Annotated in this window: 55 protein-coding genes and 1 riboswitch (1 of these 56 cut by a window edge); of the genes, 28 read left to right on the top strand and 27 right to left on the bottom strand. The window is 71.0% G+C overall.

Annotation, left to right across the window (positions count from 1 at the left end; genetic code table 11):
- The 9 genes from ACIPWY_RS08080 to ACIPWY_RS08040 form a co-directional block, all read left to right on the top strand.
- A protein-coding gene (locus ACIPWY_RS08080; protein ID WP_393698064.1) for an MBL fold metallo-hydrolase crosses the window boundary here: on the top strand, positions 1–985 show its 3' portion. It extends 53 nt beyond the left edge of the window; only the last 985 of its 1,038 coding nucleotides appear in the window; the start codon falls outside the window, past its left edge; its stop codon occupies positions 983–985.
- 155 nt (positions 986–1,140) lie between these two features.
- Positions 1,141–1,404 carry a hypothetical protein gene (locus ACIPWY_RS08075; protein WP_362899636.1) on the top strand — a complete coding sequence of 88 codons (264 nt, stop codon included), beginning with the start codon at positions 1,141–1,143 and terminating at the stop codon, positions 1,402–1,404.
- 12 nt (positions 1,405–1,416) lie between these two features.
- Positions 1,417–2,613, top strand: a complete 1,197-nt coding sequence (locus tag ACIPWY_RS08070; protein WP_362899634.1) for an SPFH domain-containing protein — start codon at positions 1,417–1,419, stop codon at positions 2,611–2,613.
- A 117-nt stretch (positions 2,614–2,730) separates the two neighbouring features.
- A riboswitch (cobalamin riboswitch) is annotated at positions 2,731–2,802 on the top strand.
- A gap of 138 nt (positions 2,803–2,940) precedes the next feature.
- Positions 2,941–4,173 (top strand): prenyltransferase/squalene oxidase repeat-containing protein, encoded by a 1,233-nt coding sequence (locus tag ACIPWY_RS08065; protein WP_362899632.1) that lies wholly within the window; start codon positions 2,941–2,943, stop codon positions 4,171–4,173.
- Positions 4,170–4,868, top strand: coding sequence for an SCO2322 family protein (locus ACIPWY_RS08060; RefSeq protein WP_401532482.1), 699 nt, complete (start codon positions 4,170–4,172; stop codon positions 4,866–4,868). The genes ACIPWY_RS08065 and ACIPWY_RS08060 overlap by 4 nt, the downstream gene beginning before the upstream one ends.
- A gap of 67 nt (positions 4,869–4,935) precedes the next feature.
- Positions 4,936–6,138: an energy-coupling factor transporter transmembrane component T gene (locus tag ACIPWY_RS08055; RefSeq protein ID WP_362899628.1), complete on the top strand. Its 1,203-nt coding sequence runs from the start codon at positions 4,936–4,938 to the stop codon at positions 6,136–6,138.
- The gene (locus ACIPWY_RS08050; RefSeq protein WP_401532481.1) at positions 6,135–7,826 is read left to right on the top strand and encodes an ABC transporter ATP-binding protein; all 1,692 of its coding nucleotides are present in this window, start codon (positions 6,135–6,137) and stop codon (positions 7,824–7,826) included. Before ACIPWY_RS08055 ends, ACIPWY_RS08050 begins: the two co-directional genes overlap by 4 nt.
- Positions 7,823–8,680, top strand: coding sequence for an ECF transporter S component (locus ACIPWY_RS08045; RefSeq protein WP_401532480.1), 858 nt, complete (start codon positions 7,823–7,825; stop codon positions 8,678–8,680). The genes ACIPWY_RS08050 and ACIPWY_RS08045 overlap by 4 nt, the downstream gene beginning before the upstream one ends.
- Before the next feature lie 329 nt (positions 8,681–9,009).
- Complete coding sequence (locus ACIPWY_RS08040) at positions 9,010–9,417, top strand: transglycosylase SLT domain-containing protein (protein WP_362899622.1); 408 nt, start codon at positions 9,010–9,012, stop codon at positions 9,415–9,417.
- 97 nt (positions 9,418–9,514) lie between these two features.
- On the opposite strand, the gene ACIPWY_RS08035 is transcribed toward ACIPWY_RS08040, so the two are convergent.
- Positions 9,515–10,684, bottom strand: coding sequence for a steroid 3-ketoacyl-CoA thiolase (locus ACIPWY_RS08035; protein WP_362899620.1), 1,170 nt, complete (start codon positions 10,682–10,684; stop codon positions 9,515–9,517).
- A 222-nt stretch (positions 10,685–10,906) separates the two neighbouring features.
- On the opposite strand from ACIPWY_RS08035, the gene ACIPWY_RS08030 reads away from it, so the two are divergent.
- Positions 10,907–12,151 (top strand): cytochrome P450, encoded by a 1,245-nt coding sequence (locus ACIPWY_RS08030; protein WP_362899618.1) that lies wholly within the window; start codon positions 10,907–10,909, stop codon positions 12,149–12,151.
- 123 nt (positions 12,152–12,274) lie between these two features.
- Here the strand turns inward: ACIPWY_RS08030 and ACIPWY_RS08025 are convergent, their stop codons facing one another.
- The 15 genes from ACIPWY_RS08025 to ACIPWY_RS07955 all read right to left on the bottom strand — a co-directional run bounded on the left by ACIPWY_RS08025 (position 12,275) and on the right by ACIPWY_RS07955 (position 26,946).
- On the bottom strand, positions 12,275–13,516 hold the full coding sequence (locus tag ACIPWY_RS08025; RefSeq protein WP_401532479.1) for a lytic transglycosylase domain-containing protein: 1,242 nt from the start codon (positions 13,514–13,516) through the stop codon (positions 12,275–12,277).
- Positions 13,517–13,571: 55 nt separating this feature from the next.
- On the bottom strand, positions 13,572–14,408 hold the full coding sequence (locus ACIPWY_RS08020; protein WP_362899616.1) for a hypothetical protein: 837 nt from the start codon (positions 14,406–14,408) through the stop codon (positions 13,572–13,574).
- Between the two features lie 20 nt (positions 14,409–14,428).
- On the bottom strand, positions 14,429–14,956 hold the full coding sequence (locus ACIPWY_RS08015) for a nuclear transport factor 2 family protein (RefSeq protein ID WP_362899614.1): 528 nt from the start codon (positions 14,954–14,956) through the stop codon (positions 14,429–14,431).
- 34 nt (positions 14,957–14,990) lie between these two features.
- Complete coding sequence (locus tag ACIPWY_RS08010) at positions 14,991–15,530, bottom strand: hypothetical protein (RefSeq protein ID WP_401532478.1); 540 nt, start codon at positions 15,528–15,530, stop codon at positions 14,991–14,993.
- A gap of 200 nt (positions 15,531–15,730) precedes the next feature.
- Entirely contained in the window at positions 15,731–16,249 is a 519-nt protein-coding gene (locus ACIPWY_RS08005; protein ID WP_393698047.1) for a hypothetical protein, read from the bottom strand.
- Positions 16,246–17,475: an MlaD family protein gene (locus ACIPWY_RS08000; protein ID WP_401532477.1), complete on the bottom strand. Its 1,230-nt coding sequence runs from the start codon at positions 17,473–17,475 to the stop codon at positions 16,246–16,248. The genes ACIPWY_RS08005 and ACIPWY_RS08000 overlap by 4 nt, the downstream gene beginning before the upstream one ends.
- A complete protein-coding gene (locus ACIPWY_RS07995) occupies positions 17,472–18,629 on the bottom strand; it encodes an MCE family protein (RefSeq protein WP_401532476.1) in 1,158 nt (385 codons plus the stop codon). The genes ACIPWY_RS08000 and ACIPWY_RS07995 overlap by 4 nt, the downstream gene beginning before the upstream one ends.
- The gene (locus ACIPWY_RS07990; RefSeq protein WP_362899604.1) at positions 18,626–19,627 is read right to left on the bottom strand and encodes an MCE family protein; all 1,002 of its coding nucleotides are present in this window, start codon (positions 19,625–19,627) and stop codon (positions 18,626–18,628) included. Before ACIPWY_RS07990 ends, ACIPWY_RS07995 begins: the two co-directional genes overlap by 4 nt.
- Positions 19,627–20,691, bottom strand: coding sequence for an MCE family protein (locus ACIPWY_RS07985; protein WP_401532665.1), 1,065 nt, complete (start codon positions 20,689–20,691; stop codon positions 19,627–19,629). Before ACIPWY_RS07985 ends, ACIPWY_RS07990 begins: the two co-directional genes overlap by 1 nt.
- Before the next feature lie 5 nt (positions 20,692–20,696).
- The gene (locus tag ACIPWY_RS07980; RefSeq protein ID WP_401532475.1) at positions 20,697–21,758 is read right to left on the bottom strand and encodes an MCE family protein; all 1,062 of its coding nucleotides are present in this window, start codon (positions 21,756–21,758) and stop codon (positions 20,697–20,699) included.
- Entirely contained in the window at positions 21,755–22,996 is a 1,242-nt protein-coding gene (locus ACIPWY_RS07975; RefSeq protein ID WP_401532474.1) for an MCE family protein, read from the bottom strand. Before ACIPWY_RS07975 ends, ACIPWY_RS07980 begins: the two co-directional genes overlap by 4 nt.
- A 1-nt stretch (position 22,997) precedes the next feature.
- On the bottom strand, positions 22,998–23,804 hold the full coding sequence (locus ACIPWY_RS07970; protein WP_362899598.1) for an ABC transporter permease: 807 nt from the start codon (positions 23,802–23,804) through the stop codon (positions 22,998–23,000).
- A gap of 8 nt (positions 23,805–23,812) precedes the next feature.
- Positions 23,813–24,679 (bottom strand): ABC transporter permease, encoded by an 867-nt coding sequence (locus ACIPWY_RS07965; RefSeq protein ID WP_362899596.1) that lies wholly within the window; start codon positions 24,677–24,679, stop codon positions 23,813–23,815.
- The gene (locus ACIPWY_RS07960; protein ID WP_401532473.1) at positions 24,676–25,689 is read right to left on the bottom strand and encodes an ABC transporter ATP-binding protein; all 1,014 of its coding nucleotides are present in this window, start codon (positions 25,687–25,689) and stop codon (positions 24,676–24,678) included. The genes ACIPWY_RS07965 and ACIPWY_RS07960 overlap by 4 nt, the downstream gene beginning before the upstream one ends.
- Positions 25,690–26,022: 333 nt before the next feature.
- The gene (locus ACIPWY_RS07955) at positions 26,023–26,946 is read right to left on the bottom strand and encodes a hypothetical protein (protein WP_362899592.1); all 924 of its coding nucleotides are present in this window, start codon (positions 26,944–26,946) and stop codon (positions 26,023–26,025) included.
- A gap of 454 nt (positions 26,947–27,400) precedes the next feature.
- On the opposite strand from ACIPWY_RS07955, the gene ACIPWY_RS07950 reads away from it, so the two are divergent.
- From ACIPWY_RS07950 to ACIPWY_RS07940, 3 genes are all read left to right on the top strand, one after another.
- Complete coding sequence (locus tag ACIPWY_RS07950; protein WP_362899590.1) at positions 27,401–27,997, top strand: hypothetical protein; 597 nt, start codon at positions 27,401–27,403, stop codon at positions 27,995–27,997.
- A gap of 151 nt (positions 27,998–28,148) precedes the next feature.
- Complete coding sequence (locus ACIPWY_RS07945) at positions 28,149–29,660, top strand: DUF6801 domain-containing protein (RefSeq protein WP_401532472.1); 1,512 nt, start codon at positions 28,149–28,151, stop codon at positions 29,658–29,660.
- 178 nt (positions 29,661–29,838) lie between these two features.
- Positions 29,839–31,056: a helix-turn-helix domain-containing protein gene (locus ACIPWY_RS07940; protein ID WP_401532471.1), complete on the top strand. Its 1,218-nt coding sequence runs from the start codon at positions 29,839–29,841 to the stop codon at positions 31,054–31,056.
- A 5-nt stretch (positions 31,057–31,061) separates the two neighbouring features.
- Here ACIPWY_RS07940 and ACIPWY_RS07935 read toward each other — a convergent pair whose 3' ends face one another.
- Positions 31,062–31,241 carry a DUF397 domain-containing protein gene (locus ACIPWY_RS07935; protein WP_401532663.1) on the bottom strand — a complete coding sequence of 60 codons (180 nt, stop codon included), beginning with the start codon at positions 31,239–31,241 and terminating at the stop codon, positions 31,062–31,064.
- Between the two features lie 35 nt (positions 31,242–31,276).
- Here ACIPWY_RS07935 and ACIPWY_RS07930 point away from each other — a divergent pair, with 35 nt between their 5' ends.
- Positions 31,277–31,558 (top strand): ATP-binding protein, encoded by a 282-nt coding sequence (locus ACIPWY_RS07930; protein WP_401532470.1) that lies wholly within the window; start codon positions 31,277–31,279, stop codon positions 31,556–31,558.
- On the opposite strand, the gene ACIPWY_RS07925 is transcribed toward ACIPWY_RS07930, so the two are convergent.
- On the bottom strand, positions 31,501–33,549 hold the full coding sequence (locus ACIPWY_RS07925; protein WP_401532469.1) for a bifunctional glycosyltransferase 87/phosphatase PAP2 family protein: 2,049 nt from the start codon (positions 33,547–33,549) through the stop codon (positions 31,501–31,503). The genes ACIPWY_RS07930 and ACIPWY_RS07925 overlap by 58 nt on opposite strands.
- A 390-nt stretch (positions 33,550–33,939) precedes the next feature.
- On the opposite strand from ACIPWY_RS07925, the gene proP reads away from it, so the two are divergent.
- From proP to ACIPWY_RS07910, 3 genes are all read left to right on the top strand, one after another.
- The gene (gene proP, locus ACIPWY_RS07920) at positions 33,940–35,349 is read left to right on the top strand and encodes a glycine betaine/L-proline transporter ProP (RefSeq protein ID WP_401532661.1); all 1,410 of its coding nucleotides are present in this window, start codon (positions 33,940–33,942) and stop codon (positions 35,347–35,349) included.
- An 85-nt stretch (positions 35,350–35,434) separates the two neighbouring features.
- Positions 35,435–36,568 (top strand): DUF2330 domain-containing protein, encoded by a 1,134-nt coding sequence (locus ACIPWY_RS07915; protein WP_362899580.1) that lies wholly within the window; start codon positions 35,435–35,437, stop codon positions 36,566–36,568.
- A gap of 41 nt (positions 36,569–36,609) precedes the next feature.
- Positions 36,610–37,287: an O-methyltransferase gene (locus tag ACIPWY_RS07910; RefSeq protein WP_401532468.1), complete on the top strand. Its 678-nt coding sequence runs from the start codon at positions 36,610–36,612 to the stop codon at positions 37,285–37,287.
- A 28-nt stretch (positions 37,288–37,315) separates the two neighbouring features.
- On the opposite strand, the gene ACIPWY_RS07905 is transcribed toward ACIPWY_RS07910, so the two are convergent.
- Positions 37,316–37,711 carry a hypothetical protein gene (locus ACIPWY_RS07905; RefSeq protein ID WP_362899576.1) on the bottom strand — a complete coding sequence of 132 codons (396 nt, stop codon included), beginning with the start codon at positions 37,709–37,711 and terminating at the stop codon, positions 37,316–37,318.
- Between the two features lie 106 nt (positions 37,712–37,817).
- On the opposite strand from ACIPWY_RS07905, the gene ACIPWY_RS07900 reads away from it, so the two are divergent.
- The 3 genes from ACIPWY_RS07900 to ACIPWY_RS07890 all read left to right on the top strand — a co-directional run bounded on the left by ACIPWY_RS07900 (position 37,818) and on the right by ACIPWY_RS07890 (position 39,466).
- Positions 37,818–38,231 carry a DUF1992 domain-containing protein gene (locus ACIPWY_RS07900; RefSeq protein WP_362899574.1) on the top strand — a complete coding sequence of 138 codons (414 nt, stop codon included), beginning with the start codon at positions 37,818–37,820 and terminating at the stop codon, positions 38,229–38,231.
- Positions 38,232–38,268: 37 nt separating this feature from the next.
- Positions 38,269–38,583: an antibiotic biosynthesis monooxygenase gene (locus tag ACIPWY_RS07895; protein WP_362899572.1), complete on the top strand. Its 315-nt coding sequence runs from the start codon at positions 38,269–38,271 to the stop codon at positions 38,581–38,583.
- A gap of 205 nt (positions 38,584–38,788) precedes the next feature.
- Positions 38,789–39,466: a hypothetical protein gene (locus ACIPWY_RS07890; RefSeq protein ID WP_401532467.1), complete on the top strand. Its 678-nt coding sequence runs from the start codon at positions 38,789–38,791 to the stop codon at positions 39,464–39,466.
- An 85-nt stretch (positions 39,467–39,551) separates the two neighbouring features.
- On the opposite strand, the gene ACIPWY_RS07885 is transcribed toward ACIPWY_RS07890, so the two are convergent.
- Positions 39,552–40,121 carry a DinB family protein gene (locus tag ACIPWY_RS07885; RefSeq protein ID WP_401532659.1) on the bottom strand — a complete coding sequence of 190 codons (570 nt, stop codon included), beginning with the start codon at positions 40,119–40,121 and terminating at the stop codon, positions 39,552–39,554.
- A gap of 99 nt (positions 40,122–40,220) precedes the next feature.
- Here ACIPWY_RS07885 and ACIPWY_RS07880 point away from each other — a divergent pair, with 99 nt between their 5' ends.
- Entirely contained in the window at positions 40,221–40,727 is a 507-nt protein-coding gene (locus ACIPWY_RS07880; protein ID WP_362899568.1) for a GNAT family N-acetyltransferase, read from the top strand.
- A 6-nt stretch (positions 40,728–40,733) separates the two neighbouring features.
- On the opposite strand, the gene ACIPWY_RS07875 is transcribed toward ACIPWY_RS07880, so the two are convergent.
- From ACIPWY_RS07875 to ACIPWY_RS07865, 3 genes are all read right to left on the bottom strand, one after another.
- Positions 40,734–42,707 carry a DHA2 family efflux MFS transporter permease subunit gene (locus ACIPWY_RS07875; RefSeq protein WP_393698963.1) on the bottom strand — a complete coding sequence of 658 codons (1,974 nt, stop codon included), beginning with the start codon at positions 42,705–42,707 and terminating at the stop codon, positions 40,734–40,736.
- 291 nt (positions 42,708–42,998) lie between these two features.
- On the bottom strand, positions 42,999–43,670 hold the full coding sequence (locus tag ACIPWY_RS07870; RefSeq protein ID WP_362900067.1) for an HAD-IA family hydrolase: 672 nt from the start codon (positions 43,668–43,670) through the stop codon (positions 42,999–43,001).
- Between the two features lie 134 nt (positions 43,671–43,804).
- Complete coding sequence (locus ACIPWY_RS07865; protein ID WP_362899566.1) at positions 43,805–44,383, bottom strand: TMEM165/GDT1 family protein; 579 nt, start codon at positions 44,381–44,383, stop codon at positions 43,805–43,807.
- 471 nt (positions 44,384–44,854) lie between these two features.
- Between ACIPWY_RS07865 and ACIPWY_RS07860 the strand changes: the two genes are divergently transcribed.
- From ACIPWY_RS07860 to ACIPWY_RS07845, 4 genes are all read left to right on the top strand, one after another.
- Positions 44,855–45,502, top strand: a complete 648-nt coding sequence (locus ACIPWY_RS07860; protein ID WP_362899564.1) for an HNH endonuclease family protein — start codon at positions 44,855–44,857, stop codon at positions 45,500–45,502.
- A 97-nt stretch (positions 45,503–45,599) separates the two neighbouring features.
- Positions 45,600–47,252: an alkaline phosphatase D family protein gene (locus tag ACIPWY_RS07855; protein WP_401532466.1), complete on the top strand. Its 1,653-nt coding sequence runs from the start codon at positions 45,600–45,602 to the stop codon at positions 47,250–47,252.
- 122 nt (positions 47,253–47,374) lie between these two features.
- Positions 47,375–49,336, top strand: a complete 1,962-nt coding sequence (locus ACIPWY_RS07850) for an FAD/NAD(P)-binding protein (RefSeq protein WP_401532656.1) — start codon at positions 47,375–47,377, stop codon at positions 49,334–49,336.
- A gap of 58 nt (positions 49,337–49,394) precedes the next feature.
- A complete protein-coding gene (locus tag ACIPWY_RS07845; RefSeq protein WP_362899558.1) occupies positions 49,395–49,862 on the top strand; it encodes a DoxX family protein in 468 nt (155 codons plus the stop codon).
- A 193-nt stretch (positions 49,863–50,055) separates the two neighbouring features.
- Here ACIPWY_RS07845 and ACIPWY_RS07840 read toward each other — a convergent pair whose 3' ends face one another.
- Complete coding sequence (locus ACIPWY_RS07840; protein WP_401532465.1) at positions 50,056–50,700, bottom strand: superoxide dismutase family protein; 645 nt, start codon at positions 50,698–50,700, stop codon at positions 50,056–50,058.
- Positions 50,701–51,007: 307 nt separating this feature from the next.
- Here ACIPWY_RS07840 and ACIPWY_RS07835 point away from each other — a divergent pair, with 307 nt between their 5' ends.
- On the top strand, positions 51,008–51,634 hold the full coding sequence (locus ACIPWY_RS07835; protein WP_401532464.1) for a DedA family protein: 627 nt from the start codon (positions 51,008–51,010) through the stop codon (positions 51,632–51,634).
- Positions 51,635–51,900: 266 nt separating this feature from the next.
- On the opposite strand, the gene ACIPWY_RS07830 is transcribed toward ACIPWY_RS07835, so the two are convergent.
- Entirely contained in the window at positions 51,901–52,155 is a 255-nt protein-coding gene (locus tag ACIPWY_RS07830) for a DUF2277 domain-containing protein (protein WP_362899552.1), read from the bottom strand.
- Positions 52,156–52,285: 130 nt separating this feature from the next.
- Between ACIPWY_RS07830 and ACIPWY_RS07825 the strand changes: the two genes are divergently transcribed.
- Positions 52,286–52,624, top strand: a complete 339-nt coding sequence (locus ACIPWY_RS07825) for a hypothetical protein (protein WP_362899550.1) — start codon at positions 52,286–52,288, stop codon at positions 52,622–52,624.
- Positions 52,625–52,655: 31 nt separating this feature from the next.
- Here ACIPWY_RS07825 and ACIPWY_RS07820 read toward each other — a convergent pair whose 3' ends face one another.
- Positions 52,656–52,820, bottom strand: a complete 165-nt coding sequence (locus ACIPWY_RS07820; RefSeq protein WP_362899548.1) for a hypothetical protein — start codon at positions 52,818–52,820, stop codon at positions 52,656–52,658.
- A 218-nt stretch (positions 52,821–53,038) separates the two neighbouring features.
- Between ACIPWY_RS07820 and ACIPWY_RS07815 the strand changes: the two genes are divergently transcribed.
- The gene (locus ACIPWY_RS07815) at positions 53,039–53,686 is read left to right on the top strand and encodes a PASTA domain-containing protein (protein WP_393698010.1); all 648 of its coding nucleotides are present in this window, start codon (positions 53,039–53,041) and stop codon (positions 53,684–53,686) included.
- 173 nt (positions 53,687–53,859) lie between these two features.
- On the opposite strand, the gene ACIPWY_RS07810 is transcribed toward ACIPWY_RS07815, so the two are convergent.
- A complete protein-coding gene (locus ACIPWY_RS07810; protein ID WP_393698008.1) occupies positions 53,860–54,864 on the bottom strand; it encodes an NAD(P)H-dependent flavin oxidoreductase in 1,005 nt (334 codons plus the stop codon).
- Between the last annotated feature and the right edge of the window lie 578 nt (positions 54,865–55,442).

Genomic DNA, 55,442 nt, shown 5'->3' with positions numbered 1-55,442 from the left:
CCCCGACAACCCGCTCGGCTTCACCCTGGTCCACCTCCTCGACACCGACCGTGGCCCCGTCCTCATCGACACCGGCTGGGACGACCCGGAGTCGTGGGACGCGCTCACCGAGGGCCTCGTCGCCTGCGGCACGAGCGTCGGTGAGGTGACGGGAGTCCTGATCACCCATCACCACCCCGACCACCACGGCCTGTCGGCCAAGGTGCGCGAGGCGTCCGGTGCCTGGATCGCCATGCACGAGGCGGACGTCTCCGTGGTGCGCCGCACCCGGGAGAACCCGCCGGAGCGCTGGTACGCGTTCATGGCCGCCAAGCTCGCCGCGGCCGGCGCCCCCGAGGAGCACATGGCGCCACTGATCGCCGCCCGCGACTCGGGCCGGGCCCGCACGCTCCCGGGTCTCGCCCCCGCGCTCCCCGACCGCACCATCACCCCCGGCGACCTGCTCGACCTGCCGGGCCGCCGCCTGCGCGCGATCTGGACGCCGGGGCACACCCCGGGCCATGTCTGCCTGCACCTGGAGGAGGACCACCCGGCCGGCCTCGCGGGCAACGGCCGCCTCTTCTCCGGCGACCATCTGCTCCCCGGCATCACCCCGCACATCGGCCTCTACGAGGACCCCGACGACGCCACCGTCACCGACCCGCTCGGCGACTACCTGGACTCGCTGGAACGCGTCGGCCGCCTGGCCCCCGCCGAGGTGCTCCCGGCCCACCAGCACACGTTCACCGACGCCCCCGGCCGCGTACGGGAGCTGCTCGACCACCACGAGGAGCGCCTCACCGGCCTGCTCACCCTGCTCGCCACCCCGCTCACCCCCTGGCAGCTCGCCGAGCGGATGGAGTGGAACCGGCCCTGGGAACAGATCCCCTACGGGTCGCGCACCATCGCGGTCTCGGAGGCCGAGGCCCATCTGCGCCGACTGGTGAAACTGGGCCGCGCGGAGGCGGTCGCCGGGAGCGACCCGGTGGCGTATGCACCGGTCTGACCTACGCTCTTGACCTTCGCTTTACCGGCGTTGCGCGATCTTTACCGGGCGTACGAAACAGCCTGCCCGGCGGGCCTTCCGCCGCATGGTCGGCGGGTGCCAACAGGCGTAATGTCTGGCATCTCAGAACTGGACCGACAAGGGGGCGGCCACCGATGGCGCCGGACGAGGCCGTGGTCGGCTGTACGGGGAAGCTGGTCATCGCCACGCGCGGAGCCGAGGGCCCGGGCGAGGCACTGGTGCGGGTGCGGGGCGGCAGCGAGACGTTTCTCGCGTGGTCCGACGAACCTCTGGAGCGCGGGGCGACCGTCCTGGTGATCGAGTCCCGCGGCACCCGCCAGGTCGTCGTCATGGCCTGGAGCGATCCGTCGCTCGACGACTGGGCCGACGGCTCCGGCGACACGGGTGACGCCCGCTAAGGAGACTGAAGGATGTTCGGATATCGCGTTCCCGCTCCCGATGAGGCGATGCTGATCTCGGGTGGCAGGCGGGGACTTGGGGGAGCGCCGTTCCGGGTCGTGACGGGCCACGGAAAATTCGTCCTGCCTATCTTCCGCAAGACCCGCTTCCTGTCCTTGGCCATGTCCGAGGCCGAGGTCGTCGAGAAGTGTGTGACCCGGCAGGGCATCGCCCTGACCGTGCGCGCCGTCATCGCGTTCAAGGTCGGCAACGACACGGAGTCCATCGTCAACGCCGGCCAGCGCTTCCTGTCCGACCAGGACCAGATGTCGGTCCTGACCGGCCGGATCTTCGCCGGTCACCTGCGCTCCATCATCGGCTCGATGACGGTCGAGGAGATCGTCACGGAGCGGCAGAAGCTCGCCGCCGAGGTCCTCGACACCTCGAAGGCCGAGATGGCGAAGATCGGGCTGATCGTGGACTCGCTCCAGATCCAGTCCATCGACGACGGCAACACCGGCTACATCGACGCGATGTCCGCCCCGCACAAGGCGGCCATCCAGCGGCAGGCCCAGATCGCCCAGGCGCAGGCCACCCAGGCCTCGACCCAGGCGGAGCAGGAGGCCCAGCGCAACCAGGCCGAGTACGCCCGGCAGACCGCCGTCGTCCAGGCCGAGTACAAGGCCGAGGTGGACCGCGCGCAGGCGGCGGCCGCCCAGGCCGGGCCGCTGGCGCAGGCGCACGCCGAGCAGGAGGTCCTCGCGGCGCGCACCGAGCTGGCCGAGCGGGCCGCCGAACTGCGCCAGCAGCAGCTGGTGGCCGAGGTCGTGAAGCCCGCGGAGGCGGACGCCGAGCGGATCCGCGTGATGGCCATCGCCGAGGCCGAGCGCATGAAGATCCAGGCCGCCGCGGCGGCGTCGTACGACCGGGTCGCGCTCGACCGGATGCTCATCGACCAGCTGCCGCAGATCGTGAAGGAGGCGGCCGGCGGCCTCAAGGGCGCCAACGTGAACGTGCTCAACGGCGCGGACGGCCTCGGTGAGATCGCGGCCGGACTCGTCGGCCAGGGTCTGACCATCCTCGACTCCGTCCGCCGCAACCTGGGCGGGCCGGACGGCGACGCGAAGAAGAGCGGCGGCGAGCTGGAGATCCAGCGGTACCTGGGGTCCGCGGACGGCGGGGACGACCCGAAGCGCTCGGGCGACGACGGGCCGGTCGACATCCGCTAGGCACTCCCGTCCGGATCGGGCCGGGGCGGATCAGATCCGCCCCGGCCCTTTCGGGTGCCCCGGGGGAGGCCCCCTACGGGCCGGTACAGTGGGCGGGTCGTCATCATGCGCGCACGGGGGGAAGCCGGTGCGAATCCGGCGCTGACCCCGCAACCGTGAACCACGTAGGTGTGGTGAGCCGGACTGCCCCGTTGCGGCGCGTGACCGGCTCGTGTCACCGGCAGCCGCCGGTGGCCGGCACCGTCGAGGCATACGGAGCCGGAGCCGCCCGGTGCCCGCGTGTGCCGTGCCGCCCGGCTCCCCGCAGGGAGAGGCACCCGCCCCACCATGAACATTCGCCGCAGCGCCGCGCTCGTGGCGGCCACCGCCGTCATCGGCATGGCCACCGCCCCGGCCGCCCTCGCGGACGCCTCCGCGCCCTCCGCGTCCCCCTCGGTGGCCATCCCCTCCGGGCTCTACGGGAAGACCGACCCCACGTACGACGGTGTCTGGCGGCAGTCGGTCGCGCTGGTCGCGCAGGACACCGTCGGTGTGAAGCCCGCCGACAAGGCCGTGGACTGGCTGACCGGGCAGCAGTGCACGAACGGCGGGTTCGCCGCCTTCCGCGCCGAGCCGGGCAAGGAGTGCGACAAGAAGACGCCCGTCGACAGCAACAGCACGGCCGCCGCGGTGCAGGCCCTCGTCGCGGTCGGCGGCCGTGAGGGCGAGGTCACTCGCGGCGTGGACTGGCTGAAGAAGGCGCAGAACGGCGACGGCGGCTGGGGCTACAACGTCGGCATGGACAGCGACGCCAACTCGACCTCTGTCGTGATCGGCGCACTCGTCGCCGCCGGTGAGAAGCCCGCCGACGTGAAGTCGGGCCGCGGCAAAACCGGCCAGGACGCCTTGGCCGCGCTCGCGCTCCCCTGCTCGGACGGCAAGGACGGCGGCGCGCTCGCCTATCAGCCCGACAAGAAGGGCAAGCTCGCCGCCAACGCGGACGCCACCGCGGCGGGCGTGCTCGGCGCGCTCGGGACCGGCATGGCGCCCGGCAAGGGCAAGGCCCCGGACAGTTACGTCTGCAAGGACGGCAACGCGGCCGGGGACCTCGCGCACAACGCCGCCGTCCACCTCCAGGGCCAGCTCAGCACCCGCCTGTACCTGAAGGCCGTCACCCCGGGCAGCACCGAGTCGCAGCCCGACTACGGCAACACCGCCGACGCGGTCACCTCGATCGCGGCCGCCGAGGGCGTCAAGTACACGAAGGACCCGTACGCCTGGCTGGAGAAGAACGCCGGGGACTGGGCCGAGCGGTCCGGTCCGGCCGCCTACGCCCAGCTGATCTTCGCCGCGCACGCGACGGGCAACGACCCGCGTGACTTCGGCGGCACGGACCTGGTCAAGGCCCTGAACGCGACGGGCCCCGCGCCGTCCTCCACGAAGGCCGCCACGGCCGACGAGAAGAAGGACGAGAAGAAGGACGACGGCGGCATCAGCGTCTGGTACGTCGTCGCCGTCGCGGCCGTCGCCGGTATCGGCATCGGCTTCCTGTTCAGCGGCCGCAAGAAGCAGCAGCTGTGACCACCTACCGCCGCCGAAGCCTGGCCGTTCTCATATCGGGCGTGCTGTGCGCGCTCGTCGCGGGGGCGGGCCAGGCGCAGGCCACCGGCTACCGCTACTGGTCGTTCTGGGACCGCGACGGTTCGGCCTGGGTGTACGCGTCGCAGGGGCCGTCGACGGCCCGCCCGTCGGACGGCGATGTGCAGGGATTCCGGTTCTCCGTGAGCGAGGACTCGCAGGACTCGGCGAAGCCGCGCGGTGCGGCTTCCTTCGACTCCATCTGCGCGGCTACTGCGGCGAAGGGCGGCGAGAAGCGGGTGGCCCTCGTCGTCGACTTCGGTACGGCGCAGGACGCGCCGTCCGGTGAGACGCCGCCGAAGCCGCGTACGGCGTGCGCGCGCGTCACGGACGACGCGACCAGCGCGGAGGCGCTCGCCGCCGTCGCGAAGCCGCTGCGCTACAACGACCAGGCGCTGCTGTGTTCCATCGCCGGCTTCCCGAAGACGGGCTGCGGCGAGCAGGTGTCCTCCTCCAAGGGGGCCTCCTCCAACGGGTCCTCCTCCAAGGGGACTTCGGACGGAGCGAGGACGGACAGGTCCGAGAACGCGGCGTCCGACAGCGGTGGTGGCCCCTCCGTCGGCCTGATCGCGGGCGGCGCCGCCGTCGTCGTGCTCGGCGCGGCCGCTGCCTGGCAGGCCCGCCGCCGGCGCGGCTGAGGCAGGCGCGGCTGACGCACGCACGGCGGACACAGGCACCTGACACGGACACGGATACGGCGATTCGATGAGCAGCACCGGCGCAGGTTCACCGCACCCCGCCCCGCGTACGCGCCTCGCGCGTGACCCGGGGGCGGGGCCGTCCGCGCGTCCTCGTCCCCTCGCCGCTCCCCGGGCCCACCGCTCGAACGCGCTGCACCCCGGTGCCTGGTGGCTCTGGGCGCTCGGGCTCGGCACCGCGGCGTCCCGGACGACGAATCCGCTGCTGCTCGCGCTGCTCATCGGGGTGGCCGGGTACGTGGTGGCCGCGCGGCGCACGTCGGCGCCGTGGGCGCGCTCGTACGGGGCGTTCGTGAAGCTGGGGCTCGCGGTGATCGGGATCCGGCTGGTGTTCGCGGTGTTCCTGGGGTCGCCGATCCCCGGCACGCATCTGCTCGTCACGCTTCCCGAAGTACCGCTGCCCGACTGGGCGCAGGGGGTGCGGATCGGGGGCCGGGTCACGGTCGAGGGCCTGGTGTTCGCGCTGTACGACGGCCTCAAGCTGGCCGCGCTGCTGATCTGTGTGGGCGCGGCGAACGCCCTCGCGAGCCCGGCCCGCCTCCTCAAGTCCCTGCCGGGCGCGCTGTACGAGGCCGGGGTCGCCGTCGTCGTCGCGATGACGTTCGCGCCGAACCTGATCGCCGATGTGCGGCGGCTGCGCGCCGCGCGCCGGCTGCGCGGCCGGCCCGACAAGGGGCTGCGGGGCCTGGCGCAGGTCGGCCTGCCGGTTCTTGAGGGCGCGCTGGAGCGGTCGGTGGCGCTGGCCGCCGCGATGGACGCGCGCGGGTACGGGCGCACCGCCGAGGTCCCGGCCGCCGTGCGCCGGGCCACCGCGGTGCTGACGCTGGGCGGCCTGGTCGGGGTGTGCGCCGGCACGTACGGGCTGCTGACCGCGGACGGCGCGCGGTACGGGCTGCCCGTGCTGCTCGCCGGGGTGGCGGCCGCGCTCGGCGGGCTCTGGCTGGGCGGGCGCCGCTCGGTCCGCACCCGGTACCGGCCCGACGTGTGGGGCGTGCGGGCGTGGCTCGTCGCCGCGTCGGGGGCGGCCGTCGCCGCCGTGCTGATCCGGGCCGGTTCCTACGATCCCTCGGCCCTGGCGCCCGGCGTCGTGCCGCTGACCGCGCCGGCGCTGCCGCTGTGGCCCGCGGCCGGGGTGCTGCTCGGACTGCTCCCCGCGTTCGTGGCGCCCGCGCCGCCGCTCGCCGAAACACCCTCGAAGGAGGCTTCATGATCCGGTTCGAGGACGTCTCGGTGACGTACGACGGGGCCGCGACACCCACGGTCCGTGACATTCAACTCGACGTTCCCGAGGGCGAGTTGGTGCTACTGGTGGGCCCTTCGGGTGTCGGCAAGTCGACGCTGCTCGGTGCCGTGAGCGGGCTCGTGCCGCACTTCACCGGGGGCACGCTGAGCGGGCGCGTCACGGTGGCGGGGCGCGACACCCGTACGCACAAGCCGCGCGAACTCGCCGACGTGGTGGGCACGGTGGGGCAGGACCCGCTCTCCCACTTCGTCACCGACACGGTCGAGGACGAGCTCGCGTACGGCATGGAGTCGCTCGGGCTCGCGCCCGACGTGATGCGGCGCCGCGTCGAGGAGACCCTCGACCTGCTGGGCCTCGCGGATCTGCGCGACCGTCCCATCGCGACGCTGTCCGGCGGGCAGCAGCAACGCGTCGCCATCGGCTCCGTCCTCACCCCGCACCCGCGGGTCCTGGTCCTCGACGAGCCGACGTCCGCGCTCGACCCGGCCGCCGCGGAGGAGGTCCTCGCGGTGCTGCAGCGCCTCGTGCACGACCTCGGCACGACGGTCCTGATGGCCGAGCACCGGCTTGAGCGGGTCGTGCAGTACGCGGACCAGGTCGCGCTCCTCGCAGGACCCGGCGAGCCCCTGCTGCTCGGCGCGCCCGCCGAGATCATGGCCGTATCCCCGGTGTTCCCGCCGGTCGTGGACCTGGGCCGCCTCGCGGGCTGGTCACCGCTGCCGCTGACGGTGCGGGACGCGCGGCGCGGTTCCGGGGAGCTGCGGGAGCGCCTGGCCGGACATGAGCCGCGCGAGCCTCGTGAGCAGCCGCGGGTCACCGCCTCCCCCGACTCCCGCCGGTCCCCGCTGCGCCGCAGCCGCAAGCGGCCCGAGGTGGCCGCCGTCGCCGAGGTCGCGGGGCTCGCGGTGCGGCGGGGGCGCGTCGAGGCGCTGCGCCACGTCGACCTCTCGGTCGGGCCCGGCGAGATCGTCGCCCTGATGGGCCGCAACGGCGCCGGCAAGTCCACCCTCCTGTCCACCCTGGTCGGCCTGGTCCGCCCGTCGTCCGGGACGGCCCTGGTGGGCGGCGTGGTCCCGCACCGCACGGGCCCGCGCGAGCTGATCCGCCGCGTCGGCCTGGTCCCGCAGGAACCGCGCGACCTCCTGTACGCGGACACGGTGGCCGCCGAGTGCGCGGCCGCCGACCACGACGCGGGCACGGATCCGGGCACCTGCCGCGCCCTGGTCACGCGGCTGTTGCCCGGCATCGCGGACGACACCCACCCCCGTGACCTCTCGGAGGGCCAGCGCCTCACCCTCGCCCTGGCGATCGTGCTGACGGCCCGCCCTCCGCTGCTCCTGCTCGACGAGCCGACGCGCGGCCTCGACTACGCGGCGAAGGCCCGCCTGGTCACGATCCTGCGCGGCCTCGCGGCCGGGGGGCACGCCGTCGTCCTGGCCACGCACGACGTGGAACTGGCCGCCGAGCTGTCCCACCGCGTCGCCGTCCTCGCCGACGGCGAGATCGTGGCGAACGGCCCCACCCCCGAGGTCGTCGTGGCCTCCCCCGCCTTCTCCCCCCAGGTCGCCAAGGTCCTGGCCCCGGGGAAGTGGCTCACGGTCGCCCAGGTCCGCGAGGCCCTGGAATCCGCGGGCGGGCCGGAGGAAAGGGCATGAAGACCGCACCCAGGACCGCACCCGGGACCGGGCGCCCCGACCGCCAGGCCCGCGCCGTACGCCTCGGCCCCCGCTCCGTAGTGGCCCTGCTCCTCGTCAGCGCCGTGGGGGTGGCGGCCTTCGGGTGGCCACTGCTCGCGGGCCCTTCGTCGCAGGTCAGCGCACATGCGCAGGACGCCCCCTGGCTGTTCGCGGGGCTGCTCGTCCTGCTGGTGGGCGTGGTGGCGGCCGCCGTGTCGGACGGCGGGATCGGGCCCAAGGCGGTGGCGATGCTCGGGGTGCTTGCCGCGACGGGCGCGGCGCTGCGGCCGATCGGGGCCGGTACCGCGGGGATCGAGCCGATGTTCTTCCTGATGGTGCTGAGCGGGCGGGTGCTCGGGCCGGGCTTCGGGTTCGTGCTCGGGTCCGTGACCATGTTCGCGTCCGCGCTGCTCACCGGCGGGGTCGGTCCGTGGATGCCGTTCCAGATGCTGTCGATGGGCTGGTTCACGATGGGCGCGGGACTGCTCCCCGGCCCTGACCGGCTGAGGGGCCGCGCCGAGGTACTGATGCTGGCGGCGTACGGGTTCCTGGCCGCGTTCGCGTACGGCACCGTCATGAACCTGGCCGGCTGGCCGTTCCTGGACTCGCTGTCGTCGAGCGTCGCCTTCCAGGCGGGTGCCCCGCTGCACGAGAACCTGGTCCGCTTCCTCGCCTACTGCCTGGCCACGTCGCTGGGCTGGGACCTGGGCCGGGCGGCCCTGACCGTCGTCCTCACCGTCACCGTCGGCCCGGCGCTCCTGAGGGCGCTGCGGCGGGCCACGCGCCGCGCCGCGTTCGAGGCCCCGGTCACATTCGAGGGCACTGAGCCGTAGCCCTTCACGCGCGCCGGGTCACCGAAACGTGCCCGCGCCGTGAAGCACCCCACATGAGCCATGTCACCTACGAGGCGCGGCCGTAGGTCCGATCGCTTGACGCGTCTCCACCAAAATGCCCCCTGACCTGCACAATGAGAGCCAGGTCACATAGGGGACATTTCAACCACCTGCGACCTCAACTAGTAAAAGGGGTGATTGCCACCGCGAACCGGGCCTGTTCCTCTGGAGGAGTCGCAAGGCGCCGACAGCCCCCGCCGGGGCCCCGGCGCCTCCGTACGCCGCAGGGCGTACGAAGCGGCCCCTGTCCCCCACGGAAGGTTCACGCTTTGTCCGCCACCATCCTCCGCCGCGTCGCCGCTCCGAAGAAGGCCCTCGCCGGAATCGCCCTGGCCGCCGCCACGGCCGGCATGGTGATGGCCGCCGCCCCGGCGTCGAACGCCGCGGACGCCTCTTCGCCGAAGGCGATCGCCCAGCAGAAGATGAGCGCTGAGCAGTTCGCCTGCTTCGACAAGATCGTGTCCCACGAGAGCGGCTGGAACGTCAACGCGACGAACGCGTCGTCCGGCGCCTACGGCCTGGTCCAGGCCCTGCCCGCCGGCAAGATGGCCTCGGCCGGCGGCGACTGGAAGACCAACCCCGAGACCCAGATCGAGTGGGGCCTCTCCTACATGAACGAGCGCTACGGCAGCCCTTGTGGCGCCTGGTCCCACTGGCAGTCCGCCGGCTCGTACTGAGCCCGGCCGGCCCGCAGTCCGACCTGAGAAGGCGGCACCCTCCCCCCGCGGGAGGGTGCCGCCTTCGTCGTGCGTTCCGGACCACCCGCGACAAGACCTACAGCCGCTGGATGATGGTGCCCGTCGCCAGCCCGCCGCCCGCGCACATCGTGATCAGCGCGAACTCCTTGTCCTGGCGCTCCAGTTCGTGCAGGGCGGTGGTGATGAGCCGGGCGCCGGTCGCGCCGACGGGGTGGCCGAGGGCGATGGCCCCGCCGTTCACGTTGACCTTCTCCAGGTCCTGCTCGAAGACCTGGGCCCAGCTGAGCACGACGGACGCGAACGCCTCGTTGATCTCGACGACGTCGATGTCCTTCAGCGACATGCCCGCCTTGCCGAGCACGGCGCGCGTGGCGTCGATCGGGCCGTCCAGGTGGAAGTGCGGGTCGGCGCCGACGAGAGCCTGGGCGACGATCCGGGCGCGCGGCCTGAGCTTCAGGGCGCGCGCCATCCGCTTGGACGCCCACATGATCGCCGAGGCGCCGTCGGATATCTGCGAGGAGTTGCCCGCGGTGTGTACGGCGGTCGGCATGACCGGCTTGAGCCCGGCGAGGCCCTCCATGGTCGTGTCACGCAGGCCCTCGTCCCGGTCCACGAGCCGCCACATGCCCTGCCCGGCGGCCTGCTCGTCCTCGTTCGTGGGCACCTGCACGGCGAACGTCTCGCGCTTGAAGCGCTCCTCGGCCCACGCGATCGCCGCGCGCTCCTGCGAGATGAGCCCGAGCGAGTCGACGTTCTCGCGGGTCAGCCCACGGTGGCGCGCGATGCGCTCGGCGGCCTCGAACTGGTTGGGCAGGTCGACGTTCCACTCCTCGGGGAACGGCTTGCCGGGCCCGTGCTTGGAGCCGGAGCCGAGCGGCACCCGCGACATCGCCTCGACCCCGCAGCTGATGCCGATGTCGATGACACCGGCGGCGATCATGTTGGCGGTCATGTGCGAGGCCTGCTGCGAGGAGCCGCACTGACAGTCGACGGTCGTCGCCGCCGTCTCGTAGGGCAGGCCCATGGTGAGCCACGCCGTGCGCGCCGGATTCATGGACTGTTCGCCGGCGTGGGTCACCGTGCCACCCACGATCTGCTCGACGCAGTCGGCGTTGATGCCGGTCCTGCCGAGCAGTTCCCGGTACGTCTCGCCGAGGAGATACGCGGGATGAAGGTTGGCGAGCGCGCCTCCGCGCCTGCCGATGGGCGTACGTACGGCTTCGACGATGACGGGTTCCGCGGCCATGAGCTCGTCCTCTCCACACATTCCCGGACCGAACCAGAAGACGTAAGAACTAGAACGCGTACCAGTTCTCTGTGCAGTCTCGACGGTGCTACTCCCGGTACGCAAGGGTCGTGCACGTACCGCGCGCGTAATCGGGCGTACCACGGGTCTTGCCACTTGTAGAACCCGTTACTACGGTGCCGACAAGCTGACGCCCCGTCAGACCGTCACCGGGAGTTGCCCATGCCGTGCCCAGCGCTGCCCGAAGGGTTTGACTTCACCGACCCCGACCTCCTCCAACACCGTGTCCCCTTCCCCGAGTTCGCCCAGCTCCGGCAGACGGAACCGGTCCGGTGGATCACCCAGCCGACCGGCATATCCGGCTTCGGCGACTCGGGCTACTGGGCCGTGACCCGGCACGCGGACGTCAAGTACGTCTCCACGCGCCCGGAGTTGTTCTCCTCGAACCTCAACACCGCCGTCATCCGCTTCAACGAGTCGATCAGCCGCGACCAGATCGAGGTCCAGAAGCTGATCATGCTCAACATGGACCCGCCGGAGCACACCCGGGTGCGGCAGATCGTCCAGCGCGGCTTCACCCCCCGCGCCATCCGCTCGCTGGAGGACGCCCTGCGCAACCGTGCGGGCTCCATCGTCGGGACGGCGCTCGCGAACGCCGCGCCCGACGGCTCCTTCGACTTCGTCACGAACGTCGCCGTCGAACTCCCGCTCCAGGCCATAGCCGAGCTGATCGGCGTCCCCCAGGACGACCGCACCAAGATCTTCGACTGGTCCAACAAGATGGCCGCGTACGACGACCCGGAGTACGCGATCACCGAGGAGGTCGGCGCCGAGGCCGCCATGGAGATCGTCAGCTACGCGATGAACCTGGCCGCCGCCCGCAAGGAGTGCCCGGCCAAGGACATCGTGAGCCAGCTGGTGGCGGCGGAGGACGAGGGCAACCTCTCCTCGGACGAGTTCGGCTTCTTCGTGATCCTGCTCGCCGTGGCCGGCAACGAGACGACGCGCAACGCCATCACGCACGGCATGCACGCCTTCCTCACCCACCCCGACCAGTGGGAGCTGTTCAAGCGGGAGCGCCCGGAGACGACGGCGGAGGAGATCGTCCGCTGGGCGACCCCCGTGGTCTCCTTCCAGCGCACCGCGACCCAGGACACCGAACTCGGCGGCGCGCAGATCAAGAAGGGCGACCGGGTCGGCATCTTCTACTCGTCGGCCAACCACGACCCCGAGGTCTTCGACCGCCCCGACGCGTTCGACATCACCCGCGACCCGAACCCGCACCTCGGATTCGGCGGCGGAGGCCCGCACTTCTGCCTCGGCAAGTCGCTGGCCACGCTCGAGATCAACCTCATCTTCAACGCAGTGGCCGACGCCATGCCCGACCTGCGCCTGACCGGCGACCCGCGCAGGCTCCGCTCGGCCTGGCTCAACGGCGTCAAGGAACTCCAGGTCAGCACCGGCTGACCGACGGCGGCCGCACGCCGGCCCAGGGAGGCAGGGGCCCATCTCTCCACGCCACGCCCCTGCCTCCCTGTCTACCTGCCCCCGGTCCGCCTGTCCCCCTCACACCCACACACCCGCGCCGCGCTACGCGCCCGGTTCCGGGCACTCCGACGGTGAGGGGCTGGGTGACGGGGACGGCGACGGGGTCTCGGCCGGGTCGGGCGACGGGGACGGGGACGTCGTGCCGGTGGGGCAGTCCGTCGGCGGGGTGGGGCTGCCGGGGTCGGTCGGGGTGCCCGGGTCCTGCGACGACGGGGGCGCGCTCGGGTCCGGTGACTGCGTCGGCGGGTCCGTGGGGTCACCGCTCGGGTCCGGACCGGGGCTGGGGTCCGGGCTGCCCCCGTCCGAGGGCCCGGACGGGGTCGGATCGGGCCCGATGACGATCCCGCCGCCGTTGCCGGGGTCTTTGCCGCCGCCGACCGGACTGGTCGCCGGGGTGTCTCCGCCCGCGCCGGGGCTACTCGGGATCACGCCCTTGCCGTCGGGCACGGTGTGCACGCCCTCGCGGTAGAACTCCATCCAGTACAGGACCAGTTGGAGATAGTCCCGCGAGTAGTTGTAGCTCAGGACGGCGCGTTCGAGGCCGGCCGTACGGCTGACGTCACGGTTTCCGGCGCACAGGTAGTGGCCCGCCGCCAGGGCCGCGTCGAAGATGTTGTTGGGGTTCCTGTCCCCGTCGCCGTTGCCGTCGGCGCCCCAGCGCCGCCAGGTCCCCGGCAGGAACTGCATCGGGCCGACCGCCCGGTCGTAGACCGTGTCCCCGTCCCACGCCCCGCCGTCCGAGTCCCTGATCAGGGCGAACCCCCGCCCGTCGAGGGCGGGTCCGGTGATGCGGCCGAGGGTCGTGCCGTGCGCGTCGACGGCGCCGCCCCGGGCCTGGCCCGACTCGACCTTGCCGATGGCGGCGAGCAGCTCCCAGGGCAGCCGGCAGCCCGCGTCGGTCCGGGCGACCGCCGACTCGGCCCTGCGGTACGCGGCCAGGACGGTCGCCGGGATGCCGGACTGGGCGCGGATCTGGGCGGGCGGGTAGACGTGCGTGGGCGCGTCCGGGCTGTTCAGGGGCGGCAGTTCGGTGTGGAACGAGTCGTCGCCCTGCGAGTTCACGTACGGCAGCGGCGCCTCGGCCGACGCGGGGCGCTCCGCGCTGTCTCCGCCTTTCCCGCCGCCCAACTCCTCGACGATTCCGGGCGCTTGGGACGCCGTGAGCAGGGCCACCGCCGCAGCCGCTACGGCGGTGCCGCGCAGCCCGCGCCGGGTGCGGGCGTCGCGGGGGCGCAGGCGGGCGAGGAGGTGCGGTCCGCGCTTCACGGGGTTCACGGGGTTCACGGGTCGGACTCCTTGTCTCACGTGGTGGCGGAACGTGCCCTCAGCGGCCTGCGGTCTAGCTACCGAAGGTGTCGATGGCCGAGACCAGCCAGCGGCCGTCCCGGAGCACGAGGTCGACTGCGAGCATCGCGCCCGCGTAGCTCGCGGCGTCCTTCGCCTTCGCCGCGGTACTCGTACTGCTCTGGTCGGCGAAGACGAGGACGCGGGCACGGTTGCCGTCGATGCGCTCGACGGCGCTGTCCGTGACGGTGGTGGTCACGACCGTCTTCTGCTTCTTCGCCTGCGCGAGCACGGGGGCGAGCAGTCCGCGGTGCTGTTCGACGGCCTTGCCGGTGAGGAGGGTGGCAACGGCCTTCTCCTCGGCGCCCGGGTTGGCGTGGTCGTACGAGAACAGGGCGTTCACCGCTTCGGCCGCCTGCCCCTTGACCTCGCTGGTGCGGGCCGGGTCGGTGAGCGCGGTGTTGCGGCTCGCCTCGTCGTCCCGCAGCCCGCGCGCCTCGGCGTACGCCCAGCCGGCGAAGGCACCGAGGAGGAGGGTGAGAGCGCACAGGACGAGGAGCAGGGGAGCGGGGCGACGGGGACGACGGAGTGGGTGATCGGTGGTGGGGCGCTTGGGGCGGGGGCGGCGCGGGGAGTCCGCCGCCGTGGCCTTCGGGCGGGAGTGCGGCGAGGGGTCCACGGCCGCGTTCTTAGGGCGGGTGCGGGGCCGGACGAGCGGGATCACGTTCTTCGGGGCGGGGGGCGCCTTCGGGACGGCGGTGGCCGCGGTGGTCGTATCGGCGTCGGTCCGCACGGGCGTCGACGCCGGGGAGGCGGACCGGTCCCGTTCCGGCCGGAACGGCTTCGTCGCCAGGCGGCGCTGGCGGTTGAGGTGGTGGCGCGTGGTCGACATCTGGTGGGCCTCTCCCCTGGTCAGTCCGTCGTCGCGGTGTCGCCGACCGGCGCCTGGCCGAGGGCGCTGAGCTTCCAGTGGCCGCCGGTCCGGATGAGTTCGCCGAGCATGCGGCTGTCCTTGTCGGTCGCCTTCTGGCCCGAGGCCCGGACGGTGACGCGCAGGGCGACCATCACGCGGGCGCGGCCCGCCCGTTGGTCGAGCTCTGTCACCGCCCCGGACAGCACCTTGGCCGTGCTGACGGTCTTCGCGGTCTTCACCTGTGCTGCGAACTCGTCGCGGCCCTTGACCAGTTGGCTGTGCAGGTCGCCGGTGGTCGAGGACTCCCACAGGTCGAGTCCGCTGCCGAGGCGGCGATGGTCCAGCGTGTTGAGGTTCTGCACAGCCTGCTCGCCCGCTTCCAGGACGTCGTCGCGGGAGGCGGAGTACGCGGCGGAGTCGTCGTGCGCCGCCCCGTACCAGGACCAGCCGGCCCATGCGGCGACACCGCCCGCGACAAGGGCGAGGGCGAGCGCCGAGACGAGCAGGGGCTGGGTGAACCGGGTCATGCGCGGTCCCTTCTTCGGGTCGGGGGGCGAGGGCTCAACGGGCCTTGATGTCGACGATCAGCCATACGTCGCCCCGCAGCCGGGCGGTCACGGAGAGCTGGGCCGCGGACGTCGTGGGCTTGCCCCCGTCGCGCCGGGCAGTCTGGTCGAGGAAGATGAGCAGATGCGCGGTGTCCCCGCGCAGGCTGACGGTGCCGATCCGTACGGCCTGCGTGGTGAGGGTGACACGTTGGGTGCGGACGTTGTCCTTGACCTGGGCGAAGAGCTGTTCGTACTGGTGCGCGGCGCGGCCCGAGAGCACTTCACGCGCGGAGCGCTCGGTGGCGTCGGTGCCGCCGGGCGCGTACGAGAAGACCTTGGCGAGCGCGCTGCCGACGTCCCCGCCGACCCGAGTGGTCGCCTCGGCGTCGGTGAGCGCGCGGTTGGCCGCGGCGGGCGCGCTCCTCAACTCGTGGGCCTGGTAGAGGAATACGCCACCGACGAGGGCGAGCAGGACGGAGAGGACAGTGGTGCCGAGGAGGAACCGGCTGCGGGGCCGGACGCCGGGCTGCTGGGCGTCGGTACCGGTCTCCACATGAGCGTCGATATCGGTTCCCGCAGCGGCGTCGGAACTGGTCTCCGCGTCGGCATTGGTCCCCGGAGCGGCGTCGGGCGCCGGGGCCGGATCAAGGTCCGTCGACGCAGGCCCGCTCCCGGGCTCGAGCTCCGGTCCGGTCGCACGCAGTTCGTCCCCCTCCGCCCCTACCCGCACCACGCGTCCGACCCCCTCCCACATCATCCGGACACCTCCGTCACCGGTACCGCGTTCAGCGCCTTCACGCGCCAGGCGCCGTCCGAGGAGCGCGCGAGGAGCGCCTCCAGGCGCTTGCGGTCCGCCGACGGGGACTTGGCGTTCTTCGGCATGGTCTCCACCCGGACCGTGGCGATGAGCTTCGCGGTGCCCGCGCGGTCGTCGAGCGCCGTGATCGCCGCGTCCGTGACCACGCCCCGCGAGGACGCCCCGGCAGCCGGTGTCAGACGGCCGAGCTGTGTGCGGAGCGGGCCCGTCGTGACCGTCTTCCAGGTGGTGATGCCCGAGCGGGCGCGCGTCTTCGTCGACGCGTCCAGGGTCGTCAGCGTCACCACGGCCGCGCGCCCATCGGCCAGGGCCGCGTCGCGCGAGCGGGCGTATGCGAGGTCGTCGTCGTCCCGTGCCTGCGCGTACGACCAGGCGCCCGTCCCGCACAGCGCGAGGGCCGTGACGAGTCCCGCCCCCGCGAGGAATCGTCGCAGGCCACGCCCCCACGCCCTCACGCGCCACTCCCGGGCGTGAGGGCGAGCAGGTCCGCCATGCCGGGTGACGTGCGGTCCGCTGCGTCGTCCACCGAGGGCAGGGACAGGGCCCCGGGCCGGGCCGGCTTCGGGACGCCTCCGCCGTCCGGCGCGTTCGCCGAGCCGCGTACGCCGATCCCGCTCGACGGGGGTGACGTGCAGCGCGCGCCTTTGTTGAGCGTCGGCGCCGTGCTCAGGTCCGTGCCGAGACGGTAGCGCGTACCGGAGTAACCGGCCGTGCAGGGCAGGGGGTTGAAGAAGGTGACCGCCATGCCGAGGTTGACCTTCTTTCCGTCGACGGCCGATGCGCCCGCCGCGACGGCCGCGGGCAGCTTCACAAGGAGTTCCTCGGTGCCGTGCTGCCGGGTGACGGCGACCTCCGAGGTGGTGAGGAGGTTGGCCAGGACGACACCGATGTCCGGGTCCAGGTCACGTAGGAGTGCGCTGAGCTGGGTGGCGGCCTCCGGCGCGGCCATGATGAGGCGGCGCAGGTCGGCGTCGGAGCCCTTGAGCGTGGCCGCGAGGTCCTTCGCGCCGGACGCGAAGTCCCGTATGGCCCGGCCCTCTTCGGCCTGGGTGCGCAGCACGACCTCACCGTCGGCCATGAGTTTCGTGGTCTGCGGCAGGGCGCGGTCGGCGGCCCGGACGAAGTCGGAGCCGTTGTCCATGAGGATCTGGAGGTCGTCGCCGCGTCCTTCGAAGGCCTTGCCGAACTCGTCGACGACGGTGCGCAGCGAGTCGAGCGGCACGGATGCCGTCAGGTCGTCCACGCTCGACAGGACGTCCGTCACCGGACGCGGCACGCTCGTCGCGACCGGGGCGATCCGGGCCCCGTCCGCGAGATAGGGGCCGTCCGTACGGCCGGGGCGCAGGTCGATGTACTGCTCGCCGACGGCCGACAGACTCGCCACGACTGCCTTGGCGTCATCGGGGATGCGCGGCGCGGACTTCTTGATGCGCAGTTCGGCCTGCACCCCGTCGGGAGTGAGCCCGATCGGTCCGACCCTGCCCACCGACACGCCGCGATAGGTGACGTCGGAATGTGTGAACAGGCCTCCGGTGCGCGGCAGTTGTACCTTCACCGTGTAGTAGTCGGCGGCTCCGACGTAGCCGCCCAGATCGGCGTATCGAATGCCGAGGTAGCCGAGGACGAGGACGGCGACGACGAGGAACGCAAGGTTCTTGAGGCGGACCGCGAGGGTGATCACCGGCCACCACCCCCCGGCGTCACGGAGGGCAGCGGCAGCGGCGACTTCCGCGAGGAGGAGGACTGCGCTGTCGTCGAGGGGGACGGGGACGGGGACGGGTCCTCCCCGGCCAACGGTGGGATCAGCTGGGTGCCCGGCACGGCCGTCACGTCCAGATACGCATTGAGGTAGTCGCCCTTGACGCCGCGCAGCACCTCGTCCGTGAACGGATAGGTGAGCAGGACCTGGAGGGAGTCCGGCAGGTCCTTGCCGGCGTCGGCCAGCGCCTTGAGGGTGGGCGCGATGGCCTTGAGGTCGGCGACCATGTCGGCCTTGCCCGCGTCGATGGTGTCGACGGCGACTCCCTTGAGGCGGTCGAGGGAGCGCAGCATGGTCACCAGCGAACCCCGTTGCTTCTTGAGGGTCTTGAGCCCGGGTGAGAGCTTCGTCAGCACGGTCCCGACATCCTCCTTGCGGTGCGCGAGTGTCGCCGACAGCTGGTTGACGCCGTCGAGCGCCGCGGTGATGTCGCCGCGGTGGTCGTCGAGGTTCGTGACGAGGGTGTTGACGCGGCGCAGCGTCGAGCGGACTTCCGGTTCCCGGCCGCCGAGCGCCGAGTTGAGCTCGGTGGTGATCGTCTTGAGCTGGTTGACGCCGCCGCCGTTGAGAAGCAGCGACAGGGCGCCGAAGACCTCCTCGACCTCGGTGTTGCGGCCGGTGCGTGACAGGGGGATGCGGTCGCCGGCGTGCAGGGACCCGGTGCCGTTCCTCGGCGTGACGAGCTGCACGTACTTCTCGCCGAGCAGGCTGGACTGTTCCAGGCGGGCACCTGTGCCGGCGGGCAGCTCGACGTCGCCGTTGATGCGCAGGGTGACGCGCGCGGCCCAACTGCCGCCGCTTGCCAGGCGGATGTCGGTGACGCGCCCCACAGCGACGTCGTTCACCTTGACCGCGGACTGCGGGACGAGGCTGAGCACGTCCTTCATGTCGGCGGTGATCGTGTAGGGATGGGGGCCGAGGTCGGCGCCGCCGGGCAGCGGCAGGTCCTCGATGCCGCCGAAGGACGGGGTGGGGACGGATATCACGCCGAGGGTCAGGCAGAAGGCGACCACGACCGCCAGGACGCAGCCGATCCCGGCTCCGGTGGCCGCCTTCCGGCGCCGGACGGCGGTCACCGGTCGCCCCCTACGACGGGCAGCGGCAGCAGGGGCCCGCCCATGCTCAGCTCGTTCAGGTTCGCGCGCCCGTCCAGGGTGCGGGTGCGCGGGTTGTACGCGTTCACCACGTTCCCGGCGGCCAGTGGCGCGACGTCGAGGGCCTCGGCGAGCGACGCGCGCTGGTCGACGAGCGTCTGGGTGATCGGCACGAGCCGCTCGACGTTCTTCTTCAGCTCGCCCCGGTTGTCCTTGATGAACGCCTTCACCTGGCCGAGTGCCTTGCCGAGTTCCTTGAGCGCGGCGGCGAGGTCGTCCTTGTTGTCGGCGAAGTAGTTCGTGACGTCGTCGAGGTTCTCCTGTGCGGTGCGCACGCCGCCGTCCTTCTCCTTCAGCATCGTGGTGAACGTCTGGAGTTGGCTGAGCGTCGTGAACAGGTCGTCGCTGCTGCCGTTGAGCGTCTTGGCGGCCTTGCCGAACTGTTCGATGCTGTCGCCCATCGCCGCCCCGTTGCCCTTGAGGTTCTTGGCGCCGGTGTCGAGCAGTCCGGAGAGGGCGCCCTGGGCGTTCGCGCCGCCGGGGCCGAGCGCCTTGCTCAGCTCGGTGACGCTGTCGTAGAGCTGGTCGATCTCGACGGGGGTGCGGTTGCGGGACGCGGGCAGCTTCGCGCCGTCGCGCAGCGCGGGGCCCGTGGTGTAGGCGGGCGTGAGCTGCACGTACCGGTCGGCGACGACGCTGGGCGCGACCGCCACGGCCCGCGCCCCGGCCGGTACCTTCACCCCGTCGTCGATGTCGAGCGTGACCCGCACCTGGGTGCCCTCGGGATCCACGGAGGCGACCCGTCCGACGCGTACGCCCAGGATCCGCAGGTCGGAGCCGACGTAGATGCCGACGGCCCGCTCGAAGTAGGCGGTGATCCGGGTGCCGCCCGGCCCCGTGGCCCGTACGCCGACGATCCCGGCGGCCAGGAGCACGGCGAGCGCGAGTGTCCCGACGAGCAGTCTGCGGCGCGTACTCATCACTGGCCACCACCCTTGACGTCGTACTTTCCGTTCTTCGGCGGCATGCAGGAGGTCGCCGGCAGGGAGTCCTCGGGCAGGTAGTTGCGTGGCACGACGCCGCAGAGATAGCTGTCGAACCAGCGGCCGTTGCCGAGGGTGTTGCCGATGAGCCGGTAGTAGGGGCCGACGAGGGCGAGGGTCTTGTCGAGCTTGCCCTGGTTCTTCGCCAGGACGTCCGTCACCCGGCCGAGGGCCTTCAAGGTCGGTCCGAGTTGTTTCTCGTTGTCGGTGACGAGTCCGCCGAGTTCCTTACCGAGTGCCGAACTGCCGCTGAGCAGCGCCTTGATGGCGGCTCGCCGTCTGCGCAGCTCGCCGAGCAGGGAGCCGCCGTCGTCGATGAGCGTCTCGAAGCTGGACTTCTTCGTCTTGAGTGTCTTCGTCAGCTTCTTGCTGCCCGCGAGGAGTTCGGCGAGCTGCGTGTCCCTCGACGACACGGTCCTGGACAGTGCGGACAGGCCCTTGACCGCCGCCCGCACATCCGGCGGCGAGTCCTTGAACGTGTCGGAGATCGTCTCGAAGCTCGTGGCGAGCTGCTTCGTGTCGATCTCGTCGATGGTGCCGCTGAGGTCCTGGAATGCCTGCGTGACGTCGTACGGGGATGTGGTGCGGGAGAGCGGGATGCGGGAGCCCGGGTCCTGGCGGGCCGAGCCGACCGGGTCGAGGGCGACGTACTTCTCACCGAGCAGGGTTTTGATGGCGATGGCGGCGGTGGTGCGGTCGCCGATCCAGGTGCCCTTGTCCTGGATGTCGAAGGTGACCTTCACCTTGTTCCCGTCGAGGGCGACGCCGGTGACCTCGCCGACCTTGACCCCCGCGATGCGCACCTCGTCGCCGTCGCCGAGGCCGGCGGCTTCGCTGAAGTCGGCGGAGTAGGCGGTGCCGCCGCCGATGACGGGCAGGCTGCTCACGTTGAACGCGGCGAGCGCGAGGAGGGCGAGCAACAGGAGGCCGACCACGGCCACGGCTACGGGGTTGCGCTCCTGGATCGGTTTCACCGAGGGCCACCTGACCTTCGCCGGCATCCGCATCACTGGCACCTCGCAGCGGTGACGGCGATGCCGGTGGGCGGCTTCGATCCGTCGGACATGGTCAGGCCGCCGACCCTGGCCTCGCAGAGGTACAGGTTGAACCAGGAGCCGTACGACGACAGGCGCGACAGGGCGGTCAGCTTGGCGGGTGTCCTGTCGAGGAAGTTCTCGATCTGCGGAATGCCGTCCCCGAGCGAGGTGGAGAGGCGTCCCAGCTGGTGGATGTCGCCCTTCAGGGGCGCCCGGGCGTCCTTCAGGAACCCGGCGGTGACGGTCGTCAGGTCCCCCATCGCCTCGATGGCGTGGCCGAGCGGCTTTCGGTCGTCGTTGAAGCCGGAGACGAGCTCCTGGAGGGTGGTGACGAGGTCGTCGAATTGGTCCTCGCGGTCGTTGATCGTGGTCAGGACGTCGGTGAGGTTCCCGACGACCTCGCCGATCACCTTGTCCTTGGCGGCGACGGTCGACGACAGCGAGCCGACGTGCTCGATCAGGCTGTTGACGGTGCCGCCCTCGCCCTGGAGCACCTTCACGATGGACCCGGCCAGCTCGTTCACGTCTTTCGGGGACAGGCCCTCGAACAGCGGCTTGAACCCGTTGAACAGGAGCGTGAGGTCGAGGGCGGGAGTGGTGCGGGCGAGCGGGATCGTGCCGCCGGGACCGAGGTCGCCGGCCGCGGCGCCGGTGCCGCGGCCCAGAGCGATGTAACGCTGACCGACCATGTTGAGGTACTTCACGGCGGCGGTCGTGGTCAGCGGCAGGGGCCGGCCCTTCTCGACGGTGAAGGTGACCTGGGCGGTGCGCCGGTCGACGACGCGCACGTCCGTCACCTCCCCGACCTTCACCCCGGAGATCCGTACGCCGTCCCCGTCGATGAGGCCGGTGACATCGGTGAACAGGGCCTTGTAGGTGACGGTGTCGGTGCCGACGCCCGTGTTGGCGATGGAGAAGCCGAGCACGGTGGTGGCCAGGGCGGTGACGACGACGAAGACGAGCGACTTGACCAGCGGCCCGGCGAGGGACCGCCGCTTCATGTGCGCGAACTCCCCTGCTGATCCACTCATTTGAGCTTCACCTCCGTCCCCCGGTACACGGGCCCGGCGAGCAGGCTCGACCAGTCGGGCAGGTCGTCGGGCGAGGTCTTGGCGCCCGGTGCGATGAGCTCGTTCACCAGGTCGTTCTCCTGCGGCGAGTTGGCGGGCCCCAGGTCCTGCTCCGCGGACGCGGTGGCGGTGACGGGCGCCTTGGCGGTCCCGGCGCCGAGATACGGCACCGGGTAGCAGTGCGGACCGCCGCCGGAGGTGTACGCGGGGGTGTCCCGCCCGGCGGCGTACCCGCCGCGCGAGGGAACGGTGGTGACGTCCACATGGATGCCGTGCTGGTCCGTGCCCTTGCCGAGGACCTTGTCCATGCGCGGCACGAAGTCGGCGAGGGTGCGCAGGGTGCACGGGAAGGACGGCGCGTACTCGGCGAGCAGCTGGAGCGTGGGACGGGAGGTGGCGGAGAGCCGGATGATGTTGTGCTGGTTGGCACGCAGAAAGGCGTCGAGGTCCTCGGCGGTCCGGGTCGTGGCCCCGTAGGTGCCGGCGAGTTCGCTCTCCTTCTCGGCGATCGTGCCGCTGGTGGTGGTGAAGTCGGTGAGCGCGTCGATGATGCCGGGCGCGGCATCGGCGTACACGTGGGAGACCTTTACGAGCTGCTTCAGATCCTCGTTCAAGGTGGGCAGGTTCGGGTTGAACTTGCGCAGATGCGCGTCGAGTTGAACAAGCGTGTCGCCGATGCGGTCGCCTCGCCCCTGCAGCGCCTGGGAGACTGCGGAGAGGGTCGCGGACAGCTTCTGCGGCTGTACGGCGGTGAGCATCGGCAGGACGTGGTCGAGCACCTGCTGCAGCTCGACGGCGTTGGCGGACCGGTCCTGCGGAATGACGGCCCCGGCCGTCAGCATCCTGGTGCTGGGGCTCGAGGGCGGTACGAGGGCGACGTACCGCTCGCCGAACAGCGTGGTCGGCAGCATCTGGGCGCGGACGTCGTCGGGGACGTGGTCCAGGGCGCCGGGTTCGAGCGCGAGGGTGAGGCGGGCGCCGCCGGCGGTGGCATCGATCCCGCGGACCTCGCCGAGCACGACGCCCCGCAACTTGACCTCGGCGCCGAGATGCATCTCGTTGCCCACGTTCCCGGTCTCGACGACGACCTGGTCGGAGTTGGTGAAGTCCTTGTTGTAGACGGCGACGGCGAGCCAGATGAGCAGCGCGGGCACGATCAGGAAGACGACACCCGCGAGTCTGCGGCGCAGGGTCCTCATGTCAGCCCGCCACCTTCACCGTCGTGGTCGCGCCCCACAGGGCGAGCGACAGGAAGAAGTCGGTGACGGAGATCAGGACGATGGCGTTGCGCACGGACCGTCCCACGGCGACGCCGACACCGGCGGGCCCGCCACTGGCGCGGAAGCCGTAGTAGCAGTGGGCGACGATGACCATGACGCTGAAGATCAGCACTTTCAGGACGGACAGCAGGACGTCCGTCGGCGAGAGGAAGAGATCGAAGTAGTGGTCGTACGTGCCCTGCGACTGACCGTTGAAGACGACCGTGACCAGGCGCGAGGCGAAGTAGGAGGAGAGCAGCCCGACGGCGTAGAGCGGCACGATGGCGACGACCCCGGCGATGATGCGGGTGGTGACGAGATACGGCAGGGACCGCACGCCCATCCCTTCGAGCGCGTCGACCTCCTCGTTGATCCGCATGGCCCCGAGCTGCGCCGTGAACCCTGCGCCGACGGTCGCCGACAGTGCGAGACCGGCCACGAGCGGGGCGATCTCGCGGGTGTTGAAGTACGCGGACACGAACCCGGTGAACGCGGCGGTACCGATCTGGTCCAGGGCGGCGTAACCCTGGAGTCCGACGACGGTGCCCGTGGCGGCGGTCATCGCGATCATCACGCCGATGGTGCCGCCGATGACGCCGAGCCCGCCGGACCCGAAGGCGACCTCGGCGAGCAGCCGCTGCACTTCCTTCGTGTAGCGGCGCAGGGTCCGCGGGGCCCACGCCAACGCCCGTAGATAGAAGATGAGTTGATCGCCGGAGCGATCGAGCCATGCCAGTGGGGAAGCCATGGGGCGGCTCAGCCTCCCTTCGGCGGAACGATCTGGAGGTAGATCCCCGTCATCACCGTGTTCACGAAGAAGAGCAGGATGAAGGTGATGACGACGGACTGGTTGACGGCGTCCCCGACGCCCTTCGGCCCGCCGCGCGGGTTGAGCCCGCGGTAGGCGGCGACGATCCCGGCGATGAACCCGAAGATGAGGGCTTTCAGCTCGCTGATGTAGAGGTCGGGGAGCTGGGCGAGCGCGCTGAAGCTCTGCAGATACGCGCCCGGGGTCCCGTGCTGCATGACCACGTTGAAGAAGTAGCCGCCGAGTGTGCCGACGACGGACACCATGCCGTTGAGGAGCAGCGCGACCGACATGGTGGCGAGCACGCGCGGCACGACGAGCCGCTGCACCGGCGAGACGCCCATGACGGTCATGGCGTCCAGTTCCTCGCGGATCTTGCGCGAGCCCAGGTCGGCGCAGATGGCGGAACCGCCGGCCCCGGCGATGAGCAGCGCGACGATGAGCGGGCTGGCCTGCTGGATGACGGCCAGCACGCTGGCCCCGCCGGTGAAGGACTGCGCCCCCAACTGCTGTGTGAGCGAGCCGACTTGAAGAGCGATGACCGCGCCGAACGGGATGGAGACGAGGGCGGCGGGCAGGATGGTGACACTGGCGATGAACCAGAACTGCTCGACGAATTCCCGGAACTGGAACGGCCGCCGGAACACGGCCCGCGCCACTTCGACCCCGAGGGCGAACAGCTTGCCGGTCTGTCTGAGCGGCCCGAGCAGCGGATTGGCCTGCGCCCCGTCGGGGCGCGGGGAACTGCCCGCCCGACCACGACGATGCCGCACCCGGGACTCGGCCCTCTTCGGCAGACGAGTCTCCGTGCTCATACGGCACCCCCGGCCCGGGGCAGCACGGCAGTCGGCTCCAGCACTTCGCGGCCGTACGTGGCCCGGATCGCGTCCCGCGCCGACTCCGGCAAGGAGTCGAGCAGCCCGAGCACCCGCTCCCGGCGCCGCGCGACAGCACCTCGCACCCCGAGTCCGGGTGAGGGCTCGAGTTGCGGCACGATCTCACGCGGCGAGACGGTGGCCACACCCCCGTTCCGTTCGGCCTCAGCGGCCAGCGCCGCCGCGTCCTTCTCCTCAGACATCCCGATCGGCCCGGCCTTGCTGGCGGTGAGGAACTGCGCGACGACCGGTTCCTCACTGGTGAGGAGCACCTCGCGCGGCCCGAACGTCACGAGGTTGCGCCGGAAGAGCATCCCCATGTTGTCGGGCACGGTCGCGGCGATGTCGAGGTTGTGGGTGACGATGAGCATGGTCGCGTCGGTCGTCGTGTTCAGGTCGATGAGCAACTGCGAGATGAAGGCGGTCCGTACGGGGTCGAGCCCGGAGTCGGGTTCGTCACAGAGGATGATCTGCGGATCGAGCACGAGGGCTCGCGCCAGCCCGGCCCGCTTCCGCATACCGCCGCTGATCTCCCCCGGCAGCTTTCCCTCCGAGCCCACCAACCCGACGGCGTCGATGCGCTCCATGACGATCCGCCGGATCTCCGACTCCTTCGTCTTCGTGTGCTCGCGCAGCGGGAAGGCGATGTTGTCGAAGAGGTTCATCGACCCGAACAGGGCGCCGTCCTGGAACATCAGCCCGAACAGCTTCCGGGCCTCCATCACATCCCGCTCGGGACTGCGCACCATGTCGACACCGTCGACCATCACCCGCCCCCGCTCGGGCTTGAGCAGCCCGATCAGGGACTTGAGGAAGACGGTCTTGCCGGTACCGGACGGCCCGAGCATCACGCTGATCTCGCCGGCGGGCAGGGTGAGGCTGACGTCCTGCCAGATGTTCTGCTTGCCGAAGGACTTGGTCAGGCCCTCGACCTTCACTTCGATTCCCATGTCACCTCCAGCAAGCACTCGTTGCTCATGTGCACCGGGAGGCGCACGCTAAGTCGGCCGATACCGCCGGGACAAGCAGTACGACAGCTGATTCCGCACCGCGGTGAGTAATTTGTCAGCGGGTGACAAAGTCGCGGCACGGCCTTGTTTCCAAGTGAGCAGAACCTGTGGGGGAGGCCACACGGATTTGACGTTACGGCCGAGTAACCTGACCCGGCAATAGCGGTTCACGAAGTTTCCACGGAACCTCGAACACCCCTATTGTTTTTGTCAGTTCCGTACGAATCGGGTCGGCTGTTCTGTTCGTGGGTTACGAAAAAGGCCGGGGCGGGGTTACTTCACGGCCGCATGCCAGTACTGCGACAGCAGTGCCCCCTCGTTGGGTGCCACGCTCTTCGGGTCGGTGAACACCGCGACGTGCGTGGACGCGCTCTTCAGTACGACGTTGTTCTTGCCGGAGGCGGCGGGGATCCCGGACTTCAGGTTGACCGCGAAGTCGAGGACGCCGAGCAGGCCGCAGCCGTTGGCACCGGGGACGGTGTACGTCGCGTCGCCCTGGTCGGCGTCGCCCGCGTTGATGCGCCCGAGAACACCCGTCGGGTCGGCCGTGCCGTCCGGATCGAACCGGCTCTGGGAGACGGCCGGGGCGGTCACGTTCTGCGGGCGCAGCACGATCGGGTCGGACGCGGAGCCGATGTAGCAGGAGTCGCCGAGGAACGGGTTGTCCAGCTTGATGCGGACCGGGAGCGTAATGATCGGCTTGCCCTGCTGGACGCCGTTGAGCAGCTGGAAGTCGGTCGGAGTGTTCACCGATTCGACGGTGGCGGTCACCCGGTTCAGGGCGTTGCCGGTCAGCTGCCTGCAGATGTCACTCACCAGCGGAATGTCGCTCGGGCACATCAACCCGAGCAGCCCGCCGGGCAGTTCGGCCGGGTCCGCGACGAGCGCGCCGCCCGGGGGCGAGACCACCGTGGAGGTGCCGCCGGGGTGCGTGACGACGCCGGCCTGGAGGTCGGTGCGGCCCGTCGGAACCTGGGAGTTGCCCAGCTTGATGGAGCCGCTCGCCGAGCTGGAGGCGATACAGATCGCCACGTCGGTCTGGCCGTCGGCGGCGAGCATGGCGGGGTTGTCGACGGGGCAGCGGGTGAACGGGGCCCAGGCGCCGCCCAGTTCGGTGGCGGCCGACGACGGCGCCACGGCGGCGAGCGTGGCCAGAGCTGTCACGGCGAGCACCGTTGCGGGTCTGCGGATACGCATGGTGAATTCCCTTCGCGGAGGTCGAAGGTGCGCGGGGAGAAGTAGTGGGGCCATCCGGACGTTACTGACGGGAAACCCCCCGCGGCAATGGGCTCGTTGACGGGAATTCAGCTACTCGCGCGTTTGTAGCTGGCTGAGCAATACAAGGACCGGACTGCTCACCGAGTGAGCGTTTTCTCGCCCGCCGCCCGAAGTCCTCATCCGGCGACAAGAAGCAGCGACCCGATTGAGCAACGGCCGACAAGAAACGCAGCGAATTCCCTCACCAGCAAGGAATCTCACGACACTCCATTGCGGGCCGCGGTTACTTGCTCGTAACGTCCCTTCCTAGGCGACGGACAGCCGCTCCCTCACATCGGCTGCGTCCGCACGGAGTTGAGCCGTAGCCCGCCCTGGTTCCCGCCGGGCGGCGCATTCCATCTCGTACGCCACCCATCCCTTGGAGGGATTCATCGTGCGCAGAATCGCCCGAAACACTGCTCTCGCCGTTGCCGCCGCAGGCGCGGCCCTCGGACTGTCCGTCACGCAGGCCTCGGCCGGGGCGCTGGCCACCTTCACCGTCTCCGGCGGCACCTCCTACACGGCCCACGCGGTCAACCCGACCCTGTCCGTGCCGGCCACCACGCTCACGTGTGACTCGTCGGACGCATCGGGCACCCTCAAGAACGGCAGCGGGCTCGACGGCGCCGGCATCGGAACCGTCGGCGACATCTCCTTCACCAACTGCAACGTGGGCGGCATCGGCTTCGACGTGACGCCCGGCGCGCTGGCGTGGTCGATCAATCTCGACAGCATGAACGGCACCGACGAGGCCGACGGCACCATCTCCGGGATCAAGGCCAGCATCAGCGGCATCGGCTGCTCCGCTTCGTTCTCCGGCAGCGTGACGGGCCACTACACGAACAGCACCCACACCCTGCACGTCACCGGTGGCGGCACCCTGGCGGCGGACCCCGGCGCCAGCTGCCTCGGCCTGATCAACGCGGGTGACCCCGCGGACTTCGTCGGCGACTACGTCCTGGACCAGACCCCGGTCGTCTCCTCGCCGTGACGCCCTGAGCTCGCCCCATGCAGCCCGCCGCCGGTCGGTCACCGGCGGCGGGCCCGGCCGCGTCCAGGGAACGGCACGCACCAGCGGAGGTCAGCAGATGAGAGTGCAAGGGCGGCAGGGCGGACGGTCAGGTGTCGCGCGCACACTGCGGATGGCGCCGGTCGCCGCCGTGGTACTCGCCGCGGGCCTGCTGTCAGGCCCTGGCTCGCAGGCGGACGAAGGTCAGCCGACCGTGGAGATCGCCTACGACTGCGCGGTCCCCGACCACCCCTCCTCGCATGCGTCGGGGACGCCCGACAGCACGGACGCCACGCCCTCCGCGGGCACGACCCTGAGCGCGTCCGTCCGGATCGGCACCCAACTGCCGTCGTCCGCCGAGCCGGGCCGCCCGATCAACCCGGGTGACGTGACGGTGGAGACCGCCCTGCCGTTCGCCGGCCTGGCCTCCCTCCTCCCCCCGGACACGGACGGTCTGGCCGGCGACGCGACGCTCGGCGTCCGGGTCCGCCAGGGCAGGGAATCGGCCAACGCCACCTGGGCCGCACTGACGGCGAACGCCCCCGCCCCGCCGCCCACCGACACCCTGCGCCTCGGCCACACCGGCCCGGCCCCCACGATCACCGTCAGCGAACCGGGCGACGTCGACCTCTACGCCACCGAACTCTCCCTGAGACTCACCCCGTCGACGCAGGGGGTGCCCAGCTCAGAAGCCGCGTTCACGCTCGACTGCGCCCCCGCCGAGAAGGACCCGGCACGCACCCGCCTCGCCCACATCAGCGTGCCGGACGGCACGGGCCCGACCGGCACCCCCTCGGCGAGCGCCCCCGACGGCGCCGGCGCGCCACGCGAGGGCCTCACCGTCACCCCGCAGGACAGCGGCACCACAGGCGCGGACACCTGCCCGCCACCGCCGACCACCGGAGTAGCGGACCTCAGCCAGCTGCCGGAGCCTCTGCCCGGAACGGTGCTCGGCCCCTTGCTGCCCCACCCGGGCGTTCCCGCGTGCGCGTACGCGGTGGGCCTGAGCACCGTACGGAAACAGAACAGCTCCATGATCATCAACGACCCGGCCAAGGAACCTGGCCTGATGAACATTCGCGCGGCCATGCAGACGCAGTTCAGGACGTCCGGGCCGTTCTACACGCGGATCGACAGTCTGGGCGAACTCGACCTGCCCGACGCCGAATCGACCTTCCTCTCCTTCGGCTTCACACCCGTCACCGCCAGGGTCTCCTTCAAGAACGAGCCGATCACCATCTCCACCGGCACCATCGGTACCTCCCCCAACGCGATGCCGTTCGCCGTCGCGACGTTCTTCCAGTCGCTGCGCGTCCACGACGTGGAGATCAACGGCACGCCCCTGGACGTCGGCCCCAACTGCCACACGGAGCGCTACCGGGCGACGCTGCGCGGCGACTTCACCTCGACGACCGGCCGTTACATCAACGTCCTCTCGGGCGGCATCCTCAAAGGAACGGTCGACATCCCGGCGTTCACCGGCTGCGGAGCGAACGGTGAGAATCTCGACCGTCTGTTCACGGCCGGGATCAGCGGCCCCGGCAACGACATCATCATGAACCAGGCCCCGACCTGCATCCCGGGCCCTCCGCGTGCCCAGTGCCCGCCCGTCATCCCGCCCCTGCCCGGAGGCAAGACCTCCTGAGAACGTTCGCTTCCGGACAACCCTCTCCCAAGTGGTGTACGTCACACGCAAGTTGCTCTAGCTTCAGGAGTTCCCAAAGGTATGCACCTGACGGCCACCGCAAGGGCCACATGGGCCACACCATGGGCCCGTGCGGCACCCGTCCCCCACCGGGCGCCCGTACACCGAGGACCGTGCCATGCCCCAGCACGTACAACCACCGGACGTGAACGAGCCGTTGGGCCCGCTGCCCAGGGAGTTCGCCGCCATCATGCGGCCCGAACTCCCCGGTCTCATCAAAGAGATCAGAGTCGAGGTGACCCGCGCCTACCCCGAGTACGCGCAACTCCTCAGCGGCCCGAACGCCGCCGCCATCCGCCAAGGCGTGGATCTCGCGCTCTCCGCCTTCGTGGACCGTGTCGCCGACCCCGGCGCCACCTCGGACCAGCGCGACGAACTCCTCCGTAAATTCGGTCGAGTCGAAGCCTATGAGGGTCGCGACCTGGAGACCCTGCAGGGCGCCTACCGGCTCGGCGCCCGCGTGGCACTGCGCCGCACCAAGACCATCGGCCGCCGCTACGACCTCTCCCCCGCCCTGCTCCTCGCCTTCGCCGACGCGCTCTTCGCGTACGTCGACGAGTTGGGAGCGCTCTCACGGGAGGGCTATCTGGAGGTGCAGGCGAGATCGGGATCGGCGTTCGAGGTCGTGCGAAGACGGTTGCTGCATCTGCTGCTCGCCAGCACTCCCCTTCATCACGCCACCATCAACGAGCTGTGCGAGCAGGCCGGCTGGCCCCTCCCCGAGGAGGTCACCCTCATCGCGCTGCGGGCTCCCGCCCCCGACCACATCCAGGCCGGCCTGGACCCCGACGTCCTCGCCGACCTCGGCATCCCGCAGCCCCACATGCTCATCCCGGGCCCGCTCACCGCAGAGCGCCGCGCCATGCTGGAGTCCGCCATCGGTACCGCCCCGCTCGCGATCGGCCTCACGTTACCGACCGCGCAGGCCTCGGACTCACTGCGCTGGGCGCGCAGAGTGTTACAGCTCGTGGACGATGACATCGTTGCCGACGCCCAAGTCATCGACAGCGCGGACCACTTGGTGACGATGTGGCTGCTCTCCGACCCGGCCCTGACCGCGCAGATCGCGGCCCGCGAACTCGCCCCGCTGGCCCCCGTCTCCGGCAAGCGCCGCGCCCGCCTCGTGGAGACCCTGCACGCCTGGCTCACCACCCGCGGCACCGCGGACCAGGTGGGCGACGTCCTCGGCGTCCACGCCCAGACCATCCGCTACCGGCTGCGCAACCTGGAAGCCCACTTCGACACCCAACTGGCCGACCCGGAACGCCGGTTCGCCATGGAGGTGGCGCTGCGCGCGCAGCATCTCCAGGACGGCAGCGTGTCCGAACTGAACTGACTTCCCTACGAGTTCACGGACCCGGCTACAAACAGGCGGAACGCCTCCGGCGTGAACGTGAGGCTCGGGCCCGCCGTGTTCTTGGAGTCCCGAACGGCGACAGCGGAGCAGGAGGTTCCGGCGACCTCCACGCGCTCGCCGCCCTGGTCGCCGCTGTAGCTGGACTTACGCCACTTCCGGTCGATTGCACAGCGTAGTCAAGGCTCGTCACGCTCGTCCCATGAACGAGCAGACCGAGCAGCACGCGTACACGCTGCCCCTCACCGTCGGCACCCACTCCGCCCGCCACGTACGCCGCTTCGTCCGCGCTCTGTGCGAGGACTGGGCGGAGGTGAGCGACGAGGGGGCTGCGCTCCCGCCCGAAGCACCGCACTCGGCCGACACGTTCGCCGAGTCGGGCCGCGGCCTCGCCATCGTCTCGGCGGTCGTGACGAAGTGGGGTGTTCAGCCCTTGGCGGTCGGCAGGACCGTCTGGTTCGAATGCGTCGCCTCGTCCGCCTGACCGGTGGCCGCCGCCGTCACCGTCCGCGCCCGGGGCCCCTGGAGCAGGTACGTCAGCAGGAAGCCGAGACCGACCACTGTCGCCCCGCCCACCGCGTCGAGCACCCAGTGGTTGCCGGTGGCGATGATCGCGGAGATCGTGCACAGGGGGTGGACGAGACCGATGGCCTTGATCCACCACCTCCGCGCGAACACGACGATCACGAGCCCGCACCACAGGGACCAGCCGAAGTGCAGTGAGGGCATGGCCGCGTACTGGTTGGTGAGCGCGGTCAGCGTGCCGTAGTCCGGCTTGGAGAAGTCCTGCACGCCGTGCACCGTGTCGATGAAGCCGAGCGAGGGCATCAGGCGCGGCGGAGCCAGCGGGTAGAACCAGAAGCCGATCAGCGCGAGCACCGTGGCGAAGCCGAGCGCCGAGCGGGCCCAGCGGTACTGGGCGGGCCTGCGGACGTAGAGGATGCCGAGGACGCACAGCGGCACGATGAAGTGGAAAGACTCGTAGTAGAAGTTGAAGAACGACTTGAGCCACGAGACCTGCGCCACCGCGTGGTTGACCCAGTGCTCGATGTCGATGTGGAGGAACTTCTCCAGGGAGTGGACCTGCGTGCCGTGCGCCTCGGCGGTGGCCCGGCCCCCGGTGGTCGTGCCGCCCGTGGCGGCGAGCCTGACCTGCTGATACGCGTAGTAGCCGACGCGGATCAGGAGCAGTTCGAGCAGCAGGTTCGGGCGGGTCAGGACCCGGCGCCAGAACGGCATGAGCGGGACCCGTGACCAGCGCGACGGGACGGGCTCCGCGTATTCGGTGGGGACGGGCGCGCGGTACTCGGGCGCGGTGCGGGACAGGAACGGGACGAGCGTGGCCGCGGCGACCGCGGCGATCAGCACGACGTTGTCGCGCAGCGGATCCGCGAGCGCCGTGCCCGGCAGCAGCATCCTCGCGGGGAGCGTCATCACGAGGATGACCGCGACCGGCCAGACATACCGGTCCGAGGCCTTCTTGCCGACGCGGCCGACCAGCGCGAGCAGCACCCACAGGAGCTGGTGCTGCCAGGTCGTCGGGGACACGGCGACGGCGACGCAGCCGGTGAGGGCGACGGCGAGGAGGAGCTGCCCGTCCTGCGCGTAGCGCACCGCGCGCCGCAGTCCGACGACCGCGACGGCGGCGCCCAGGAGCAGGAAGAGCCCGATCTCGACGGGACCCTCGAGTCCGAAGCGCAGGAGCGCGCCGTGCAGCGACTGGTTGGCGAGCCCGTCGGGGCTCGACCCGAGGCCCGCTCCCGCCAGGTGGTGCACCCAGTATGTCCACGAGTCGTGCGGCATCGCGGCCCACGCGAGGAGCGTGCACGCCGCGAACGTGACGCCCGAGGACACGGCGGCGCGCCGGCGCCCGGTGAACCACAGGAGGGGTGCGAAGAGGAGGACGGTCGGCTGGAGTGCGGCGCCGATGCCGATGAGCAGCCCCGAGCTCCTCTCGCCGCGGGCGGCGAAGCAGCCGAGCAGCACGAGGAGGACGGGGATGATGCTGGTCTGGCCGAGATACAGGGTGTTGCGCACCGGCAGCGACAGCATCAGGAGGCTGACAGCGACCGGCGCGGCGAGGAGCGAGGTGCGCCGGGTGACGGGCTTGGGCAGGGCGCGCGCGGCGACGAGACCGAGGACGACGACGAGACCGAGCGTGCCGAAGGTCCAGGCCCAGCCGAGCGCCTGTTCGGCGCCGCGGGCGAGAGGCTTCAGCACGAGTCCCCCGAACGGGGTACCGGTGAACCGGTCGGCGTCGTAGAGCGAGCCCGTCACGTGGAGGACACCTTCAGGACCGATCCAGGTCTCCAGGTCCGTGAGCCGCTCCCCGCTGGGGGTGCTCAGCACGGCCACGACCTGCCGGACCGCGAGGACCGCGGCGATCAGCCAGAGGCCCGCCCGGACCATCCCCAACCGCGCTGTCGCGGTCCCCGCCCCCAAGGCTTTGCCCGGTCCATGCTCCACGTTTGCCACGCGCCGTCGGCCCTCCCGCCATGCCTGCTGTCCCAAGAGGCTCGCACTACCCCCGGGGTGAGACGCAGGCAACCCCCACTTCACCTGAGCGTCCACCGGTTTTTGACCGGATGACGATGATGCGGGGCATGCGGGGACTGCGTGGTTGCGGTCGAGGGCCGCGACAAAGCTCACAGATCTGTCCGTTCGCGACGCACCGAGGCCGAGGCGTCATGCCTGGCCGGAGCCACTTTTCCCACGGTGCGCGACGGCTCGAACACTACCCGTAATGATCGCGAATGCCCCTATGGTCGATTTCTGGCCGCCCCGCCGTGGGCGGCTTCGTCCGTCCCCACGCGGACATGTCCCTGTCCCCGTTGAAAGCAGGCGAGCAGACCCTTGTCGAGCGCACTGACCGTCGTATCCAGGACCGACGCCCCAGCGAAGGGCGCCTCCCCCGAGGTCACCGTCACCGATCCAGCGCTGGTCAAGCGCGCGGTGAAGGCGGCGGCGCTCGGCAATGCGATGGAGTGGTTCGACTTCGGTGTCTACAGCTACATCGCCGTCACCCTCGGCAAGGTCTTCTTCCCCTCGGGCAACCCCACGGCCCAGCTCCTCGCGACGTTCGGCGCCTTCGCCGCGGCGTTCCTCGTGCGTCCGATCGGCGGCATGGTCTTCGGACCGCTCGGCGACCGCGTCGGCCGGCAGAAGGTCCTCGCCGTCACCATGATCATGATGGCGGCGGGCACGTTCGCGATCGGCCTGATCCCGTCGTACGCGACGATCGGCGTCTGGGCGCCGATCCTGCTGCTCCTGGCCCGTCTGGTGCAGGGCTTCTCGACCGGCGGTGAGTACGGCGGCGCGTCCACCTTCATCGCCGAGTACGCGCCCGACAAGAAGCGCGGCTTCTTCGGCAGTTGGCTGGAATTCGGCACGCTCGCCGGATACATCGGCGGCGCGGGCCTGGTCACCCTGATGACGGCGCTGCTGTCCTCGGACGACCTCGTCTCCTGGGGCTGGCGCATCCCGTTCCTGATCGCGGGCCCGATGGGCATCATCGGCCTCTATCTGCGGATGCGGCTGGAGGAGACCCCGGCGTTCGCGGCCGAGCTGAAGAAGGCGCACGCGTCGGAGAAGGCCCGGTCCAAGGTCAAGGTCCGCGACATGATCACCGGTCAGTGGAAGGCGCTGCTCCTGTGCGTCGGCCTGGTCCTCGTCTTCAACGTCACCGACTACATGCTGCTGTCGTACATGCCGAGCTACCTCACCAGTGAGCTCCACTACGACGAGACGCACGGCCTCCTCGTGGTCCTGGCCGTGATGGCGCTGATGATGATCGTCCAGCCGTTCGCGGGCGCGCTCTCCGACCGCATCGGCCGCCGCCCGGTGATCGCCGCGGGCTGCGTGGGCTTCCTCGCGCTGTCCGTCCCGGCCCTGCTCCTGATCCGCAACGGCTCCCTGTGGGCCATCGCCCTCGGCATGGGCGCGCTCGGCCTGCTCCTGGTCTGCTTCACCTCGGCGATGCCGTCCGCGCTGCCCGCGCTCTTCCCGACCCGGGTGCGCTACGGCTCCCTGTCGATCGGCTTCAACGTCTCCGTCTCGCTCTTCGGCGGCACGACCCCGCTGGTCGTCACCGCCCTCATCGGGGCGACCGGGAACATGATGATGCCCGCGTACTACATGATGGCCGCGGCCGTCATCGGCGGTGTCGCGGTGTGGTTCATGACCGAGTCGGCGCGCCGCCCGCTGCCGGGCTCGCCGCCCGCCGTCGAGCCCGACGATCTGCTGCGGCCCATGACCGCCACCGCCACAGCCGCGTAACACCGGGAACCGCGCTCCCCCGCGCCCCGTCTGCTCCAACGCCGCACACGGCACGGACACACAGGGCGCGACATCGGGGGCCGGCATGAGCACCGCACCACCACTGACCATGAGGGCCAGGGCGCTACTGACCGCCCTGGCCCTCATGGCGTTCCAGATCGCCGCGCTGGTGTCACCGGCGTACGCCTGCGGGTGCGGCGCGATGGTGCCGCCCGCGGGTACCGACCTCACGGTGTACGACGAGACGTCCGCGGTGCGCTGGGACGGGCACAGCGAGCAGATCGTGATGAGCCTGTCGGTGAGCGGCAACGTGCGTGACGCCGCCTGGATCATGCCCGTACCGCACCGCGCGTCGGTCGAACTCGGCGACCCGGGGATCTTCTCGCAGCTGAGCGACGTGACAGCGCCCGTCGAGCGGACCCGGCACCACTTCTGGCCCGGCTCCGACGACTGGCCCTTCGACGGCGGGCGCGGCGACGGCGCCACGGCCGGCGCCCCCGCGCCCGGCGGTCCGGTCGAGGTGGTCGGCCGTGAGCACCTCGGCCCGTTCGACGTCGCCCGCCTCACCGCGACCGACCCCGGCGCACTCGCCGGCTGGCTCGACGAGAACGGCTTCCAGCTCCCCGACCGCCTCGACAGCGCGCTGCGCCCGTACGTCGACCGGGGCTGGGAGTACGTGGCGATCCGCCTCGCGCCCGCCGACGGCGACAGCGTGCTCGGCGGCGCCCTCGACCCGCTCCACCTCACCTTCGCCAGCGACCGACTCGTCTACCCGATGCGCCTGTCGAAGCTCGCCCGCACCGAACAGCACCTGCGCCTGTACGTGCTGTCCGCCCACCGCATGGAGCCGCGCTCCAGCATCGGCGGCGACGCCCCGAAGGTCACGTACGCGGGCCGGATCCCGGCCGGGACCGGCGGGCCACTGCCCGAATTCGCCGACGGCGAGCGGTACTTGACCGCACTCACCCAGGACTTCCCGCAGCCGTCGCGCATCTACGGCGACCACGAACTGCGGCGCACCGCGAGCGACGCCACGCACCGCAGCGTCGTGTGGGACGACGAACTCCTCACCGCCGGGGGCGTCCCGGTGTGGCTGCTCACCGTTGTACTCCCCGTGCTCCTGCTCCTGCTGGTGGCCGCCGTCCTCGCGTTCCGCCGGCACTCCCGTCGGCCGGTGCAGCCCCCGCCGCCGGTGCACACCCCGCCGCCGCTCGGCTGAATTCCGCGCGGCCCGCCGCCCGGTGCGCCCATCATGGGGCCATGGCTGAGCACGCATCCCAAGAGCAGTGGACCGCCGTCGACGACTACCTGACCGGACTCCTCGCCCCCGCCGGCGAGGCCCTGGCGGCGGCCCTCGCCGACAGCGAGGCGGCGGGCCTCCCGCACATCGCCGTCGCCCCGAACCAGGGCAAGTTCCTCCACCTGATCGCCCAGATCCAGGGCGCGCGCCGCGTCCTTGAGATCGGCACGCTCGGCGGGTACAGCACGATCTGGCTGGCCCGCGCCCTGCCCGCCGACGGCGTCCTCGTCACCCTCGAGTACGACGCCCGGCACGCCGAGGTGGCCCGCGGCAACCTCGCCCGCGCCGGCCTCGACAAGGTCGCCGAGGTCCGGGTCGGCCCCGCCCTCGACTCCCTGCCGGGCGTCGCGGCCGACCATCCCGACCCCTTCGACCTCGTCTTCATCGACGCCGACAAGGCCAACAACGCGCACTACGTCGAGTGGGCGCTGCGCCTGACCCGTCCCGGCAGCGTGATCATCGTCGACAACGTGGTGCGCGACGGCCGCGTGACGGACGACGGCACGGCCCCCGACATCCGCGGCACCCGCGCCGCGCTCCAGCTGATCGCCGACCACCCGAAGCTGGACGGCACGGCGGTCCAGACGGTGGGCAGCAAGGGCTACGACGGCTTCGCGCTGGCCCGCGTACTGCCGTAGCACCGCTTCCTGACAGCCTGGCAGGGCATCACATCTCGTGGAAGAAGCCCACGTTGACGCTGCGGGACTCGTTGCGGTCCAGGACCACGACCTCACCCGACGCACCCGGCGCGAGAGCGGCGGCCCCTCCGTAGACGAGGGGCCGCGGCTCCCCGCCGGTCAGCGTGAGACGCACCTCGGACGACGGCTCGTCGTGCGAGCCGCGCAGCCAGAACACGGACCAGGCGCCGTCCTGGCCGCAGCGGAACTCGAGATGGACGCGCGAGACGAACAGCCAGTCGTCGGGCGTCGCGAGCCGGCACACGTTCCGGTCACGCCCCACGCGCAGCACGGCTCCCGGCTCGCTCGGCGCGTCGGCCATCAGCATCCCGGCCGTCGCACCCGCGTCCGCCCCCGCGACGGAGGCCATGGTCAGCTCCAGCACCCGCACAGCTCCTTCGGTCATTCGCGGCCCGCCGGTACCGGGTCCGCCGACGCCGCATCCTAAGTTGTCCCCTGCCTGTGCGGGATGCCTCTGGGACAATGACCCCATGACCGAACGCAAGCCGCCCGCCGTCAGCTTCGAGTCATGGGTCGACAAGCAGATCCGCGACGCCGAGCGCGCAGGAGACTTCTCCCACCTCCCCGGAGCCGGCAAGCCGTTGCCGAGCACGGCCGACACGACGTACGACGAGAACTGGTGGATCAAGCAGAAGATGGCCCGCGAGGGCTTCTCCGTGCTGCCCCCGTCGCTCGCCCTGCGCAAGGAGGCCGAGGACGCGCTCGCCGAGGCGGCGCAGGCCTCCTCCGAACGGATCGTCCGCAAGATCGTCACCGACATCAACGACAAGATCCGCGACATGATGTTCAAGCCCCCACCGGGTCCGCCGCTCGGCCTGAAGCCGTACGACGTCGAGGAAATCGTCCGCGACTGGCACGAGCGGCGCGGGGCACCCGGGTCCTGACGCCGATCTCGCGCGCCGGTGCGCGAGGATGGGCGCCATGAGCATCGTGAAGATCAACGTCCTGACCGTCCCGGCGGAGCAGCGGGAGACCCTGGAGAAGCGCTTCGCCTCGCGCGCGGGCGCCGTGGAGAACTCCGACGGCTTCGAATGGTTCGAGCTTCTCCGCCCCGTCGAGGGCACGGACGACTACCTGGTCTACACGCGGTGGCGTGACGAGGCGTCGTTCCAGGCGTGGATGGAAGGCCCGATGAAGGCGGCCCACCAGGGCGGCGGCGACCGCCCTAAGCCGGCCTCGAGCAGCTCCTCGGTGTGGTCCTTCGAGGTCGTGCAGCAGGCGGCGCCCAAGTCGTAGTCCGCCGGACGCCCCCCCCGGGGGCAGCCGGGTTTCTGGCGCCATGTCAGAACTCCGGGGTATGCAGTAGACGCGGGGATTCCACTCGATCAGCAGCCTGCTGTCACGCCTTGAGTCGTCCCGAAATGACAGCGGATGAGCCGATTATTACGTTCGTTGCATGTCGGCTGTCCAGCTGGCGTCTCTGAGACAGGGAACGATTGACATGCCCACGCGAACCTTCGTCGTATCCGCCGCCATGTTCGGCGCAGCGGCCCTTGCCGCCACCGGTGTCACCTATGCCGCGCAATCCGAATCGACCCAGGCCGCCCCGGCGGCCGAACAAGCCGTCCCGCCGGCTAAACAAGCCGCACCGCCGGCCGAACAAGCCGCCCCGCCGGCGAAGCCGGCCGCACCGCCCGCCAAGCAGGCCGCCCCCGAGGCGGCTCCCGTCGGTAACGACAGCGGGGACGAGGGGCGGGGCCACGAAGACGAGGGCCGCGGCGACGAGGGCCGCGGCGACGAGGGCCGCGGCCACGAGGACCGTGACCGTGGCGACGAGGGCCGTGGCCACGGGGACCGTGGCCGCGGCTACGGCGGCGAGCGGGAGGGAAGGATCCACTTCAACGAACGGACGTTCTCCGCCGCCATGGAGGGCTGCATCCCCGCTGCCAGCGGGCTGGGCTCAACCAGTTTCAGCATCGACAACGACAGCGACAAGACCGTTGAGGTCTACCGCGGGTTCAACTGCGACAACGGTTCACCGGTGGCCACGGTCGGCCCCTACGGCTCTACTTATGGCGTCGCGACCCGGACCGGTCAAGGGAGCGGCCAGGGAGGCATCTTCGTCGAGGACGCGGTCGTGGGCAGTTTCCGGGTGATCGGCCACCACGACGAGTGGTGACACCTCCGTCCCGAGCACGGGGGGCGCCGGCCCGTCGGAATCGGGCCGGCGATGACGGCCTCGCCCCACTGGCGTCGGCCACCCCTCAGGGGGCGTCCGCCTCGCCGTCCTCGGTGAGCACCAACCAGCGCCGTCCGTCGATGAGTTCGCGGGCGGCGTCCAGGTGCCCGGCGTGGCAGGCGGTCTCGGTGATGACGTGCAGCAGGACGTCCCGGTGGCTGTGCAGATGCGGCGGCCCGAAGAGGTGGTGCGGCCACCAGGCCAGGGGCGCGTCCGCGGGCGTGGCCGTGATGATCGCGTCCGCGCGCTCCGTCTCGCGGCGGTAGCGCTCCAGGACGTCGGCCGCCGGCACATCCGGGTCGACCTGCCACGCGTCCTCAATGGCGTCGAGGCTGTCGATGACTGCCTGATCTCCCGTCAGGACTGCCTGGAACCAGAAGCGTTCGACGTCGAGCGCCAGGTGCTGGACCAGCCCCAGACACGTCCAGCCGGACGGCAGCACGGGCCGCCGCAGCGCCTCGTCGTCGAGCCCGTCGATGATGCCCAGGATGTGGCGGCGCTGTCCGCGCAGGGCGTCGAGCAGCGTCTTGGTCTCGCCGGTCTCGGGCTCGGGGCTGGTTTCGGCGCTGGTCTCAAAAGGGGTCTCGTCGGTCACAGGTACGTCTGTCACGCCACAGAGCATGTCCGAACCCCGCGTGCCTGTACAGGCGAAATCACTTGCGCCCGGCGCCGCACCTCCCCCGACAATGCCCCCATGAACTCGCCGTGGACCGTCGCCCCTGAGCCGTTCGACTCCGCCGTCGCCGCCGAGTTGTGGCGCGCGTACTACACGGAGGTCAGCGACCGCTGGTACCTGCTGCACGAGGGGCACACCACCGACCCCGACGAGCTGGAGCGCGAGGTCGCCGCCGACACGGGGGCCTATCTCGCGGCACCGGACGGGGTGTTGCTGGTCGCGCGGTACCGGGGCGAGCCCGCCGGTACCGCGGGCGTGCGGATGATCGACGCCTCGACCGGCGAGCTGAAGCGGGTGTTCGTACGGCCCGACATGCGCGGGAAGGGCGGCGGGTCCGTGCTGCTCGCGGAGGTGGAGAGTGCCGCGCGGGGTCTCGGCGCCGAGCGGGTCCTGCTCGACACCCGGGGCGACCTGGTGGAGGCCCGGATGCTGTACGCGCGGCACGGCTACGAGGAGACGGCCCCGCACAACGACGAGATGTACGCCGAGCACTGGTTCACGAAGAAGCTCGTGCGGGACGCGTGAGCGGCGTCAGGCGCCCTCGGCCGCCAGGCCGTCGTGCGGGCGCTCGGCGTCCGACCCGCACAGCTCCGCGTTGAGTTCCTCCACCAGTTTCACCAGGTCCGTCGGCCGGTTCGGGCCCCACCAGTCCCCCAGCAGGTCGGCGAGCGACTCCTCGCGGGACGCGGACAGCCGCGCGGCGACCTCGCGGCCCTCCTCGGTGAGGACGAGGTCGAGGCCCTCGCGCGTGGCGAGGTGCCGTTCCTCCACCTGCCGGGCCGCCGCGATGATCACGGGCAGCGGTACGGCGCTGCGTTCGGCGAGCGCCGACGGCTCCGCCCACCCGTACCGCTTGATGCGCAGCAGGAGCCAGCTCGTGGCGGGCAGCAGGTCGTAGCCGGCCCGTTCGGTGATCTTCTCGTAGATCTCGCGGCGTCCTTCCCGGGTGCCGAGCACCGACAGGGCCCTGGCGCATTCGTCGTGCGATGAGCGCTGTACGGGGTTGCTGGCCAGGGTCTCCGTCCCGTCCGGCGCGGTGACCGAGCCGCGCAGCTTGTCCTCGCGCAGGAACCAGGCCAGTACGAAGGCGACGAGGGCGACCGGGGCGGCGTAGAGGAAGACGTCCGTGATGGACGACGCGAAGGCGTGCAGGACCGGCCCGCGTACGGCGGGCGGCAGCACATTGATGCCTCGTGGGTCCGACTGGAGCGCGTTCACGTCGATGCGCGGCGGCAGGCTGCGGCCGGCCAGGGCGTCCGTGAGTTTGTCGCCCAGGCGGCTCGCGAAGATCGTGCCGAAGATCGCGACGCCGAAGGAGGCGCCGATGGAGCGGAAGAACGTGGCGCCGGAGGTGGCGACGCCCAGGTCCTCGTACGAGACGGCGTTCTGCACGATCAGGACGAGGACCTGCATGACGAGTCCGAGGCCCAGGCCGAAGACGAAGAAGTAGGCGCTCATCTCGCCCGTCGTGCTGTTCTCGTCGAGCTGGTGCAGCAGGAGCAGACCGAGGGTGGTGACACCGGTGCCGAGGATGGGGAAGACCTTCCAGCGGCCCGTACGGCTGACGATCTGGCCGGACGCCGTTGTGGAGAGCAGCAGTCCGATGACCATCGGCAGCATGTGCACGCCCGACAGCGTCGGCGAGATGCCGTGGACGACCTGGAGGAACGTCGGCAGATACGTCATGGCCCCGAACATGGCGAAGCCGACGACGAAGCTGATCACCGCGGACAGCGTGAACGTGCGGATGCGGAACAGCTTCAGCGGCAGGACCGGCTCGGCGGCCCGCCGCTCGACCTGGACGAAGGCGACCGCGAGGACCACACCGAGTACGGCGAGGCCGACGATCTGCGGCGAGTCCCAGGCCCAGGTGGTGCCGCCGAGCGAGGCGACGAGGACCAGGCAGGTCGCCACGGCGGCGATCAGGAAGGTGCCGAGGTAGTCGATCGTGTGCTTGGCGGAGCGTACGGGGATGTGGAGCGTGGTGGCGATGACGACGAGCGCGACGATGCCGATCGGCAGGTTGACGTAGAAGACCCAGCGCCAGCTGAGGTGTTCGGTGAACAGCCCGCCGAGCAGCGGGCCCAGCACGCTCGTCGTGCCGAAGACGGCGCCGAACAGGCCCTGGTACCTGCCCCGGTCACGGGGCGGGACGATGTCGCCGACGATCGCCATGGACAGGACCATCAGGCCGCCGCCGCCCAGTCCCTGGAGGGCGCGGAAGCCGATCAGCTGCGGCATGTTCTGCGCCATGCCGCACAGCGCCGAGCTGACCAGGAAGATCACGATGGCTATCTGGAAGAGCTTCTTGCGGCCGTACTGGTCGCCGAGCTTGCCCCACAGGGGCGTGGCGGCCGTCGACGCCAGCAGGTACGCGGTCACGACCCAGGACAGGTGTTCCAGGCCGCCGAGGTCGCTCACGATGGTCGGCAGCGCCGTCGAGACGATGGTCTGGTCGAGCGCCGCGAGAAGCATGCCGAGCAGCAGCGCGCCGATCGAGACCATCACGCTCCGGGGGGCGAGGCCGCCGCCGATCGTGGAACCGGTGCGGTCACCGCCGGGGCCTGCCGTCAGGTCCGTGCGGGGAAGGCCCCCGCCAGCGTCCTGAGTCATGGACACCTCCTGAGGCCCCGCGCCGGACACGGCCGACCGGGGCTCTGCCATCTACCAGGATGGTCGGTAAGACCCGGTTTGGCCTGTTGAGGCCGGGGCGTTCAGGTGGGGTGCGGCGGCGCGGGGCGGCGGAGGGTCCGGCCGTACGGGGGCGCGGGCCCGCCGGTACAGCGGTGGGAGGCCCTAGCCGATGTGGAGCAGGATCTCGCCCGCGGCGCCCGCCTCGACGCGTACCTGCGTCAGGTCGTCCACGACCACCGTGGGGCCGTGCGCGCCCGCGCGGGGGCCGACGCCGACGACGCGCATCCCGGCGGCGCGGCCGGCCGCGATCCCGGCCTCCGAGTCCTCGAAGACGACGCAGTCCGCCGGGTCGATGCCCAGCTCGGCGGCGCCCTTGAGGAAGCCCTCGGGGTCGGGCTTGCTGGCGCCGACGCTCTCGGCGGTGATGCGCAGGTCGGGCTGGGTGAGGCCGGCGGCAGCCATGCGGCGGGTGGACAGGGCCACGTCGGCCGAGGTCACCAGGGCGTGGGCGAGGCCGCCGTCGCGCAGGGAGGCCATGAACACGGCGGCGCCCGGCACGGGGACGACGCCGTCGACGTCGGCGGTCTCCTCGGCGAGCATGCGCGCGTTCTCGGCGTGGTTCTCGGCCATGGGGCGGTCGGGCAGGAGGAGCGCCATGGACGCGTAGCCCTGGCGGCCGTGGACCACCTTCATGACCTCGTCGGCGTCGAGTCCGTGGAGGGCGGCCCAGCGGTGCCAGCAGCGCTCGACCACCGCGTCGGAGTTGACCAGCGTGCCGTCCATGTCGAGCAGAAGGGCGCGGGCGGACAGAACAGTGGTGGCCGTCATCGGCAGGGTCCTCCAGGCGTAGGAACAAGGCGGCCCCGCCCACCGGTCAGGGTGAGTGGGCGGGAGCCACTTTGTTCCTCAACTGTACAAAACGCTGCCGCGACTACGCCAGCGGCCCAGGTCAGGGCCGGATTCACGGCTTATGCCACCGCTTCGTACAGGCTCCAGACGCCCATGCCGAGCATCAGAACGGCGGCGATCTTCGTGATGAGCGCCAGCGGCACCCGCTTCATCAGCGCCTTGCCGCCGACTATGCCGAGGCCCGCGACGGCCCACAGGGCGAGGACGGCGCCGAGACCGACGGAGAGCGGGTTGTCGTAGCGGGCGGCGAGGTTCGCGGTCATGATCTGCGTCAGGTCACCGAACTCCGCGACCAGGATGAGCATGAAGCCCGCGCCGGAGACCTTCCAGAAGCTCTGGTCCTTGGGCTTGCGGACCTCTTCCTCCTCCTCGTCCTTCTTCATCAGGAGGACGGCCGCGCCGCCGAGGAACAGCACACCGGTCAGGGCGTGCACGAGCTGCTGCGGCAGCAGGGTCAGGACACTGCCCGCGGCGACGGCGAGCGCGACATGGACGGCGAAGGCGGCGGCGACACCGGCGAAGACGTACGAGGCGCGGTAGCGCGTGCCGAGGACGAGTCCGGCGAGCGCGGTCTTGTCGGGGAGTTCGGCCAGGAAGACGATGCCGAAGACGACCGCCATCACGCTGATGCTGATCAAGATTCCTCAATCGGTCGGGCTGCCCCGCCGAGAGATACGCAGTCCTGCACGACACCTCGGCACGGCAGCGCTCAGGTGCGTACACGGGTGTGCACGCAGTTGAATCACTGCTTTGCCGAAGGTCTCGCTGGCCGGACCGGGTGTACGGGTCCTGCCTCCGGGCGCCGGCTCAGAACGAGCTGAGCAGTATGTCGACGGTCCGGCGAAGAGCTACTCCCCTCCTGCGCCGTCCATCCTACGCGAACTACTGAGCGAATCGGCATGACCCGCGTCACGCCCGGACACGCCGCCCCGGTACCACCGGCCCGCACCCCACATCACGCCCGCTCTCCCGGAAGTCACGTCCGCCCCCTTGATGTGTACGCGTCGTTGACGCGACCCTGTCACTCGGCGCACATCTCCCGGAAACCCCGGAGCGCCAGCATGGCCGGGCCCGCTCGGCCAACTTCCCCCCACTTCAAGGGAGTTCACATGCGCATGTTCTACGCGCGTCGACGCGTCGCCGCACTCGGCGCCGTCACCGCCGTCGTCTCCGCTCTCACCCTGCTGAACGGCCCCGCCGCGCAGGCCTCTCCCCCCACCCCGGTCAGCGGCGCCACCGCCCGCACGTACCTTTCCGAGCTCACGGTCAAGGCCGAGGGCTCCTCCGACGGCTACAGCCGCGACCTGTTCCCGCACTGGATCACCCAGTCCGGCGCCTGCAACACCCGTGAGGTCGTCCTCAAGCGCGACGGCACGAACGTCTCGCAGGACTCCAGCTGCGCGGCCACGTCCGGCAGTTGGTACTCCGAGTACGACGGCGCCACCTGGAGCGCTGCGGCCGACGTCGACATCGACCACATCGTCCCGCTCTCCGAGGCCTGGAAGTCCGGCGCCAACGCCTGGACGACCGCCCAGCGCCAGGGCTTCGCCAACGACCTCACGCGGCCCCAGCTCATCGCCGTCACGGACAACGTCAACCAGGCCAAGGGCGACCAGGACCCGGCCAAGTGGATGCCGTCGCGCGCCGCGTACAAGTGCACCTATGTCCGCATGTGGGTGCAGGTGAAGCACTACTACAACCTCACGGTGGACTCCGCCGAGAAGAGCGCGCTGACGTCCTACCTCAGCGGCTGCTGAAACCCTCGCGCCCAGGATCTCAATCCCGGCCTGCCGGAACCACCCCGCCGGCCTCCGTCGTTCCGTACCGTACGGGGCGACTGAGGAGGCTGATCACGTGGCACGGCTGCGACTTGGACCGCTGCTGAGATACGTGGACGAGTCGTCGGCGACCGTCTGGGTCGAGGCGAGCCGTCCGTGCACCGCCGAAGTGCGCTGCGCGGACGGCTCGTCGGGCCGTGCCCGCACGTTCCAGATCTGCGGCCACCACTACGCGCTGATCCCGGTGACCGGCCTCACGCCGGGCAGCGCGACGGCCTACGAGGTACTGCTCGACGGGGTCCAGGTCTGGCCACTCACCGACTCGCCCTTCCCGCCGAGCACGATCCGCACGCCCGCCTACGACGACGTGGCCCGCCCCGTCCGTATCGCGTTCGGCTCGTGCCGCTGGGCCGCGCCGCCCGCCGACGACCACGACCCCGTCGGCCCGGACGCCCTGGACACGCTGGCCATCGAACTCGCCGCCGCGCCCGACGCCGAGCGCCCGGACGTCCTGCTCCTGCTGGGCGACCAGGTCTACGCGGACGAGACCTCACCGGCGACCCGCCGCTATCTCGCCGCCCGCCGCGACCTGCGCGACGCCCCGGGCAACCAGGTCGCGGACTACGAGGAGTACACCCGGCTCTACTACGAGTCCTGGCTCGACCCCGATGTGCGCTGGCTGCTGTCCACCGTCCCCTCCTGCATGATCTTCGACGACCACGACGTCATAGACGACTGGAACACCAGCGCCTCCTGGCTCGCGGAGATACGGGCCACCGCCTGGTGGAACGAGCGCATCCTCAGCGGCCTCATGTCGTACTGGGTCCATCAGCACCTGGGCAACCTGGCGCCCGCCGCACTGGCCGCCGACCCCGTGTACGCGGCGGTGTGTGCGGACCCCGACGGGACGGACGCGCTCAGGGAGTTCGCCGCCCGCGCCGACGCCGACGCGGTGTCCGTCCGCTGGAGCTACCGGCGCGACTTCGGCCGCGTACGCCTCCTGATGGTCGACACGCGGGCCGCCCGCGTCCTGGCCGAGGCGGACCGGTCGATGCTCGACCCGTCGGAGGCGGCATGGCTGCGGGAGCAGGCACTGGAGTCCCCCGGCGCGTACGACCATCTCCTCATCGGGACGTCACTCCCCTGGCTGCTGCCGCATCTCGTGCACGACGCCGAGGGGTGGAACGCCGCACTGTGCCGGGGTGAGCGCGGTGCGCGGTGGGCCCGGTTCGGCGAAAAGCTGCGCAGGCGGGCCGACTTGGAGCACTGGGCCGCGTTCCCCGCGTCGTTCGACGCGCTGACGGCACTGATCGCCGAGGCGGGCGGCGGCGAGGGCGCGCCGGCGACGGTGTGCGTACTCTCCGGCGACGTCCATCACGCGTACGTCGCCGAACCCGCCTGGCCCGCCCACGCGCCGGCTCCGGCCGCCCGCGTCCTCCAGCTGACCTGCTCGCCGGTGCACAACTCCATCCCCGGCTCGATAAAGATCGGGTTCCGCTTCGGCTGGAGCCGCTTCGGCCGCGCTCTCGGACGGCGCTTCGCCCGGCACGGCCGCCTCGCCGCTCCCGCGGTGTCCTGGCGGAAGACGGGCGGGCCCTGGTTCGGCAACCAGCTGATGACGCTGACGCTGCGCGGGCGCGCGGCGCGCCTGCGGCTCCAGCAGGCGCAGGCGGTGCCGGGCGGGAAAGCCAGGCTGCGGGACGCCGCGAATACGGTGCTGAGTGAATGACCGTACTGAGTGAATGTTGTGAATGACCGTGTGTGACCAGGCCTGTCGCCCACGGGTCCGCCGGGTGAAGATACGGCGCATACCCGGACTCCGCTCTTCCCTTGACAGGGCGACCCGGCATGATGAGCGGACGTTCCGCTGCCAGCAGCCCCACATGCCCCTGGAGTCCCTCTTTGTCCGCAGTGTGCTCGGCGCCGGCCGCAGCGATAGTCGGGGCGGGCCCGCGCGGTACCAGCGTCCTCGAACGACTCTGCGCCTCCGCCGGTGAGCTCCTCCCGCCCGGCGCCCGCCTCACCGTCCACGTCGTCGATCCGGCGCCGCCGGGAGCCGGCAGCGTCTGGCGGACCTCGCAGGCACCCGAACTCCTGATGAACACCGTCGCCTCACAGGTCACGCTGTTCACCGACGACAGCGTGGACTGCTCGGGCCCGATACGCCGCGGGCCGAGCCTGCACGAGTGGACCCAGCGCCAGGGCCTCCCCCTCGGCCCCGACGACTACCCGTCCCGCGCGCTCTACGGCCGTTATCTGGAGTGGGTGTTCAGCGAAACCGTGGGCTGCGCCCCCGACGCCGTACGCGTCGAGGTGCACCGGGCGCGAGCCGTGCGCCTCGACGACGCGGACGACGGCCGCCAGACCCTCGTACTCGACGACGGGCGGGAGCTGACCGGCCTCTCCGTCGTCGTCCTCGCCCAGGGCCATCTGCCCGCGGGCGCGAGCCCCGCCGAGACGCGCCTGACCGAGTACGCGCGCCGGCACGGCCTGCGCCACGTCCCGCCGGCCAACCCGGCCGACCTGGACCTCTCCGCCGTCGCCCCGGGTGAAACGGTCCTGCTGCGGGGCCTGGGCCTCAACTTCTTCGACCACATGGCGCTGCTCACCGAAGGCCGCGGCGGACGCTACCGCCACACGTCCGCAGGGGAGTTGAGGTACAAACCCTCGGGCCGCGAGCCGCGCCTGTACGCCGGGTCGCGCCGCGGCATCCCGTACCAGGCGCGTGGCGACAACGCCAAGGGCCCGTACGGGCGTCACGAACCGGCCGTCCTCACCCCCGAGACCATCGCCCGCTTCCGCGAGCGCGCGGACTCGGGGGACGCGCCGGACTTCCTCGGCGAGATCTGGCCTCTCGTCGCGAAGGAGGTGGAGACCGTCTACTACGAGACGCTGCTGCGCCGCGCGGGTGCGGGGGACGCCGGTTTCCGCGAAGGCTTCCTCGCCGCGCCGCACCAGAGCTCCGAAGAGGCCGACGTCCTGCACGAGTTCGGAATTCCGGAGAGTGTCCGCTGGTCCTGGGACCGTATCTCCCGGCCGCACGCCGGGCTCTCCTTCGGCTCGCCCGAGGAGTGGCGGACCTGGCTCCTGGCCCATCTGCGCGAGGACGCGGCGCACGCCGCGCTCGGCAACGTGGACGGCCCTCTGAAGGCGGCCCTGGACGTGCTGCGCGACCTGCGCAACGAACTGCGCCAGGCCGTCGACCACGGCGGGATCGGCGGCGGCTCGCGCCGCGACCACCTCGACCGCTGGTACACCCCCCTCAACGCCTTCCTGTCGATCGGGCCGCCCAGGCGGCGCATCGAGGAGATGACCGCGCTCGTCGAGGCCGGCGTCCTGACGGTGGTCGGACCGCGCCTCGACGTGCGGACCGAGGACGGCGCGTTCGTCGCGCACTCGCCCGATGTGCCCGGTTCATCCGTGAGAGCCACCACACTCGTCGAGGCGCGGCTGCCGGAGACGGACGTGGCGCGCACCGGTGACCAACTGCTCGCCGGGCTCCTGAAGACCGGCCACGTCCGGCCGCACACCCTCGACGGTTACGTGACGGGCGGGGTGGACGTGACACCGCGCCCGTACCGTCTGATCGACCGTCAAGGCAGGCCGCACGCACGGCGGTTCGCGGTCGGTGTACCCACGGAGGGGGTGCACTGGGTGACCGCGGCGGGAGCCCGCCCGGGTGTGGACTCGGTGACTCTGTCGGACGCGGACGCGGTGGCCCGAGCAGCCCTGAGGACCGCCGCGCAGGACCGCCCGGAACCCGGCACGGAGCGCCGTTCACGGCCAGATGTTGAACTTGCAAGCGTTGATTAGGGTCCCCTAACCTGTGGCCTCCATCGGTTCGTCCCCAACCGACACAAGGAGTCCCCCCATGACTGGACGTCTCAACAACGCCCAGCCCTACGCCCTCGGCCTCTTCCGCATCATCGTGGGCCTGCTCTTCGCCTGCCACGGCGCCGCCTCGCTCTTCGGCGTCCTCGGCGGAGCGATGGGCGGCGGCACCGTCCCCACCGGCACCTGGCCCGGCTGGTACGCGGCCGTCATCCAGTTCGTCGGCGGCGCCCTCGTCACCCTCGGCCTCGGCACCCGCACCGCTGCGTTCATAGCCTCCGGCTCGATGGCCTACGCGTACTTCAAGGTCCACCAGCCGGAGGCCCTGTGGCCGCTCCAGAACGGCGGCGAACCGTCCGCGATGTTCTGCTGGGCCATGCTGCTCCTGGTCTTCACCGGCTCCGGAGCGCTCGGCCTCGACCGGCTCTTCACCGCACGCGGCAAGGACAAGGCGGAATCCCCGGCCGCCTCGGCGCCGACTCCCGAGGGGGAGCCTGCGGCGGCTTGATGGCGTGAGGGCTTGATCGCTCGATCGCTCGATCGCTTGACGGGCTGACTGCTTGATGGGCTCACTGCCTGACCGCTTGATGGCCTGACGGCTTGTCGGGGAGGGGCGCCGGCGCGTGCCGGCTCCCCTCCCTGCCGCTCACCTTCCCCGGTGAGCCGGCGGCTCGTACGGCACTGGCTCGGGCGACACGGACTCAGACGGCCGACACCGGCCCGGACGGCATCGACTCAGACGGCACCGGCTCGAACGGCACCGTGAAGCACGCGATCCGGGCGCCCGCTCCGCCCGGCATCCCGTGCAGCACCACGGACCGCGCCTCGCCAGGCCTGAACTCCCAGCCCTGCCGCGCGGTCGCCGCCCCCGCACCCTGCGCGTCGGTGGTGAAACCGAGCCAGACCTCGTTCTCGGGGTTCGCATAGGCCGGATCCCTCGACGGCCGCACCGGATCCTCACGGTGCTGGTAGTGCCCGCCCGCCGCGGCCGGATCCCCGCCGCACTCCCCCTGGTGCACTTGCGCACCGTACGCGCGCCCCGCGACCAGCCCCTCGACCCGCACGCTCACGCTCACGCGACCGTGCCCGCCGCGCTGGACGACCTCGATCCGCGCCCCGGCGGGCACGAGCTTCATGTCGTACGTCAGCGCGGGCGACGCCACGAAGGCGCTCGGGGGCGAGAACCGCGCCGCCACCCGCACCCCGTAGCCACCGGGATATCCACCGGGATCCGCCACCCGGCTGCCCGCGGTCTCGCTGCCAGCGGTCCCGCCACCCGCTGTCCCGCCGCCCGAGGCGAGTACGGCCGCCGCCGTCACAGCCCCCGCCACGATTCTTGCCACCATTGGCACCTCCACTTACTTCATGCACCTGCTCATGCACTTGCTCCTTCACCTGCTCCTCCAGGCCCGCTCACCCGCTTCCGGGCTCTGCCGCTCCGTCGTTCGTACGGGGTTACCGGGGCGTACAGCACGCGCGACGCGGCACCTGGGTGAACGTGACCTGGAGAACACCTGAGCCCCTGGTGACCCTCCAGCAACAACCGAGGCGTACGCTGTACAGCTGTCATCAGCCGCCCCTGCCGCTCCCCGGGACACCGCGGCATCAGTCGCTGACCGGGGAATTCACGCATAGGGATCACGGGGAGTCGCGGTGCTGGAGAGTGTGGGGTCGCTGACCGGCGGTCCGTGGGTCTACGCGGTGGTGGCCCTCTCGGTACTGCTCGACGTGTTCCTGCCCGTCCTGCCGAGCGGCGTCCTGATCATCACCGCGGCAACCGCCGCCACGGCCGGCACGGGGGCGACGGCCGGACAGGTGTCGCCGGAGGTGCCGTCCATCCTGGCGCTGATGCTCTCGGCGGCCACGGCGTCGGTACTGGGCGACCTGGTCGCGTACCGCATCGCGTGGCGCGGCGGCGAACGCCTCGACCGCGCGATCGCCCGCTCCCGCCGCCTGACCAGCGCGCAGGAACGCCTCGGCGGGGCGCTGGCGCGCTCCAGCGGCGGCATCCTCGTGGTCATCGCCCGCTTCGCCCCGGCGGGCCGCTCGATCGTCTCGTTCGCGGCGGGCACGGCTCATCGCCGGGTCCGTGAATTCCTGCCGTGGTCCGCGCTCGCGGGCGTGGCCTGGGCGGGCTACAGCGTGGCCCTCGGCTACTTCGGCGGCCAGTGGCTCGGCGCGAGCTGGCTGGCCACGGGGGTGTCACTGCTCGCGCTGTTCGGGGCGGGGGCGGGTGCGGCGTTCCTGATGCGACGCCCGACACCGGAACGGACGAGCTGACCCTTGACCCCACGCCCCCGCAACGCCTGTCCGGACAATCCCCAGGCTGCCGCGTCGGGGCGGCGTACCTGATGCGGCGACCGCCGGCCAAGCCGGCGAGCTGATCCCACGCGTCCGGCGACACCTGCCCGGGCAGCCCCCACGCTCCCGCAGCGAAGACGGAGTCGGCATCCCGACCCGGCACCCGGCACGTTCCTGACGCAGCACCCGGCACCAGGAACAGGCGAGCCGCCCCCACACCCCCGCGGCACCCACCCGGACAGTCCCTAGGCTGCCGGCTCCGGCTCCGGCTCCTCGGCCGACCGGCGTCCCTGGCCACGGATTTCGAGCCCGTCGAGCAGCTCGGCGGTCGCCTGGGCGACGACGTCGACAGCCCGGTCGAACACCTCCTTGTTGTGCGCGGCGGGCGCCCTGAAGCCGGACACTTTGCGCACGTACTGCAGGGCTGCGGCCCGGATCTCCTCCTCGGTGGCCTCTTCGGGGAGCACGGGCGGGCGAAGGGTCTTGATGCTGCGGCACATGCCTCCAGTCTCGCGCGCTCCCCCACCCTCACGCACGCCTTCACAAAGAACGTACGTTCGAAACACACGTACGAATGAACACGCCCGCCATGGCTCGCCTCAGTAAATCGAACAGGCGTAGCATTGCCGCGTGGCAGCGACCTATGACTTCCCGAGTGACCTCCTGGCGGGCCAGGAGGAGCTGCACCAGGTCAGGGCGGAGCTCCTGACCCTCCTGAAGCGGCTTCCCTGGTCGGTGGGCCCTCTCGACGGGTTCAACGACGACCACGGCTGGCGCAAGCGCGAGCGCCCCGCATCCCCTGGCTGGACCCCGGACGAACAGGCCGAGGTCGAAAAGCTCCGCCGGCGGGAGCGCGAGCTGGCGGTCTTCGTGACGTGCCACCGCTACTGGAAGGACGTATCGGCCCCGGACAAGGTGGACGCCCGGATGCTCCTCAAGCGGACCCACGAGGCCGACTCCCCGGAGTGACCGAACCCCAGCGGATCACCCCCAGCGGCTCTCAAGCAGCCTCGCGCATCGCGGCGGCCCACTCGACCACGAGCGCCTCGTACTCCACCCGCTCCTCGGCGCTCAGTCGCCCCCCGGCGCGCAGCCAAAGGGCACGTATCTGCTCGTTCACATCGGCGGCAGGCCGCACGGTCGCGGATTCGGAAGTCGTGGCCATAGCGTGAAGCCTACGTCCATGTGCGTGAAGGTCGCGTGAAACCCCCTTGGAGTGACGGAAGTTACGGCGGCACGCACGCCCCACCACGCCAACACGCCCGCCCCACACGGACATTCCGCCCTCCCCCGCACCCACATGACGGAAGCGACCTTCACGTTTCCTTCACATGGCGCATAATGCCCTTTCTGTACACGCACCACCCCAGGGGGGACCACAACATGCGCACGCGCACGACCGTCGCCGCACTCGCGGGCACCGCACTTCTCACGCTCACAGGCTGCGGAGCCGAAACGGCCAGCAACAAACCAGCAGCACCTCGCACCACACCCGGAACCCCCACCCCGACCGCCACCACCGCGGCCGCCACCCCGAGCAAGGACACCGCCCCCAACACAGCCAGCCTGCCGAACATGACCGGCAAGGGCCTCCAGTACGCCCAGGACCAGGCGCAGGCAGCCGGCTTCTACGGGCTCACCTCCCACGACGCGCTCGGCCGGGGCCGCATGCAGGCGTTCGACCGCAACTGGAAGGTGTGCTCGCAGACCCCGGCGGCCGGCGAACACGCCACGGACACGAAGATCGACTTCGCCACGGTCAAGCTGGAGGAGGAGTGCCCGTCGAAGGACGCGGGCCAGCCACAGGCGGCCGGATCGACGATGCCCAACTTCAGGGGCAAGTCCGTGAAGGCCGCACGCGAGGCCCTGGACAGCGGCTACAGCATCACGGTGAACGACGGATCCGGCCAGGACCGCATCATCTTCATGGAATCCAACTGGCAGATCTGCACCCAGACCCCGGCCCCAGGCACCAAACTCGACGGCCGGCCGGTGAAGTTCGACGCAGTGAAGTTCAACGAGCCGTGCTGACACCGGCCCGGACCACTCGGGGGCGGTCCGCCGGTGCGATGCCCCCGACGTGATCGAGACCCCGCTGACGTCAGCCCAGCACGTCGAAGACCCCCCGGCCGAGAGCGGCCGGGGGCCTTTTCTCGTCGGCGTTGACACGTAGTTCGACACTCGCTGGCACTGAGTCCCGCAGCCTACGCATCTGCATCCGCCGACGAAAGCAGCGATCGAGGCCGCGAGGCCAGGATCGCCTCGGCCTCGTCACTGATCGTCCGGACCACGTCCGCAGCAGGGCGGACGGCGTCGACGAAGGTCGCCGACTGACCGTAGAGGATCTCGCTCGTGTCGGGGTCGGGTGGGCCCTCGAAGGGGTCGACGTCTGCCTCGGGCGCGAACTCCTCTTTGCGGTCCTGCAGCGTCGCCTCACGTCCTGACCACTCATCGGTGAACCGATTGCGCCGGACGCGTGCGCCGATGGTCGCCGGCCAGGGCAGCCCCGACGCGATGTCGTAGGCCCGTGTCCATACGGTGTCGCCGCCATCGCTCTCGACGATCAGGCGCTTGTGGACGTCGTGCACCTCGACCGCCTCGGGCGTGGCGAGAAAGGCCGTGCCCAGCCAAGCGCCGTCCGCACCGGCGGTGAGGACCGCCGCGAGTGTCCGGCCGTCGGCAATGCCCCCTGCGGCCAGTACCGGCACATCGGGATAACGCCTTACGATCCCGGCCAGGAACGGCAGCAGGCCCATCGCCCCGGTGTGGCCACCGGCCTCGTTGCCCTGCGCCACGAGGACATCGGTGCCCGCGGCGACGGCTGCCTCCGCGTCGTCGTAGGTCTGCACTTGGCACATCACCCGGGCTCCCGCGTCCTTCGCGCGAGCAAGCCAGGGCTGCGGATTGGCGAACGACAGCGCGATGATCTCTGGTCGCTCCTCCAGTGCGGCGTCGAAATGCGGCTCGCTGAAGGGGAGGAACGGCGTGATGAAGCCGACCCCGAACGGTCGGTCCGTCGTGGCGCGAACGGTCGCGATCTGCTCGCGGATCCAGTCAGGCCCCTTCCAGGGATGCGTACCCCCGAAGGAGCCGACCCCGCCGGCGGCGGAAACCGCGGCGGTGAGCGTCCCGCCGCTGTGCAAGCTCATGGGAGCCGCCATCACCGGGTAAGTGATACCGAACATTTCAGTGAATCTCGTATGAATCACGGACTTACGTTAGCGAGAACAACGAACCTGACCAACTAGCAATGCAGCGGGCGGCCGCCGACTTACCCCGCAACGCTCACTGAAACTCACCACTCCCTTGAAACCGGACCGAGTGCGGCGACGAGCGAACATGGTCGATTTCAAGAATCACCATCCCCCCGACGCTCAATGCGTTCGGGCGAACATGGCCGGGCAACACCGATCATGATCCGGTAGAAGTGGTGAGGTGCGGCTTTCCGACGCCCGAGCCGGGAGAACCCGACATGCGTCCTCGCTCCGTGCCCGCCTTCACCGTTGTTGTGGGACGTCGTAACCGTTCCCGGCCGGACGGGACACCTGCTCCGCGGCACCGGCACGGACAACTGCATTACCTACGACCCATCAGCGCAGGCCACCGCGCCCAGTTCAGGCCCTGCGACGGAAGCAGCGGCGCATCGCGCTGGATCGTCACCATGGACAATCCAGCCACCGTGCAGTTCAAGGCCGTCGACGACCCCACCAAGTGCCTGTCCTGTCAACCGACTTGGAACTCAGTCCCGGTGGGTGCGGACGGTTTCGAACCGCCGGCATCTGCCTTG

It is taken from the genome of Streptomyces sp. NPDC090032 (genome assembly GCF_044748025.1).
Lineage (GTDB): Bacteria > Actinomycetota > Actinomycetes > Streptomycetales > Streptomycetaceae > Streptomyces.
The sequence above is the reverse complement of the archived record's forward strand: the minus strand, read 5'-3'. Positions and strand labels throughout refer to the sequence as shown.

Coding starts and splice junctions, on each gene's coding strand:
- ACIPWY_RS08075 (WP_362899636.1), top strand. CDS start 1,141: ATGGCGCCGGACGAGGCCGTGGTCGGCTGTACGGGGAAGCTGGTCATC.
- ACIPWY_RS08070 (WP_362899634.1), top strand. CDS start 1,417: ATGTTCGGATATCGCGTTCCCGCTCCCGATGAGGCGATGCTGATCTCG.
- ACIPWY_RS08065 (WP_362899632.1), top strand. CDS start 2,941: ATGAACATTCGCCGCAGCGCCGCGCTCGTGGCGGCCACCGCCGTCATC.
- ACIPWY_RS08055 (WP_362899628.1), top strand. CDS start 4,936: ATGAGCAGCACCGGCGCAGGTTCACCGCACCCCGCCCCGCGTACGCGC.
- ACIPWY_RS08050 (WP_401532481.1), top strand. CDS start 6,135: ATGATCCGGTTCGAGGACGTCTCGGTGACGTACGACGGGGCCGCGACA.
- ACIPWY_RS08045 (WP_401532480.1), top strand. CDS start 7,823: ATGAAGACCGCACCCAGGACCGCACCCGGGACCGGGCGCCCCGACCGC.
- ACIPWY_RS08035 (WP_362899620.1), bottom strand. CDS start 10,684: ATGGCCGCGGAACCCGTCATCGTCGAAGCCGTACGTACGCCCATCGGC.
- ACIPWY_RS08030 (WP_362899618.1), top strand. CDS start 10,907: ATGCCGTGCCCAGCGCTGCCCGAAGGGTTTGACTTCACCGACCCCGAC.
- ACIPWY_RS08020 (WP_362899616.1), bottom strand. CDS start 14,408: ATGTCGACCACGCGCCACCACCTCAACCGCCAGCGCCGCCTGGCGACG.
- ACIPWY_RS08015 (WP_362899614.1), bottom strand. CDS start 14,956: ATGACCCGGTTCACCCAGCCCCTGCTCGTCTCGGCGCTCGCCCTCGCC.
- ACIPWY_RS07990 (WP_362899604.1), bottom strand. CDS start 19,627: ATGAGTACGCGCCGCAGACTGCTCGTCGGGACACTCGCGCTCGCCGTG.
- ACIPWY_RS07985 (WP_401532665.1), bottom strand. CDS start 20,691: ATGCCGGCGAAGGTCAGGTGGCCCTCGGTGAAACCGATCCAGGAGCGC.
- ACIPWY_RS07980 (WP_401532475.1), bottom strand. CDS start 21,758: ATGAGTGGATCAGCAGGGGAGTTCGCGCACATGAAGCGGCGGTCCCTC.
- ACIPWY_RS07975 (WP_401532474.1), bottom strand. CDS start 22,996: ATGAGGACCCTGCGCCGCAGACTCGCGGGTGTCGTCTTCCTGATCGTG.
- ACIPWY_RS07970 (WP_362899598.1), bottom strand. CDS start 23,804: ATGGCTTCCCCACTGGCATGGCTCGATCGCTCCGGCGATCAACTCATC.
- ACIPWY_RS07965 (WP_362899596.1), bottom strand. CDS start 24,679: ATGAGCACGGAGACTCGTCTGCCGAAGAGGGCCGAGTCCCGGGTGCGG.
- ACIPWY_RS07960 (WP_401532473.1), bottom strand. CDS start 25,689: ATGGGAATCGAAGTGAAGGTCGAGGGCCTGACCAAGTCCTTCGGCAAG.
- ACIPWY_RS07955 (WP_362899592.1), bottom strand. CDS start 26,946: ATGCGTATCCGCAGACCCGCAACGGTGCTCGCCGTGACAGCTCTGGCC.
- ACIPWY_RS07945 (WP_401532472.1), top strand. CDS start 28,149: ATGGCGCCGGTCGCCGCCGTGGTACTCGCCGCGGGCCTGCTGTCAGGC.
- ACIPWY_RS07940 (WP_401532471.1), top strand. CDS start 29,839: ATGCCCCAGCACGTACAACCACCGGACGTGAACGAGCCGTTGGGCCCG.
- ACIPWY_RS07930 (WP_401532470.1), top strand. CDS start 31,277: ATGAACGAGCAGACCGAGCAGCACGCGTACACGCTGCCCCTCACCGTC.
- ACIPWY_RS07915 (WP_362899580.1), top strand. CDS start 35,435: ATGAGCACCGCACCACCACTGACCATGAGGGCCAGGGCGCTACTGACC.
- ACIPWY_RS07910 (WP_401532468.1), top strand. CDS start 36,610: ATGGCTGAGCACGCATCCCAAGAGCAGTGGACCGCCGTCGACGACTAC.
- ACIPWY_RS07900 (WP_362899574.1), top strand. CDS start 37,818: ATGACCGAACGCAAGCCGCCCGCCGTCAGCTTCGAGTCATGGGTCGAC.
- ACIPWY_RS07895 (WP_362899572.1), top strand. CDS start 38,269: ATGAGCATCGTGAAGATCAACGTCCTGACCGTCCCGGCGGAGCAGCGG.
- ACIPWY_RS07890 (WP_401532467.1), top strand. CDS start 38,789: ATGCCCACGCGAACCTTCGTCGTATCCGCCGCCATGTTCGGCGCAGCG.
- ACIPWY_RS07880 (WP_362899568.1), top strand. CDS start 40,221: ATGAACTCGCCGTGGACCGTCGCCCCTGAGCCGTTCGACTCCGCCGTC.
- ACIPWY_RS07875 (WP_393698963.1), bottom strand. CDS start 42,707: ATGGTCTCGATCGGCGCGCTGCTGCTCGGCATGCTTCTCGCGGCGCTC.
- ACIPWY_RS07860 (WP_362899564.1), top strand. CDS start 44,855: ATGCGCATGTTCTACGCGCGTCGACGCGTCGCCGCACTCGGCGCCGTC.
- ACIPWY_RS07850 (WP_401532656.1), top strand. CDS start 47,375: ATGAGCGGACGTTCCGCTGCCAGCAGCCCCACATGCCCCTGGAGTCCC.
- ACIPWY_RS07845 (WP_362899558.1), top strand. CDS start 49,395: ATGACTGGACGTCTCAACAACGCCCAGCCCTACGCCCTCGGCCTCTTC.
- ACIPWY_RS07840 (WP_401532465.1), bottom strand. CDS start 50,700: ATGGTGGCAAGAATCGTGGCGGGGGCTGTGACGGCGGCGGCCGTACTC.
- ACIPWY_RS07830 (WP_362899552.1), bottom strand. CDS start 52,155: ATGTGCCGCAGCATCAAGACCCTTCGCCCGCCCGTGCTCCCCGAAGAG.
- ACIPWY_RS07820 (WP_362899548.1), bottom strand. CDS start 52,820: ATGGCCACGACTTCCGAATCCGCGACCGTGCGGCCTGCCGCCGATGTG.
- ACIPWY_RS07815 (WP_393698010.1), top strand. CDS start 53,039: ATGCGCACGCGCACGACCGTCGCCGCACTCGCGGGCACCGCACTTCTC.